Source organism: Sphingomonas phyllosphaerae (genome assembly GCF_029623345.1).
Taxonomy (GTDB): domain Bacteria; phylum Pseudomonadota; class Alphaproteobacteria; order Sphingomonadales; family Sphingomonadaceae; genus Sphingomonas; species Sphingomonas phyllosphaerae_C.
On sequence record NZ_JAPYKH010000013.1, the window covers coordinates 1 to 57,291 of the forward strand.

The following is a 57,291-nucleotide window of genomic DNA, read 5'->3' on the forward strand; positions in this document are numbered from 1 at the left end:
CAGGCCGGGGCCCAGTCGGGAACGTCAGTGGATCTTACGAGCGCCGTCCCACCTGAGCCCCGGCCTGCGCCGGGGCACAGGAGGCGCCACGCCGCGCTCCGCCCCCGCCCCCTACCGCCGCGGCACCGGCGCGGGGGCGTCCTCCAGCGCCTTCATCTCGGCGCGCACGTCCTCGGCGCGCTGGCGGTCGATCAGTTTCTCCACCGCATTCTGGTCGCGCTTGGCCGATTGCGTCGCCGCGCCGCTGCGCTCGGCCTGCTGCTCGGCCATGCGCACGCGGTTCACCGCCGCCTCGGCCGAGCGCTGCAGCCGCTCGCGGAAATGCGCCGCGGCGGCGAGGTTGACCGCGCCCGTCGCCGCGGTCGGCACCGGCGCCACCGCGTCGACCAGCTGGCCGATGCGGTGCGCCAGCTGGGTCTCGCTCGTCAGCTGCGCCCGCGCGCGCGCCTCGTCCGCGCGTGCCAGCCCGAGCTGGAGCGTGCGCACGCGGTGGAGCCGCTTGAGCCGCGCGGCGTCAGCCATCGCCGAACACGCCGACCAGCTCGGCCGCGGCGTCCGCCAGCGGTACTACCTGCGACGTCTCCTGGCGGATGAACTCGGTGATCGCGGGATGATAGGCGATGGCGTTGTCGATCGCGGCGTCGCTGCCCGAGCGATAGGCGCCCATCAGCACGAGGTCGCGGTTTTCCTCATAGGTGGCGAGATGACGGCGCAGCGCGCGCGCGGCCTGCTGGTGCTCGACCGGCACGATGTCGTTCATCACGCGGCTGACCGACTTGGAGACGTCGATCGCGGGATAGACCGCGCGCTCCGCCATCGCGCGGCTCAGCACGATATGGCCGTCGAGGATCGAGCGCGCCGAATCGACCACCGGGTCGTTGCCGTCGTCGCCGTCGGCCAGCACGGTGTAGATCGCGGTGATCGAGCCGCCGGTGTTCACGTCCGAGCCGGCGCGCTCGATCAGGTTGGGCAGCATCGCGATCGCCGAGGGCGGATAGCCGCGCGCCGAAGCGGGCTCGCCCAGCGCCAGCCCGATCTCGCGCCCGGCGTGTGCCACGCGGGTGAGCGAGTCGATGATCAGCAGCACCTTCTTGCCCTCGGCGCGGAACGCCTCGGCGATCGCGGTGGCGCGCAGCGCGCCGCGGATGCGCAGCACCGGCGAGTGGTTGGCGGGCACCGCGACGACCACGGCGCGCTTGCGTGCCTCGCCCGCCACCTTGGTCTCGAGGAAGTCGGCGACCTCGCGCGAGCGCTCGCCGATCAGCCCGATCACGATCACATCGGCCTGCGCCGCGCGCACCATCATGCCGAGCAGCACCGACTTGCCGACGCCCGAGCCCGCCATGATGCCGACGCGCTGGCCCTGGCCGACGGTGAGCAGCCCGTTGATCGCGCGCACGCCGACGTCGAGCGGGGCGAGCACGCGGCCGCGGTCGAGTGGCGACTGCATGTGCCCGGCGAGCGGCCAGCGCCCCGCGCCGCGGATCGGGCCGAGCCCGTCGATCGGCGCGCCCGAGCCGTCGACCACGCGCCCCAGCATGGCCGCGCCGACCTCGGCCTCGCCCGGCGCGCCGAGCGGGCGCACCGGCGCGTTGGGCAGCAGCGCCGCCGGGCCGCCGAGGTTCATCATCAAAGTGCGGCCGTTGCGGAAGCCGATCACCTCGGCCTCGACCTGCGCGGTGCCCGCAGCGCCGATGCGGCAGACGGTGCCGACCGGTAGCGACAGCCCGACCGCTTCCATCAGCAACCCGTCATAGGACGACAGCCGCCCGGAGACCTTGGCGGCGAAACGCGGCGCGGCGTCGGCGAGGGTGGCGAGATAATCGTCGGCGAAGCGGTTCAGCACGCGGGCACCGCCGCGCGCTCGATCGCCGCCGTCAGCTGCTCCATCCACAATTCGGGTCCGTCCTCGACGATCGTCGAGGCCGCCTCGAGCACGAAGCTGCCGCGCGCCACCTCGGCGTCGCCGATCGGGAAGATCGTGTCGGGCAGAAGCCCCGCGAGCAGCGCGACGTCCGCTGGGTTGACGCGCAGCATCGCCGACTCGCTCGCGTCGGCGAGCAGATCGACCGCGGCCTCGACGCGCGCGGCGAGCAGCGGGCCGGAGACGCCGGTCTGGCCCACCACCGCGGTGACGAGCGTCAGCACGGTGCGGCGCAGCGTCTCGGCCAGCGCGGCGCGGTCGATCGCGCCGCCGCCGCGCAGCTGCGCGGCGACGCCGTCGAGCAAGGCGCGGTCGCGCGCCGCCTCGGCCTGCGCGGCGTGCGTCGCGGCGGCGAAGCCCTCCTCATAGCCTTCCGCGCGCGCGGCCTCGACCTGCTCGAGGCAGGGCAGCGGCTGGGCGGCGGGGTCTAGCATGTCCCAGCCCGCGGTCGGGTCGCTGCCCGGATCGGCCGGTGCGAAGTGGCGCGGCTCCTCGGCGGTGGCGCCGGTCTCGGGCGGGCGCGCGCCGAACGCCTGCTCGATCCGCGCGATCAGCTCGCCGGGGGTGAAGCCGGCGAGCGCTTCCGATTGCGCGCGCGCGCGGGTGGTGGCGGCTGCGTTGGCACGTGCCGGCAGCCCAATGACGAACGTCGCCTCAGACATAATCGTCGTCACCTGCGCCCATGTTGATCGTACCGTCCTTGGCGAGATTGCGCGCGATCTGGATGATCATCTTCTGCGCCTCGAGCACCTCGCTCAGCTTCATCGGGCCGCGCGCTTCCATGTCGTCGCGGATGCCGTCCGCGGCGCGTGCCGACATGCAGCCGAGGATGCGGTTGCGCGCCGCCTCGTCCACGCCCTTGAGCGCACGCGTCAGCGTGTCGCCGTCGACGTTGCGGATCAGCGTGCCCAGCGACTTGTCGTCGAGCTCCAGCAGATTGTCGAAGACGAACATCGCCTCCTCGATCTGGCGCGCGATGTCGCGGTCCATCTTGAGCAGCTTGGGCATGACGCGCTGCTCGGTCGCCTTGCGCGCGCCCTGCAGGATCTTGGCCGCCTCGCGCGCGCCGCCGAGCTGGAGCCCGCCGACCGGACCGCCGCCGCTGCCGCCGCCACCGCTCCGCGACGCGATCAGCGTGCGCAGCGTCTCGACCGCCTCGGGGGTGATCGGGCCGAGCTTGGCGATGCGATGCAGGATGTCGGGCTGGACCGCTTCCGGCAGCAGCTCGAGCACCTGGCCGCCGACCGCGGGATCGAGGTTGGCGATCATCACCGCGGCGATCTGCGGATGCTCCTTGTCGAGCATCGTCGCGATCTCGCTGGCGTCGAGCCAGTCGAGCAGGTCGATCTCGCACACCGCCTCGGCCGGGGTGATCTGCGCCAGCACGCTCTCGGCCTTCTCGCGGCCGAGCGCGCGCGTCATCACCGCCTCCACCTTGGGGCCGGGGTTGAAGGTGATGCCGGTGCGCTCGCGCGCGCGGCCGACGAAATCGTCGAGCACCAGCTCCACCTCCTGCTCGCTGACGTCGGCCACCGCGAACATCGCGCTGCCCAGCTTGCGGACCTCCTCGGGATCGAGCTTCTGCAGGATCGCGGCGGCTTCTTCCTCGCCGACGAGCATCATCAGCACCGCGGCGCGCTCGACGCCGTTGAAGGTGCGCGGGGCGGCGGCGACCGCGCTCACGATTTGGCCTCGGCGGTGATCATGTCACGCACCGCCAGCGCCGCGCGCGCGGGGTTGTCGCGGGTGAAGCCGCGCACCGCGCCGATCCGCTCCTCGTAGCTGCGGCTGGTCTCGATCTGGTCGAGGCTGACCGGCGGCGCCACCGCGATGCCGGCTTCGCTCATCAGCGGCTGCCCGTCGGCGCCGAGCAGCGGTTGGCCGTCCTCGCCGAGCAGCGGGGCGCCCGCGGTGGCGGCCTGCGCCGCTATCGCCGCGGGGCTGGCGTCCTCGCGCTTCTTCATCAGCGCCTTGGCGATCGGGCGCACGCCGAGCAGCAGCACCAGCAGCGCGATGATCAGCGCGGTGACGTTGCGCGCCAGCACCGGCAGCCAGGCATTGTCGTACCACTTGGGCGCGTCGTTCGCGTCGGTGGCGTCGGCGAACTTGCGGCTGATCACCGTGACATTGTCGTTGCGGGTCTGGTCGAAGCCGACCGCGCTCTTCACCAGATCGTTGATCTGGTTGATCTCCATCGCGTTGCGCTTGCCCTTCTCCGGATCGCGCAGCAGCACCGCGACCGACAGCCGCTTGATGTTGCCCGGCGCCGCGCGGGTGACCGAGACCTCCTTGTTGAGGTCATAGGCGCGCTGGAACGAGTCGGTCTGCTTGGCCGGGTCGGGCGCGGGGCCGCCGGCGACGGGCTGCGCCTGCGGCGTGCCGGGCGCGCCGGTGGCGGGCTGCGGCGTCGACAGCTGCGAGGCCGGCGGCGGCGTGTTGCTCAGCGCGCCGGGGATGCCCGCGGGCGCCTGGCCGGTCGCCATGTTGCCGGTCCAGTTGCCGGTCTCGGCGCGCAGACGGCCGTCCTTGTCATAGCTCTCGCGCGTCGCGCTGGTCTCGTCGAGGTTGACGTCGGCCTGCACCTCGGCGGTGAAATTGCCCGCGCCGACCAGCGGGGTGAGCAGCTGGATCAGCTGCTGGCGGTACTTGTCCTCGACGCGGCGCTGGAACTCGATGCGCTTGTCGTTGGCGGCGTCGGCGCCGTCGCCCGACTTGGTGAGCAGGCCGCCGAGCTGGTCGACCACGGTGACCGCATCGGGCTTCATCCCCGGCACCGAGGAGGCGACCAGGTTGACGATCGAGCTGACCTGCGCGTCGCTCAGCGAGCGCCCGCCCTGCAGCTTGAGCACCACCGAAGCGGAGGGTGCGGCATTGTCGCGCACGAACACGCTGGCCTCGGGCATGGCGAGATGGACGCGCGCTTCGGCGACCGAGTCGATCTCCTGGATCGAGCGCGCCAGTTCGGTCTCGCGCGCCTGGCGCAGCCGCTCGCCTTCCACCGCGCGGCTGACGCCCATCGGCAGCTGGTCGAGGATCGCGTAACCGCCGGGCGCCGCCTTGGGCAGACCCTGGCCCGCGAGCAGCATCTTGGCCTTGCTGAAATCCTCTTCGTTGACGGTCAGCGCGTCCGATGAATCGATGTGGCTGGTGATGTTGGCGGCGCTCAACGCGCTCGTCACCGCGGCCTTGTCGGTATCGGGCAGGCCCGAGAACAGCACCTTCTGCGGCGGAGTCGACAACGCGGACCAGGCCAGACCGGCGGCGCCGATCAGACCGACCATCAGCGCCATCGGACCCGCACGGCGGACCGCCGGCTGCGCGAACACGCCCTGGATCTGGCGCAGCGGATTGGCGAACTTCTCCGGCACCAGCGTGATGGCGGCGGGGTTCTGCGGCGAGGGAGTGAGAGCGTTGCTCATATCAGACCGGCATGCTCATGATATCCTTGTACGCAGACAGGATCTTGTTGCGGACCTGCAGCGTCGCCTCGAAGCCCACCGAGGCTTCCTGGCGCGCCAGCATGACCTTGGCGATGTCGACAGTCTCGCCGCGCTCGTACTGCTCGCTCAGCGCCGAGGCCTTCTGCTGGCCGTCGTTCACCTTGGCGAGCGCCGACTGCATCGTGTCGGCGAAGCTGGTCGCGTTGCTCGACGCGCTCTCGGGCGCGGCGGCCGGAGCGGCGCCGCCGGCGCGGCTCAGCGCGGCGTTGCGCTCGAGGATCTGCGCGCGCAGCGCCATCACGCGGTCGATGCCGCCGACGCCTCCCACCGCGCTCATGCCGAGATCGCCCGCTGCGTGGCGGAGGCGAGATCGTCACCCTGTTCGCGCGCCTTGGCGAGGCGGTAGCGCAGCGTGCGCTCGGAGATGCCGAGCCGCTTGGCGGTCTCGATCCGGCTGCCGCCGCAGGCCGCCAGCGTCTCGCGGATCGCGGCGAATTCGGAGAGCTGGACCACCTGACCGAGCGTCGCGTCGTCGACCTGCTGCGCGACCGGCGCGAGGCGCGGCGCGCTCGGGCGGTCGAACACGATGTGCGATGCCTCGATCGTGGCGCCGCCGCAGAACAGCAGCGCGCGCTGGATCACGTTCTCGAGCTCGCGGACGTTGCCGGGCCAGTCGTGCGCGACCAGCGCCGCGATCGCCTCGTCGCTCGGCCACGGCACCATCGGGCGGTTGCCGGCGTGGCGCAGGATCATCGTCGCGGCGAGCGCGGGAATGTCTTGGGTACGCTCGGCCAGCGCCTTGGTGGTGAGCGGGAAGACCGACAGGCGGTAATAGAGGTCGGCGCGGAAGCGGCCCGCCGCCACCTCCTCCTGAAGGTCTCGGTTGGCGCAGGCGATGACGCGGACGTCGACCGCCTGCGGCATGGTCGCGCCGATCGGCACCACCTCGCGCTCCTGCAACACGCGCAGCAGCTTGGCCTGGAGGTTGAGCGGCATCTCGGCGACCTCGTCGAGCAGCAACGTGCCGCCGTTGGCGGCGCGGAAGAAGCCCTCGCCGCCCGAGGACGCGCCGGTGAAGCTGCCCTTCTGGTGGCCGAACAGCATGGCCTCGAGCATCGTCTCGGGCAGCGCGGCGCAGTTGATCGCGATGAACGGGCCGTCGCGCCGCTCCGACTGGAGGTGGATCGTGCGCGCCAGCACTTCCTTGCCGGTGCCGGTCGGGCCGTTGATCAGCACGGTGATGTCGGCCTGGGCGACGCGCTCCGCCAGCGCCAGCAGCGCGAGCGACTCGGGGTCGGCGGCGGTCGGCAGCTCGGGGCCGCCGATCATGGCGCGGGCGAAGGCGTTGCCGACGGTCGCGTCGTCGTGGCCGTAGGCGATGCGCGCCGGCTGGCCGTCGCGGAACGGGAGCACTTCGCGCTCACCGCGGTCGACGATCAGCGTGCGCGCCGGCGCCGGGATCGGCTCGCCCGCGGCGACGAGGTAGCTCACCCCCGCCTGCGGCCGGGTAGCGGCGGGCTGGATCGCGAAGCCCTGCGCGCGCAGCGAGGACACGAGCGTCAGGTGCTCGCGCTCCACACTGGCAGTCGGCATGATCGAACGCATTGGATTGTCCCTCGAATCTCGAAGGCTTGCATGCGCCGCCGGTGGTTAACGCGGAGTATAATTGCCGGCGACCGGCAGGTTTTTTCCGGGGGCGCGAGCGTCCGCGTTACGCGCGCGCGTAGGTAGGGGAGGGGATCGGGCCGGCGCCGCCTGCTCACCGATCAGGGTCGAAGATTTTCGCTAAAGCTCCGCCAGACCCGGTCGTTTGAGGCGGTGACGGCGCGGCCACCTGCTCATTCGGGGGCGGCGGGACGGGCCGAGCAGACGGAGATTTTGCCATGACCGTGATCAACTCGAACACCTCGGCGCTGCGCGCCACCACCGCCTCGAACAGCGCCAACAAGGCGCTGTCGGTCTCGATGGAGCGCCTGTCGACCGGCAAGCGCATCAACTCGGCCAAGGACGACGCCGCCGGCCTGGCGATCAGCAACTCGATGACCTCGCAGATCCGTGGCATGAGCCAGGGCATCCGCAACGCCAACGACGGCATCTCGATGGCGCAGACCGCGGAAGGCGCGCTCGGCGAAGTCTCGAACATGCTCCAGCGCATGCGCGAGCTGACCGTCCAGGCCGCCAACGGCACCTATTCGTCGACCGACACCGACTCGATCCGCTCGGAGCAGGCCGCGCTGAAGGACCAGATCAGCTCGATCGTCACCACCACCGCGTTCAACGGCAAGAAGCTGTTCGACTCGGCCGCGGCGACCGGCTTCGACATCCAGACCGGCGCCAACACGGGCGACAAGGTCACGCTGAAGTCGGTCGATTTCTCCGCGGGCGGCAGCTCGAAGCTCGCGGTCGTCACCGCGCTGGCGTTTGACGCCGCGGGCACCAGCGCCACGCTGGCGAACTATGACGACGCGATCGCCGAGGTGTCGGGCGCGCGCGCCTCGCTGGGTTCGTCGCAGAACCGTCTCGAGTCGGCGGTGAACAACGCCACCGCCAACGTGACGAACCTGACCGACGCGCGCAGCCGCATCGAGGACGCCGATTTCTCGACCGAGACCACCGCGCTCGCCAAGTCGCAGATCCTCAACCAGGCCTCGACCGCGATGCTGGCGCAGGCCAACCAGTCGCAGCAGGGCGTGATGAAGCTGCTCGGCTAATTGCCGACGCTCGTCGCCGGTCCCTCGCCCCCGAACGTGGCGGGGCCGGCGCCGGGTGGATGAGTGGATTGCGGAACCCCCGTCAGCGATGCTGGCGGGGGTTTTCGCGTCTGGAACTCGGTCGCGAGCCAAGCGGGATGGTAGCTCCTCCCCGTGCCGCGGAGAATTTGTCGGGTGCCACCCTGAAAAGCGCTAAATGTCCCGCCACGTCGGTCGTTTGGGTGAATGACGGCACGGCCACCTGCTCATTCGGGGGCGGCGAGCGGGCCGGGCAGATGGAGATTTACCCATGACCGTGATCAACTCGAACACCTCGGCGCTGCGCGCCACCACCGCCTCGAACATGGCGAACAAGTCGCTCTCGGTCTCGATGGAGCGCCTGTCGACCGGCAAGCGCATCAACTCGGCGAAGGACGACGCCGCCGGCCTGGCGATCAGCAACTCGATGACCTCGCAGATCCGCGGCATGAGCCAGGGCATCCGCAACGCCAACGACGGCATCTCGATGGCGCAGACCGCGGAAGGCGCGCTCGGCGAAGTCTCGAACATGCTGCAGCGCATGCGCGAGCTGACGGTGCAGGCGAGCAACGGCACCTATGCCGCAGCCGACGTGTCGTCGATCCGTGCCGAGCAGTCGGCGCTGAAGGACCAGATCAGCTCGATCGTCACCACCACCGCGTTCAATGGCAAGAAGCTGTTCGACTCGACCGCGGCGACCGGCTTCGACATCCAGACCGGCGCCAACACGGGCGACAAGGTCACGCTGAAGTCGGTCGACTTTACCGCCGCGGGCGGCCTGAAGACCGTGACCGACCTGACCTTTGCCGACGCCACCCCCGCCAACAACGCGACGTTGGATCAGTATGACACCGCGATCGCGCAGGTCTCGGGCGCGCGCGCCTCGCTGGGTTCGGCGCAGAACCGCCTCGAGTCGGCGGTGAACAACGCCACCGCCAACGTGACGAACCTGACCGACGCGCGCAGCCGCATCGAGGACGCCGACTTCTCGACCGAGACCACCGCGCTCGCCAAGTCGCAGATCCTCAACCAGGCTTCGACCGCGATGCTGGCGCAGGCCAACCAGTCGCAGCAGGGCGTGATGAAGCTGCTCGGCTAAACGTCGCGACCCTTTGCCGGCCCCTCGCCCCCGAACATGGCGGGGCCGGCGTCGCGAGACCGTCGAAGATCGCGGAACCCCCGTCAGCGACGCTGGCGGGGGTTCCGTCGTCTCCGGACGAACCCGGCCGTTCGCCTCAGCCCCCGTACAGCGCGTCCAGCCGCGCGCCATAGACCTGGCGCAGCACGTGGCGGCGGATCTTGAGGCTGGGCGTGAGCTGCTCGTTCTCGATCGTGAAGGGCTCGTCCGCCACGATCCAGCGGCGCACGCGCTCGGTCACTGACAGGTCCTTGTTGGTGCGGTCGACCGCCGCCTGGAGCGCGGCGCGATAGGCGGGATCGTCCGACGTCACGGGATCGCGCCGCCCCTGCGCGCGCGCCCAGTCGAAGGTCCATTCCGGGTCGGGCACCAGCACCGCGACCATATGGGGGCGGCGGTCGCCGTAGATCATCGCCTGCCCGATCTCGGGCTGGAGGGTCAGCATGCCCTCCACCTTCTGGGGCGCGACATTGTCGCCCTTGTCGTTGATGATCAGGTCCTTCTTGCGGTCGGTGATGCGGATGCGGCCGCGCTCGTCGAGCTCGCCGATGTCGCCGGTGTGGAGCCAGCCGTCCTGGAGCACGCGCGCGGTCTCGGCCTCGTTGCGCCAATAGCCGTGCATCACCAGCTCGCCGCGCACCAGGATCTCGCCGTCCGCGGCGATCCGCACTTCGGTCTCGGCGAGCGGCGGGCCGACCGAGTCCATCCGCAGCCCGGCGGCGGGGCGGTTGCACGAGATCACCGGCGCTGCCTCGGTCTGGCCATAGCCCTGCAGGAAGCAGATGCCGAGCGACTGGAAGAACACGCCCACCTCGGGCGTCAGCGGCGCGCCGCCCGACACCATCGCCTTGATCCGGCCGCCGAACTTGCGTGCGATCTTGCGCTTGAACAACGTATCGACGAGCAGCGCGGCGGGCCGGTCGCGCAGCCCGAGCCGACCCTCATAGCGCTTGGTGCCGACGTCGAGTGCGAGCCGCAGCAGCTTCTGCGGCGTGCCGCCCTGCTTCTCGATCCCCTTGGTGATGCGCGTGCGCAGCACCTCGAACAGGCGCGGCACCACCACCATGATCGTGGGGCGCACCTCCTCGATGTTGCTGGCGAGCTTCTCCAGCCCCTCCGCATAATAGATCTGCCCGCCGAGCCCGATCGGCAGGTGCTGGCCGCCGCTGTGCTCATAAGCGTGGCTGAGCGGGAGGAAGGAGAGGAAAACTTCGTTCCCCCAGCCGAAATCCTCGGCGATGATGACGATGCAGCCGTTGACGTTGTGCAGGATCGCGCCGTGATGCTGCATCACCCCGCGCGGCGCGCCGCCGGTGCCCGAGGTGTAGATGATGCAGGCGAGGTCGGCGCGGCCCAGCTCGGCGGCGGCGCGTTCGGCGGCTTCGCTCACCTCGGCGGGATGGCGCTCGATCAGCGCGCGCCAGTCGTGCACCTCGATGGGCATCTGGCCGAGCCGCATCGGGTCGATGCCGATCAGCATCTGCGGCCGGATCGAGCGCAGGATCGCGGGCATGAGCGTCCGGGCGAGCTTGTCGGTCGAGACGATCACCGCCTTGGCGCCGGAGTTCTCGATCACATGCGCGTGGTCGCGCTCGGTGTTGGTGGTGTAGGTCGGCACCGTCACGCAGCCCGCCGCCATGATCGCGAGGTCGGACAGGCACCATTCGGGCCGGTTCTCGCTGACCAGCATGACCCGGTCGCCGCGCTCCAGCCCGATCGCGCGCAGCCCGGCGGCGAGCCGCGCCACCGTCTCGGCCGCCTCGCGCCAGCTCGTCGCGCGCCACGCGCCGTCACGCTTGTTCCACAGGAAGGGAGCGTCGCCCTGCTCCGCGGCGCGGGTGAAGAACATCGTCACCAGGTTGGGGAAATGTTCGAGGCGTCGAGTGATGGCGCCGCTCCTCTCGCTGATCGTTCCTGTGGGTCGCGTCATGCCCGAGATGCGGCGGCCTCGTCCAGCGAGCGATTGCGTCGCCCGCGTCGGGCGGTCACAAGCGACGGATGACGCTCCGCTTTCCCGCCGCCGCGCTGCTCGCGCTGATGTTCGCCACCCCCGCCGCCGCGCGCGACACGGTGTCGCCGGAGCGGCAGCGCGCGACGGTCGAGAAGCTCGTCTCGTTCGGCACGCGCCACTCGCTGTCCTCGGCGAGCGATCCGAAGCGCGGTATCGGCGCGGCGCGGACCTGGGTCGCGGGCGAGTTCGCCAAGCTCTCGCGTGACTGCGGCGGCTGCATCGAAACCGAGCGGCTGTCGCGCCGCTTCACCGGCCCGCGCGCGCCGGACGGCGTGGTGATCGAGGACGTGCTCGGCGTCCAGCGCGGCACCGATCCGAACCGCTACGTCATCGTCGGCGCGCACATCGACAGCCGCGTCACCGATGTGATGAACGTCACCAGCGATGCGCCCGGCGCCAATGACGACGCCAGCGGCGTCGCGCTGGTGCTTGAGGCGGCGCGGCTGCTCCACCGCGAGCGCTTCCGCGCCAATATCGTCTACGTCGCTTTTTCGGGCGAGGAGCAGGGGCTGTGGGGGGCGACGCTGCTCGCCGAGACCGCGCGCGCGCGCGGCTGGCAGGTCGACGCGATGCTCAACAACGACATCGTCGGCAACTCGCTGGGACAGGGCGGCGTGATCAACGACCGCTATGTCCGCGTCTTCTCCGAGGGGATCCGCGCCAGCGAGTCGTTGCCCGAGGCAATCGAGCGGCGCGGCATCGGCGGCGAGGACGATGGTCCCAGCCGCGCGCTCGCCAAGATGATCGGCGGCGTCGCGCCGACGCTGCCCGGCGGCTTCGGCGTCTTCGTCGATCGGCGACCCGACCGGTTCGGCCGCGGCGGCGACCACGAACCCTTCCTCAAGCAGGGCTATCCCGCGGTGCGCTTCTCGGTCGCGGCGGAGAATTGGGACCGCCAGCACCAGGACGTGCGTACCGAGAACGGCCGCGTCTATGCCGACACGATCGAGGGGATGGACTTCGCCTATCTCGCCAAGGTGACCGCGATCAACGTCGCGACGATCGCGCGGCTCGCCGCCGCTCCCGCCGCGCCGGCGAGCGCGGCGATCTCGGGCGCGCTGTCGTACGATACTAAGGTGAGCTGGGCGCCGGTCGCCGGCGCGTCGCGCTACAAGGTCTATTGGCGCCGCGCCGACACCGTGGCGTGGAGCGACTCGCGCGAGGCGACCGGGACCACGCTCGACGTCGCCGCCGTGCCGGTGGACGACCATTTCTTCGGCGTGGCAGCGATCGGTGCCGACGGCGCGGAGAGCCTCGTCACCTTCGCCGGCCGCGAGAAGAAGTAGCGCCTCAGCCCGCCAGACGCGGCGCGAGCAGCGCCACCAGCCGCTCGCAACCGCGCGCGTCGTCGGCATCGAAGCGTGCCGGCGACGGGCTGTCGAGGTCGAGCACGCCGAGCAAACGGCCTTCGTGCACGATCGGCACCACCAGTTCAGACCGGCTCGCCGCGTCGCAGGCGATATGGCCGGGGAAGGCGTGAACGTCCTGGACCAGCTGGGTGCGCCGCTCGGCCGCGGCGGTGCCGCACACGCCGCGCCCCAGCGCGATGCGGATGCACGCCGCTTTGCCCTGGAAGGGACCCAGCACCAGCTCGTCGCCGATCATCCGGTAGAAGCCGGCCCAGTTGAGCTCGGGCAGATATTGCCAGAGCAGTGCCGCGGCATTGGCCATGTTGGCGATCGGGTCGGGCTCACCGTCGGTCAGCGCGTCCAGCGCGGCGAACAGATCGTCGTAGCGGCTGGGCTTCGACTCGGCGGTGACGGCGAACTCGTACATGCCGCCGACCTAGGATCTCACCCGGGATCGCGCCAGAGGCGGGTGCGTCGGGCGGCACGGGTCCGCCACGACGCCGCGGGGGCCGATCAGCCCCGCATCGTCCAGTGCACCACCACCCGGCCATAGCCCGCCTCGCACAGCGGCCAGGGTGCGCTCTCGCTCGGCTCAAACGTGATCGCGGGTCGGGAAGGGCCGGCGCGCCAGCAACGCAGCGCCGTCACTGTCCGCTGCCCGCGCGCGCGGGGGCGAGCCCCTGCTGATCGAGGAACTGGTTCAGCCCCGCCGCCAGCGCCTGCGCGCCCGCGACCGTCAGCGCGATCCGTCCGGCGACCACTCGCTCCACCACCGGGGTTTCGCCGGAATGATCGCAGCGCGCAGCCTCCAGCGTGAGCACCACCGTACCGCCCAGGCTGGTGAATCCGGCGCAGCCCGTCGCGAACAGCTCGGCGGCGAAGGGATTGTCGACCAGCGGCGGCGGGGCCTGGCGCGGCTGCGGCGCGCGGCTGCGGGACGAGATGTACATGCCAACTTCCTCGATGCGCCGGCAGGGGAGGGCCGGCGCGAGGCGAGGTGCGCCGCGCGCGTCTCGCTCGCGTGTCGCTCTGTTGCGTCGGTTTGGCCGCCATGTTGCGGCGGTGGCTCGCTTGGCCCGAACTACGGCCGCGCTCCGCCGCGATCGGATCACCCCGTTGCGGCGAGGCGCAAAGGCGCAGCATCGGCCCGTTCGGGCCCATCGCGCTCGCGCCAGTCGACGTTATATACCGCCATGGCCCGCATCCCCGTCACCCGCTCCCTCTCGATCGAGGACGAGCTGATCGTTTATACCGCGACCCGTTCCGGAGGCGCGGGCGGGCAGCACGTCAATACCACCGACTCGGCGGTGATCCTGCGCTTCGACGTCGCCGCGAGCGACTTGCCCGAGCGGGTGAAGGAGCGTCTCGCCGCGCTGGCAGGATCGCGGATGACGGCGGCCGGCGTGCTGGTGCTGCGGAGCGAGGGATCGCGCTCGCAGCACGTCAACCGTCAGGAGGCGCTGGAACGTCTCATCGCGCTGATCCAGGAGTCGGCGGTGGTCCAGGCCAAGCGACGACCCACCCGACCCACCCGCGCGTCGCAGACCCGCCGGGTGGACGCCAAGAAAGGGCGGTCGGGGGTGAAGGCCGGGCGGAAGAAGCCGTCGTTCGACTGATCGGCGCCGACGCGCGCCCAGCTCGTCGACGTCGCGCTGCCCGATATGATGGCGGGCGGCGGTCAGCTCAGCCGGCGGCGAAGCCGAGCGCGGCGAAGCGCTCGGGCCAGGGCGCCTCGGCGGCGGCGTCCTCCTTGCCGGGGCGCGGCAGCGCGATCGCGGCGGCGTGCAGCATCATCCCCGCCGGATCGGCGCGGCCGTAGACCGGATCGCCGACGATCGGCACGCCCAGCCCCTCGCGCGCGTGGACGCGCAGCTGATGCGTCCGCCCGCTATGCGGGGTGAAGGCGACCAGGGCGCGGCCGTCACGTGTGTCGAGCAGCTCCCAATCGGTCCGCGCCGCCTTGCCGCGCGGGTCGACCGCGATGCGCCAGCCGCGCTCGGCGCTGGAGACCTTGCGCAGCGCCAGCTCGATCGTGCCGCGCTCGCCCTCGGGCACGCCGTCGAGGATGGCGAGATAGCGCTTGCGTACCTGCCCCGCCTCGAACGCCTGCTGGTAGCGCACCTGCGCCTTGGGGTTGCGCGCGAGCAGCAGGCAGCCGCTGGTATCGCGATCGAGCCGGTGCACCGCGACCGGCCATCGCCGGAAGCCGAAGGTGAGCGAGCCGAGATGGTTCTCCAGGCTGAGCCCGCCGTCGCGCGGGGGATCGACCGGCAGCCCGGCGGGCTTGTCGATGATCAACGCCTCGCCGTCGAGGAACAGGACCCGGTCGCCTAACATGCGCCACGCCCTTGCCATCCTCGCGCCGCCGTGGCCAGAGGGCGCGATGCGCCGCGCCTCCCTGACCCTCGCCGCCCCGCTGCTCGCGCTGGCCGCGCCGGCGCAGGCACAGCTGTGCGACAACAGCAACGTGCGCATGGGCGCGGACGGGCGGGCGCTGGGGCACCTGCCTTATGGCGACGCAGCGCCGGGCGAGCTGGTCGCGGTGCCCGAGGGGCTGGCGGTCGCCTCCTGCGTGCTGCGCCGCGACGTGGTGCCCGATCTCGCGCGGCTGATCGCGGCGTCGGGCGGGCAGGTGCGCGCGCTGTCATGCCACCGCTCGATCAATTATCAGCAGGCGGTGTTCTGCCGCGAGGCGCAGACCGCAGCGGGCGAGCGCGCGCTGTCGGTGGCGCCGCCGGGGCACAGCGAACATGCGACCGGCTACGCGCTGGACTTCGCCTTCCGCCCGCGCGTCAACGACTGTCCCGACGCCGAGGCGTGCGGCGCGGCGACCCCCGCGTTCCGCTGGCTCGTCGCCAACGCCGCGCGCTACGGTTTCGAGATGTCCTTTCCCGCGGGCAATCGCCAGCGGGTCAAGTGGGAGCCGTGGCACTGGCGCTGGGTCGGCGCCAGCGCGACCGCGCCCGGCGCGGCGCGTGCGCGCGCGCTCTTCGCCCGCGCGCGCGCGGCCTTTCCGGCCGAGCCCGCGGTGGCGCGCGACCCGGTGGCGATCGCGGCGGTGGCGCCGCCGCCGGTCTATCTCGGCGCCTATGCGCCGCCCGAGTGCCGCAAGGGCAAGTGCCGCCTGCCCAAGGCGAGGCCCCGGTAGCCGCGTTTGTTTGCCGTTCCTCCTCCGCTTTAGGGAAGTGGCAGGCCGGAGGCCGGTCGGCGGGGTGACCCGGCCCGTGGGGGCGCTCGACTCACCAGCGGTGACACCCCTCCGTCGCGCTCCGCGCGCTACCTCCCCTTGCAGGGAAGGATCAGTGCTAGCGCGCGGCCGCCCTCATCCGCTCAGCCGTGGTTCAGCCGCGCGGGCGCTAGGATCGCTCGTGCAATTCCGCTACATCCCGGGATCGCTCACACCGGGGTCTCGACTGTTCGCATGAAGTCCAAGCTGCTCCAGGCCGCCGCGCTGGTCACCACGATCGCGATGGTGCCGGTCGCCACCGGTGCGATGGCCGCCGCCGATACCAGCGCCTATCGCGAGATGGACAAGTTCCTCGACGTCTACAATCGCGTGAAGGCGGATTACGTCGACAAGGTCACCGACGATCAGCTGATCAAGGGTGCGATCGACGGCATGCTCGCCGCGCTCGATCCGCATTCCAGCTACGTCGACGCCTCTGACTTCGACAATCTCCGCATCCAGACCGAGGGCAATTACGGCGGCCTCGGCCTGACCGTCTCGATGGAGGACGGCGCGGTGAAGGTCGTCTCGCCGCAGGAGGACACGCCCGCGGGGCGCGCCGGGATCAAGTCGGGCGACTTCATCACGCATATCGACGGCAAGCTGATCTACGGCGGCACGCTCGACGAGGCGACCGCGCAGATGCGCGGCAAGCCCGGCACCAAGATCTCGCTCACGCTCGTGCGTCCCGGCCGCGACAAGCCGATCGACGTCACCCTCGTGCGCGAGGTAATCGTGCAGCGCCCGGTAAAATGGGAAGTGAAGGGTGACGTCGGCTACATCAACATCAACACCTTCTCGGAGGCGACCGGCGCCGACACGCGCGCCGCGGTGATGGCGATCGACAAGTCGCTCGGGCACAAGCCGCTCGGCTATGTCGTCGACCTGCGCGAGAACGGCGGCGGGCTGCTGACCCAGGCGATCGAGGTCTCCGACGCCTTCCTCGAGCGCGGCGAGATCGTCAGCCAGCGCGGCCGCGAGAAGGACGATATCGAGCGCTATTTCGCCAAGCCCGGCGACGTCGCGCACGGCCTGCCGATCATCGTGCTGACCGACTCGGGCACCGCCTCGGCCAGCGAGATCGTCGCCGGCGCGCTGCAGGACCACCACCGCGCGCTGGTGATGGGCGAGCGCAGCTTCGGCAAGGGTTCGGTGCAGACGCTGCTCCAGCTCGGGCCGCGCACCGCGCTGCGGCTCACCACCGCGCGCTATTTCACGCCGTCCGGGCGCAGCGTGCAGGAGGGCGGGATCGAGCCCGACATCCGCGTACCGCAGCTCTCCGACGCCGATTACAAGTCGCGCCCGGTGTTCCGCGAGGCCGACCTGCGCCGCCACCTGATCAACGAGATCAAGTCGCCCGACAATGCGGTGCTGGAGGAGGACACCAAGGACGACCCGCGCTTCACTGCGACGCCTGAGTCGCTCAAGAAGCAGGGCGTCGAGGACTTCCAGCTCTGGTACGCGCTCAAGACGATCGCGCGGCTCGGCGGCCCGCAACAGGTCGCCGCGGTGACCCAGTCGATGGCGAGCAACCCGCCGGCCGCGAGCAAGAAGTGAGCGGCGCGACGCTCGACCGGCCGTTCGGCGCACGCACAGGGCGGGGGCTGCGCAATGCGCGGCTGCTCGCGCTGCTGGTGCCCGCGGCGCTGCTCGCGGGCGCCTGGGCGTTCCAGCTGATCGGCGGCCTGTACCCGTGCGAGATGTGCCACTGGCAGCGCTGGCCGCATTACGGTGCGGTGGCGATGGCGGCGCTGGCCTTTGTGATCGGCGCGCCGCGCGTCCAGGCGACGCTGGTGGCGGGCGCGGCGGCGCTGGTGGTGGTGTCGGGCGCGATCGGCGTCTTCCACGCCGGGGTGGAATATCACTGGTGGCAGGGGATGACCGCCTGCACGCAGACGACCAGCACCGTCGGCCTTTCGACCGACCAGGCGCTCAAGGACCTGCTCGCCGCGCCGATCGTTCGCTGTGATGCGGCGCAATGGTCGTTGCTCGGCGTGTCGCTGGCGGGATGGAATGCTCTGCTCTCCTTCGCCGGCGCCGCGCTGATCGTATCGCAGCTGTGGAGGCGCGCATGACCTGGAAACCTGGCGACAAGCCCGCCGCGAGCGACTCGATGATCCGCGTCGACCAGGCGGGCGAGTTCGGCGCGATCCGCATCTATGCGGGGCAGCTCGCGATCATGGGCCAGCGCTCGCCGATGGCGCGCAAGATCTCGGCGATGGCCTTGCAGGAGGAGAAGCACCGCGCCTTCTTCGACCGCATGATCGTCGAGCGTGGCGTGCGGCCGACCCTGTTCCAGCCGTTCTGGGACGTCGCCGGCTTCGCGCTGGGCGCGGTGACCGCCGCGATCGGTCCGGAGGCGGCGATGGCCTGCACCGCCGCGGTCGAGACCGAGATCGACAAACATTATGAGGAACAGCTCGTCGCGCTGGGCGACAGCGATCCCGAATTGTCCGAGGCGATCCGCGAGTTCCAGGCGGAGGAGCTGGAGCATCGCGACACCGCGCTGGCGCACGGCGCCGAGAATGCGCCGGCCTATCCGCTGATGTCGGCGGTGATCCGGCTCGGCTGCCGGGTGGCGATCGCGACCGCCAAGAGGATCTGAGAGGAAGGTGATGGTAGGACGGGTCTTTGCCGCGGCGCTGCTGCTGACCGCACCGGCGGCCGCGCTGGCACAGAGCGGGCCGCCGTCGCCCGATGCGGTGCGCGCGCCGCGCACGCCCGCGGCCGGGGGCGTGTCGCGCAACGCGCCGGTCAACGGCGTGCTGGTGCTCTACGGCAACGAGCGCTGCCCCACCAACGCCGACGGCGCAGAGGTGGTGGTCTGCACGCGCCGTCCCGCCGAGGAGCAGTTCCGCATCCCCAAGGAGCTGCGCAACTTCGAGGTGACGCCCGACAATCAGGCCTGGGCGGCGAAGGAAGCGGCGAACCAGGGCGTCGGCGCGGTCGGCGTCGGCAGCTGCTCCACCGTCGGCGCGGCGAGCGCCACGGGATGTGTCGTCCAGAATGCGACGCGGTGGAAGCGCGAGCGCAAGGCCGCCGCCAAGGCCGCCGAGGACCAACCCTGATCGGATAAGCTCCTCCTCGGCGTGATGGGAAGGACTCCCCGCGGGGGCAACGCTTGGGGAGGATATCCTAGGCGGTAGCGGAGGGGGCCTCTGCGGGCGCAGCGCGCGCGCGCATCCCCCTCCACCGTCCTGCCGACGCTCCTTCTCCCCGTGCCGGGGAGGAGTGAAATGTCACCGCAGCGCCATCCACAGCGCCATCGCGACCATCATGACATTCTCGGTGAGCGACACGAAGCCGAGCGGCACGCGGGTCGCGCCGCCGACGCACGCGCATTTCAGCTCGCGCCGGTCGATATACACCGCCTTGATCACCGACACCGCGCCGATCCCGCCAATCACCAGCGCGATCGGCACCGACAGCCAGTCGGCCGCATGCGCCGCCATCAACACCCCCGCCAGCCCCTCGGCATAGGGGTAGACATAGCCGTAGCGCACCCATCGCCGCGCCAGCAGGTCATAGTTGAGGAACATGGTCGAGAAGGTCTCGACATCCTGCAGCTTGAGTAACGCGAGCACGCACATGCTGAAGGCGATGAACCACTCGCCCGCGCGCACCGTCAGCGGCGAGCCATAAGCCGCGTGGCTGGCGGCGAGCGCCATCAGCGCGGTCATCGCGAAGACCGCGATCACGGGGCGGTAGCTGGTCTCGCCCGCCGCAGGAAGGCGCTGGCCGAAGTGGCGGCGCAGGTCGTCGTAGCCGCCGACGCGCTCGCCCGCGATGAAGGTCTGTGGCGTGGTCTTGACGCCGTGGCCGGCCTTGAAGGCGTCGGTCTCCTCGCGCGTGCGCAGCGGGTGGTCGTCCACGGTGAAGCCGCGGCGCTCGAGCAGGTCCTTGGCCTTGAGCCCGTACGGGCAAGTGTGGCCGGGCATGACCATGCGGTACAGCGTGGCGCGGCGGTCGGGGGCGGCGGTCATGCGTGGGAGATAGGCGGCGTGGCGCCGCTCGCCAGCGCGCGGTGGGTGCGGGTGGTGAGCGGCGGCTGATAAAGCTGGATGTCGGCCGTGATCCGAAGCTCTTCGCCCCGCCCTTCTGTTATCCCGGATTTGGTCCGAGATCGACCCCTCCGCCTGCTCACCGGCCGCTGCGTGCGCGGCGCCGTGGATCCCGGACCAAGTCCGGGACGACGCTAAGGGTTGAGGCGGACCGGGCGTCCGACTCGCGCCCCCTATCCGATGATCCGCCGGTACAAAGCTGCGTACTCGTCGGCCATGCGCTCAACGCTGAACCGCTCCTCGACCTGGCGGCGGCAGGCGGCGCGGTCGAGGTCGTCGACACGCTCGATCGCCTCGACCGCCTGGTCGACGTTCTCGACCAGGAAGCCGGTGACGCCGTGCTCGATCAGCTCGGGCATGGCGCCGCGGCGGTTGGCGATCACCGGCGTGCCGCACGCCATCGCCTCCACCACCGAGAGGCCGAACGGCTCGTCGAAGTTGATCAGGTGCAGCAGCGCGCGCGCGCGCCCCAGCGCGGCGACCCGCTCGGCCCCGCCGACCGCGCCGTGCCACGTCACGCCCGCGCCGCCGCCGAGCGCGGGTGCCACCGCGCGCTCGTAATAGCCTTGGTCCTGGACGATGCCATAGAGGTGGAGCCGGCGCGCGCTCGCGCGCGCCGCGGCGATCGCTTCCTCCGCACCCTTGTCGGGGTGGATGCGACCGAAGAAGAGCAGGTCGTCGCTACCCTGCGGATCGAACGCGAAGTCGTCGAGCGGGATGCCGTGGTGGATCGTCGCGGCATAGCGCAGCGCGGGGTGACGGTCGGCGTCGCTGATCGCGACATAATGGACGCGATCCTGGAACGGCTGGTACATCGGCAGGATACGGTCGGACGAGAAGCCGTGGATCGTCGTCACGAGCGGGGTGTCGACCAGCCGCGCGAAGGCGTGCGCCGGGAAGTCAGCCTGGTTGTGGATCAGGTCGAACTGGCCGGCCTGCTCGAACACGTGCGCGAGATGGCGGTACTCCCACACCTTGGCGTCGATGCTCGGGTCTTCCGAATAAGGCGCGGGGACGACACCGTCGAGCGTGCCCGCGGTGAGGCTGTCGAGCGTGGCGAACAAAGTGACGTCGATCCCGCGCGCGACCAGCGCCTCGGTGAGCAGGTGCGTGACAAGCTCCCACGGGCCATAGTGGCGCGGCGGGGTGCGCCAGGCGATCGGGGCGAGCATGGCGATCTTCATGCGTGGTCCTTCGTCATGCGGGGTAAGGGGCGCGCTCGCCTGATCAGTTCGCTCACCGCATCACCACGCCCTCGTCCCCTCGCAGCACGCCGCCACCGCCGCCCTCCAGCGTCGACAGCAGCACCTCGCCCTCGAACGGCAGCGGGCGCGGCTCGGCCGAGAGATTGAGCGCCACGCGCAGCACCGTGTGGCCGTGCCGCCGCTCATACGCCAGCACGTCCGGTGCGGCGTCGAGCAGCGCGAAGTCGCCGATCGCCAGCGCCGGTTGCGCGCGGCGCAACGCGAGCAGGTGGCGGTAGAGCGCCAGCATCGAGCGCGGATCGGTCTCCTGCGCGGCGACGTTGCGCGTGCGCCAGTCGGGGTTGAGCGGCAGCCACGGCTCGACCGCGGAGAAGCCGGCGTGAGGGCTCGAGTCCCACGGCATCGGGGTGCGCGAACGGTCGCGGCCGATGCCGATGCCGGGCTGGCGCAGCTCCTGCGGGTCGCGCACGCGCTCGGGTGGGATGTCGACCTGCGCGATGCCGAGTTCGTCGCCCTGGTACAGCGTCGGCGTGCCGCGCAGCGTCAGCAGCAGCATCGCCGCGACGCGCGCCTGCGCCGCGCCGACCCGTGCGGCGATGCGCGGCGCGTCATGGCTGCCGATCACCCAATTGGGCCAGCCGTGTGGCGGCAGCGACGCCTCATAGTCGGCGATCACGCGCCGCAGCGACACGGCGTCCCACGCATTTTCGATCAGCTGGAAGTTGAAGGGCAGATGCACCTGCGGCCGCTCGGGCGTGCCGTACCAGCGCGCGTGGCGGTCGTTGGGGAGGAAGATCTCGCCGATCAGCACCCGCTCCCCATAGCTGTCCGCCAGCGCGCGCATCTCGGCGGCGATGGCGTGCGCCTCGGGCTGGTCGGTCGAGTGCTGCTGGATCAGCCGGTCGCGCTCGGTGATGCCGGGGCGCCAATAGGGGTTGGCCGGATTGTCGGGCAGACCCTCGGCTTTGACGATGTGCCACAGCACGTCGATGCGGAAGCCGTCGACGCCGCGGTCGAACCAGAAGCGCATGACGTCGAGCATCGCCGCCTTGAGCGCCGGGTTTCGCCAGTTGAGGTCGGGCTGCTGCTTGAGGAAGGCGTGGAGGTAATATTGCCCGGTCGCCGCGTCATAGTCCCACGCCGAGCCGCCGAAGTCGCTGATCCAATTGTTGGGCGGCCCGCCGTCCGGGGCAGGGTCGCGCCAGATGTACCAGTCGCGCTTCGGGTCGGTTCGGCTCGAGCGGCTCGCCTGGAACCAGGGGTGCTGGTCGGACGAGTGGTTGGGCACGAAGTCGAGCAGCAGCCTGAGCCCGCGCGCGTGCGCGGCGGCGAGCAGCCGGTCGAACGCGGCGAGGTCGCCGAACATCGGCTCGATCCCGCAATAATCGGCGACGTCATAGCCGAAATCGGCCATCGGCGAGGGGAAGATCGGCGACAGCCAGATTGCGTCGACGCCGAGTGCGGCGACGTGGTCGAGCCGGCGCTCGATCCCGGCGAGGTCGCCGACTCCGTCGCCGTCGCTGTCCTGGAACGAGCGCGGGTAGATCTGGTAGACCGTGCCGCGCTCCCACCAGGGCGGCGGCGGATCGTCGGGCTGGCTCATCGCCGGGGATAACCGTTCGGCGCCCGAGATGTTGCGTCGGACGGTGTTGCGCGCGAGGCGAGGCAGATCCCACTCACGCCAGCAACTGGAGTGTGCCGTCCAACGCCATCCCTCACACCCGGATCGCGGCGCTCTCCTCCTCCGGCATCAGCGTCCAGCCGCGTGGGCCGAGCATCTCGAGCGGGCGATAGCGCGTCTTGTACGCCATTCGCGCCGACCCTTTCACCCAATAGCCGAGATAGACGTAGGGTAACCCGGCCTCGCGCGCGCGCGCGATGTGATCCAGGATGATCAAATTGCCCAGCCCCGGCCGCGCGTCCTGGTCGGTGGCGAAGAAGCTGTAGACCATCGACAGGCCGTCGGTCTGGCGATCGGTGAGGCAGGCGCCGACCAGCCGGCCGGGGCGGTCACCCACGGACGGCTCGCGATATTCCACCACCACCGAATTGACCGGCGACTGCTCGACCATGTCGGCATAGTCCATCTCGTCCATGCCGATCATCCCGCCGCCGGGGTGGCGCGCGGCGAGATACTGGCGCAGCAGCTGATATTGCTCGTCGGTCGCCCAGGGGCGGCACGCGCTCACCTCGAGGTCGGCGTGGCGGCGCATCAGCTTGCGTTGACTCGCGTTGGGCTCGAACTGGTGCGTCAGCACGCGCACCGAGACGCAGGCGGCGCAGCCCGCGCAGCTCGGCCGATAGGCGACCGACTGGCTGCGGCGGAAACCGATGCGGCCGAGCGCGTCGTTGAGCTCACCCGCGTTGGGGCCGCTCAGCTCGGTGAAGACCTTGCGCTCCTGCCGGCCCGGCAGATACGGGCACGGCTGCGGGCTGGTGACGAAGAAGCGCGGAAATCGAAATGGCGCGGTCACCGCCTTCAGCCTCCTCTTCGACTCCGCCCCAGTGCGTAATCTGCCATATGTAGGGTCGCGCTGATGGTGAAAAGTGGATTCACCAAGATTTCCACGCCATTGCCCCACCCATCACGGTTCAGGCGAGATCGACTCAGGCGAGGTCGACGGGGCGCACCTCATAGCCGGCCTCGCGCAGCGCCACGATCAGCCGGTCGAGATGGGCGCGGTCGCGCGCCTCGCACTCGATGTCGGTGATCAGGCCCTTGGCGGGCAAAGTGGTGAACACGCGCTGGTGGTAGATCTCGATGATGTTGACCCGCTCGCGATCGAACACGCGCATGACGCCGTACAGCGCGCCGGGCTGATCCTGCAGCTGGAGCCGCAGCCGCGCCAGCCGCCCCGAGCGCGCGAGGTCGCGCAGCAGCACGTTGGCGAGCAGCCGCGTGTCGATGTTGCCGCCGCACAGCACGACCCCGACGGTGCGCCCTTGGAAGCGCTCGCGATGCGCCAGCAGCGCGGCGAGCCCGGCGGCGCCCGCGCCCTCCACCACGGTCTTCTCGATCTGGAGCAGCAGGCTCACCGCCTCCTCCAGGCTGCGCTCCGAGACGAGCACGATCTCGTCGACCAATCGCGCCACCATCTGCGCGGTGATGCCGCCCGGCTCCTTGACCGCGATGCCCTCCGCCAGCGTGTCGCCGGCGCAGGCGAGCTGGGTCGCGTTGATGCGGTTGTACATCGAGGGGTAGAGCTCGGCCTGGACGCCGACCACCTCGATCGGGCGCGCGGCGGCGCGCGCCACCGTCGCCATGCCCGAGATCAGCCCGCCGCCGCCGATCGGCACCACCAGCGTGTCGATGTCGGGGTGATCCTCGAGCATCTCCACCGCCACCGTGCCCTGGCCGGCGATGATGCGCGGGTCGTCGAACGGGTGGACGAAGGTGAAGCCGCGCTCCGCCTCGAGCAGCCGCGCGTGCGCGTAGGCGGCGTCGAACGTGTCGCCCTCGAGGATCACGTCGGCGCGGTGCGCCTGCGTCTGCGTGACCTTCACGGTCGGCGTGTTGCGCGGCATCACGATCGTCGCGGGCACGCCGAGCCGGTTGGCGTGATAGGCCAGCCCCTGCGCGTGATTGCCCGCCGAGGCGGCGATCACGCCCTTGGCCCGCGCCGCCTCGGACAGCTGGAGCAACGTGTTGAGCGCGCCGCGCTCCTTATAGGCGGCGGTGAACTGGAGGTTCTCGAACTTGAGATAGACGGTCGCGCCGGTCAGTTCGGAGAGCGTGCGGCTGATCAGCGTCGGCGTCCGTACGATCGAGGGCGCGATGCGCGCGTGCGCGACGCGGACGTCGTCGATCGAGACGGGCAGGGCGGGATCGGACACGGGTAGGCTGGCCATCGCGCCGTGCTAGCCGATGATCGACGGGAGAGGAACACCCCCGCGTTGACGCGCATTGGTCATCGGTGCAGCGCTACTTCTTCTCGCTCCGGATCGCGCTGCTGGTGATCGTTGCGGGCGTGGCGGTGAGCGCGATCGATCTGGCGACGCGCGGCTTCGTGGTGGTGTACGACCCGCATGCGCTGATCGCGGGGGCGGTGCTGGAGGACGGGCTCGGCGCGCGACGCCAGCCGCTGCGCGCGTTCGCGCGCGATTATTGGGCGACGCGTCCGGCGTTCGACGGCCAGGTGCGGCTGCTGTGCCGCAGCGGGCGCGAGGTGCTGCGCGCCGACGTCGTGCCGGGCGAGCAGACGAGCTACACGGTGACGGCGGCGGATTGCCGGCCGGGCGGGTGAGGGCAAGCTGCGTGCCCGGTCAGCGCGCCCGTCGCCATTCTCGTCATCCCCGCCGCGGCGGGGATCCAGCCGCGCTGACGTCGCGCTTCTAGCCGGACCGTCAGCGTGTCCGAGTTCCCGCCTCCGCGGGAATGACGGAAGAGAGGTGCTGCGAGGTCTTGGCCGTTGGCCGAGCGGCTTCGTCACCGCCCGGCCCGAAACAGCTCGCGCCACTCGGGTCGCACCGCAGCGAGCAGGTCGGGCGTCATCGGCACGGTCATCTCGTACATGCCTTCCACGTAGGCGCCCGCGACATACTGCCCTGCGATCAGCCCGACACGGTCGACCGCGCGCCGATCGGTCGAGCCGAGCAGCATGGTCAGCTCGGCGATCTTGGGGCAGGGGAATGTCGCGTCGTTCGGCACCGCGCCGCCCGTCCGACGCGCGCGCTCGCGCGCCAGCCACGCGCACCAGCGCGGGCCGAGCACCCGCTGCACCGTCTCCGCCGACATAAACAGCGCACGCGGATCGAGCCGTCGCGACCGCGCCTTGTCCCACACGATCGACTCGATGATCGTGCCGCCGTGCGCTCCGCCGGTGAAGCGATAGGACTCGGCCGAGAGGCTCAGCAAGCGAGGGGTCTCGGTCACCACCTTCCACGTCCGCGTGCCTTCATGCTGGTGGAAAGGATAGCGCTCCTTCGCCCGCTCCGCGCGGTCCGCGTCGGCGTCCCGTGCGACGGTCTGCCGGAAGCGCACGCGGTCCTGCTCGAGCCATCGGCGCAACCGCGGGACGCGCGTTGCCGCGGGTGGGATCGCGTAAGCGAAGGTGTACGCCGCGTCCCTCTCTGCCGCCGTCGGCGCCGCGGACCCCACCAACGCCGCGCCGACCGAGACCATGATCCACGCCCGGCCTGTCGCCCGCATCGCACCCTCGCCAAAATCGATGCGCGATCATATGGCGGTTGCATGAACCGCCGCTTGCTCTCGCGCCTGCTGGGCGCCGTCGCCGCGCTGACCTCGCTCGCCGCGGCGACCGAGGCCGCGGCCGACGCGCTGATCGACAATATTACCGGCCTCACGCTCGACCGTGATCAACGCGTCGTGCGCTTCAAGGCGATGGTGATCGACGCGCAGGGCAAGGTGGTCCGGCTGATCGCGCCCGACGAGCAGCCGCCCAAGCCGACAAAGAAGAACCCGGGCCCGCGCTACGACTGGCGCGCCGACATGAAGGGGCGCGTGCTCGTCCCCGGCATGATCGACGCGCACGGCCATGTCGTCCAGCTCGGCATCGCCGCGCTGACGCTCGACCTCTCCGACACGCGCACGCTCGACGAGGCCAAGGCCCGGATCGCCGCCTATGCGCGCGAGAACCCGGAGCGGCCGTGGATCGTCGGGCGCGGCTGGAACCAGGAAGTGTGGGGACTCGGCCGCTTCCCCACCGCCGCCGACCTCGACGCCGCGGTGGCCGACCGGCCGGTGGTGATGACTCGCGCCGACGGGCATGCGCTATGGGCCAACTCGGCCGCGCTTAAGGCCGCGGGGGTTACCGCGACGACGCCGAACCCGGCGGGCGGGCGGATCGAGAAGCCGCTCGGCACTTTGGTCGATCGCGCCACCGACCTGATGGAGAAGGTTGTCCCCAGGGTCAGCCCGAAGGACCGTACCGCCGCCTTTCTCAAGGCGCAGCAGATCCTGCTTGGCTACGGCGTCACCGCGATCGCCGACATGGGGACGAGCCTCGACGACTGGATGACCTATCGCCGCATGGGCGACACGGGCGCGCTGCGCGTGCGGATCATGTCCTACGCGCTCGGCATCGACACCGCGGTGACGATCGGCGGCACCGGGCCGACGCCCTGGCTCTACGACGACCGGCTGCGACTGGAGGGCGTCAAGCTCTATGCCGACGGCGCGCTCGGCTCGCGCGGGGCGTGGCTCAAGGCCGATTACGCCGACGCACCGGGGCAGCGTGGGCTCGGCTTCCTCAGCGACGACCAGCTGCAGAACATCATGAGCCGCGCCGCGATGGACCGCTACCAGGTCGCGGTTCACGCCATCGGCGATCGCGCCGACTCGCAGGTGATCGACTCGATCGCCGAGTTGTCGCAGACCTACACCGGTGACCGGCGCTGGCGGATCGAGCACGCGCAGGTGGTCGACCCCGCCGACTTCAAGTCGTTCGGTCGTTACGGCATCATCGCCTCGATGCAGCCGACGCACCAGACCAGCGACCGGCTGATGGCGGAGGCGCGGCTCGGCCCGGCGCGGCTGGCGGGCGCCTATGCGTGGAAGTCGCTGCTCGACAGCGGGGCGAAGTTGGCGTTCGGGTCGGACGTGCCGGTCGAGCGGCCCGATCCCTGGGCGGGCTGGGCCGCGGCCTTCACCCGAACCGATGCGAACGGCGAGCCCGCTGGCGGCTGGCACCCCGAGCAGGCGGTGACGCGCGAGCAGGCGTGGTGGGCCTATACCGGGGGCGCAAGCTACGCGGGGTTCGCGGAGGATCGCTTCGGGGTGCTGGCGCCGGGGCAGCGCGCCGACTTCCTGATCCTCGACCGCGACCCGATGCTCGCGGGCGCGTCGGAGCTGCGCCAGACCAAGGTGCTGGAGACGTGGATCGGCGGCCAGCGCGCGTGGGAGGCGGGGAAATAGGTAGGAGAAGGGGTGCCTAGAGCTCGCTCCTGATCCTCCCCGTGTAGGGGAGGATCGGCTCGCATCGCCTAAGCCGGACGATGATGCTCCGCACGACATAGCCGCTGCGCGAGGCGATCGCGCCGCGGCAAATGATCGTCAGCCCAATCGCCTCACTTCGTGCCCGACATCGTGCCGTTCGACAGGTCGCCGAGCGTGTCGCTGTTTTCCATCATCATGGCGTTGCCGCTCATGGCATTGTCCGGCGCCATCACGTCGCCCGCCGCGCCCGAGGCGGTAAGGCCGTTGGCCTGGCTCTCGTTGGCGACGACATTGTTGTTCTCGTCGGTCGTGATCGTCTGGTCGCCCTTGCCGCAGGCGCCGAGCGCGAGCGCGAGCGGGAGGGCGGCGAGGAAGGCGGCGCGGGGCAGGGCACGGGTCATGACAGTCTCCGTCGGCTGAACCGCGCCAACGTCGCGCCGACTGCGCTCGTTCCCTCATCGCCGCCGCCAAACCCGCTGTGTCCGGCGCGCCACAGCCCGCGCCGAGGCGGCTGAATACGTATGTGGCTTTCTTGTGACGCGGTCCGGCGCGGGACTAATCGGCGGCATCAACCCAGGCACGGTCGCACCAACGCGGCCGCCGGGACAGGGGAGGATCGTCTTGGACCGCTCGTCACTCATGGTATCGGCGCGCATGCGCCTCGTCTCGCACAGCAGCGGCGGTGCGCTCGCCGCGGCGCTGCTGCTCGTCGCGACCGCCGCGCAGGCGCAGGAGGCGCCGCCGCAGGCCGACGCGCCCACCGCCAACCCGACCGCCAAGGCGACGGTGGATCAGCCCGCCCCCGCGGCCGATCCCACGCCCGACGCCAACGCCAATCCCGATCCCACCGCGACCGACGCGGGCGCCGACGAGATCGTCGTGACCGGCATCCGCGCCAGCCTCGCCAAATCGGCCGAGATCAAGCGCAACTCGACGATCATCGTCGACTCGGTCTCGGCCGAGGACATCGGCAAGTTGCCCGACGTATCGGTCGCCGACTCGCTCGCGCGCCTGCCCGGCGTCACCGCGCAGCGGGTCGAGGGTCGCGACCAGAGCCTGTCGATCCGCGGTCTCGGCCCCGATTTCTCGACCACCCTGCTCAACGGGCGCGAGCAGGTGACCACCGGCGACAATCGCGGCGTCGAGTTCGACCAGTACCCGTCGGAGTTCTTCAGCAACGTCAACGTCTACAAGTCGGCCGACGCGTCGCTGATCGCGGCCGGCGTGTCGGGCACGGTAGACCTGCGCATGCTGCGCCCGCTCGACCAGAAGGAGCGGCTGTTCGTCGTCTCGGCGCGCGGCCAGATGAACGGCATCGGCAAGCGCAACCCGGACGGCCAGCGCTACGGCTATCGCGCCACCGCCACCTTCGTCGACAAGTTCGCCGGCGACACGCTCGGCATCTCGATCGGCCTCGCCGCGCAAGAATCGCCGACCAACTACGACAAGTTCGAGGCCTGGGGCTATCCGGGGCTCAACGACCGCAACGTCAACTGCGACGCCGCGGGCAACCCGTGCCTGCTGGGCGGCGCCAAGCCCTATGTCCAGTCGAACCTGCTCAAGCGCTATGGCGGGGTCGGCACGATCGAGTGGCAGCCGAGCGACTCGTTCCACTCGACCTTCGACGCGCTGTACACGCACTTCGAGGAGACGCAGCACCTGCGCGGGATCGAGTTCCCGCTCGGCTATAACGTCGCGCCCAATCCCGGCTCGGTGACGGTGCAGGACGGTTACGTCCAGAGTGCGACCTTCTCGCCGCAATATACCGTGCAGCGCAACGACCTCAACGAGCGCCGCGCCGACATGTACTCGTTCGGCTGGAACAACGATCTCAAGCTGTCCGACTCGGTCCACCTCAACGTCGACGCGAGCTGGTCGCACGCCAATCGCCAGGACGAGCTGATCGAGACTTATTCGGGCACCGGCTATGGCGGCACCGGGCAGCGCGACACGATCACGGTCACGCGCCAGGACAGCGGCATCTACTCGATCGTGCCGACGCTCGATTACACCAATACCGACGTGATCCGGATCACCGACCCGGGCGGCTGGGGCTATAACGGCACCAACGCGGTGGTGCAGGCGGGCTTCCAGAACCGCCCCAAGTTCAGCGACGACCTCAAGTCGCTGCGCGCCAGCCTGGCAGGCGACTTCGCCGACCTGGGCGTGATCCGCGGCTGGGAGGTCGGCGCCAATTACTCGCAGCGCGAGAAGAAGGCGCAATACACCTCATACTTCTACTGCCCGTCGGGCACGGGCACCGGCTGCACCGTGGCGAGCGGCACCACCACCTCGATCGCGGTGCCGAGCGACGTGGTGCTCGATCCGGTCTCGCTCGGCTTCATCGGCGTGCCCAACATCCTCGCGCTCGACTCGCGCGGCGTGCTCGACCTGCTCACCCCGGTGTTCGACAACCGCCCCGAGAGCCTCGCCAAGGTGTGGGGCGTGAAGGAGAAGGTCGCGACCGGCTATGCCAAACTGGTGTTCGACGGCACCGCCGGGGGCAAGGCGATGAAGGGCTCGCTCGGCGTCCAGGTGGTGCACACCGACCAGAGCTCGGACGGCCGCATCGCCGGGCTCAACGCCGGCGCGGTGACCCTGTCCGAAGTGTCGGGCGGCGCGAAATATACCAACGTGCTGCCGAGCGCGACGCTGTCGGTCGAGCTGATCCCGAGCGGCTTCGTCAAGATGGGCGCGTCGCAGACGATGGTGCGCCCGCGGCTCGACCAGGAGCGAATCTCGCAGAATGTCGCGATCACGCCGGGCAACGTCGGGCGCGGCTCGGACCCGCTCAACAGCCCCTTCTCCTCGGACGGCGGCAACTTCCAGCTGCGCCCGTACAAGTCGACCAACATCGACATGTCGTTCGAGAAATACTTCCCCGGCGGCGGCTATGTCGCGCTGACCGGCTATTACAAGCGGCTGACCGACTACGTCGATCCGAACAACAACGTACTCTACGACTTCTCGCCTTTGCTCAGCTCGCTCACCCCCGAGCAGCAGGCGATCGTGCGCGCGCAGAACGCGCAGAACGGCCTGTTCAAGCTGCCCGCCAACTCGGGCCGCGGCGAGATCCTCGGCGCCGAGGCGACACTGTCGCTGCCGCTGCGCATGCTGACCCGCTCGCTCGACGGCTTCGGCCTGTTCGGCAGCGGCAGCTACACCAGCTCGGCGGTGCGCTACGACAGTGCGCCGGCGGACACGCAGACGGTGCCGGGCCTGTCGAAGTGGGTGCTCAATGGCACCGCCTATTTCGAGAAATGGGGCTTCCAGGCGCGCACGACCTATCGCTATCGCTCGAGCTTCCTCGCCGAGGTGCGCGGCCTGTCCGCGACGCCGGAGCTGAACACCGCCAAGGCGGAGGGCATCCTCGACGCGCAGATCGGCTATGAATTCCAGAGCGGACCGCTCCAGGGTCTGGCCATCCTGGCGCAGGCGAAGAACCTGACCGACCAGGCCTTCTACCAATATACCAACGGCGACCCGCGCCAGGTGCGGCGCTACCAGCGCTACGGCACCGATTATTACGTCGGGCTGACGTATCGGTTCTGAGAGATACTCCCCGGCACGGGGAGGGGGACCGCGCCGCGCAGCGGCGTGGTGGAGGGGGCTCGCCGCATACGCACCGGTTCGTTTGCGGAAGCTCCCCTCCACCATGCTGCGCATGGTCCCCCTCCCCGCGACCGGGGAGGATGCACTCAGAACTCCGCGCGTGCGCCGAACAGGATCGTGCGCCCGTAGTAATTGACCTCGCCGAAGCGCAGCTCCTTGTCGTTGTAGGTGTTCTGCCGCGCGCCGGCGAGGTTGATCCCCTCCAGGCTGAGCGTCAGCTGCGGCGTCACCTTGACCGACAAATTGCCGTCGAGCGAGCCGAACGGCGCGACATAGCTCGGCGCCTGCACCGTGCTGCCGGTGCCGTTGAGATAGCGGTCGCGCCAGACGTAGGAGAGCCGCGTCGACACCGGCCCCATGTCGTAGAAGCCGACCAGGTTGAAGCTGTTCTTCGACAGGCCGAGCAGCTGGTCGCGGATCTCGCGGTCGCCGGCCTTATAGTTCGCCTGCACCGACGTGTGCGTGTACGACGCCTGCACGCCCAGCCCGTCGAGCGGCTTGGGCAGGAAGCTGAACACTTGGCTGTAGGCGAACTCGGCGCCATAGACCTTGGCGTCGCCGCCGTTGATCTGCGTGGACAGGCGAACGTTGCCGCGGCCCGGGATCGTGATGTCGACGTTGTTCTGCGTGATGTAATTGTCCAGCGCCTTGTAGAAGACTGCGCCCGACAGCAGCCCCGACGGCGCGAAATAATATTCGAGCGAGCCGTCGAACTGGGTCGCCAGGAAGGGCACCAGCTGCGGGTTGCCGCCGCTCGCGGTGGGCGCGTCGGTCGAGACGGTGATGCGCGGCGCGACATCCGTGACGTTCGGCCGGGTCAGCACGCGGCTGGCGGCGAGGCGGCCGACCAGCTTGGTGGTGAGATCGGCGCGCAGGTTGAAGCTCGGCAGCCAGTTGTTGAAGGTCTTCGGGAAGCTGGCGGGCGTCGCCACCGAGCCCGCGGTGAGCGTCCCGCTCGCGACCTGGTCGGTGTGGACGTAGCGCACGCCGACATTACCGCTCACCGCCACCGCGCCGACCGGGAATTGGTAGTCGGCACGGACATAACCGCCCGCAATCCGCTCCGTGACGGTGAAGCTCGAGCGTTGGTCGGCGAGCGACAGCGGCGCATTCTCCACCGCGGGTGTGAAGAAAGCGTCGAGATACGCGCTTGTCACGGGCACGAGGAAGGAGCGCGGCGCATTGCCGGAGACGCCCTTGAGGAAGTCGTCGAACGGCAGCTGCTCATAGGCGCCGCTGCCGAGCACGCGCAACGGCGTGCCGGCGGGCGGATTGACCAGGAAGTCGCGGCGGAAATAGTCGCGTCGACGGCGATGATATTCGCCGCCGGCAGCCAGCTTGGAAAAGAAGCCGTCGAGGTCGCGCGCGACGTCGGCGCGGGTGTAGAGATCCCAGTCTTTGCTGTCCTTTGGCGCGATGTTGAAGGTGTAGAGGCTGTAGTTGGCCGGGTCGGTGGCGTCGACCGGCGTGGTGAGGCTCGGCAGCACCTTGTAGCCGCCGGTCGCGTCATAGCTGAGCGGCGCGATGAAGATCGCGCGGCTGCGCACCGTGCCCTCGCGATAGTCGGGGTGATAGCTGTGCGCCGCCGACCAGTTGACGTCGGCCGAGAGGTGCCAGCGCTCGGGATTCCACCGCTGCTTGAGCCCGACCGTCACCAGGTCGTGGCGGTTGAGGCTATACTCGCGTGACGCCATGAAGCGGACGTTGTTGATCGTCGCCTTGGTGATCGTGTCGCCGTCGGTGACGACCGAGCCGGGCACGATCGACGATCCCGACGGATTATAGGTGCTCTTGCCGTCGTCGGGATAGATGTCGAGCCCGAACTCGTCGTATGCGACGTCGAGCCGGGTCGCGACGACGTCGAGGATCGTCTCCAGCTCGGCGGTCGGGCGCCACTGCGCCGAGATCATCCCCGACACGCGCTCGCGATCCTCGGTCTCCACCGTCGGCCGCGTGCGCGTCGGCGAGTAGAGTCCCTTGGGCAGCCCGCCCGTCGCGGCGGTGGCGTAGCGGTCGGCGATCCACCCGAACCCCATGAAGCGGTCGTTGCGCACCGACTTGGCCCAATATTGCGCGCCCGCCAGCAGCCCGAAGGTGCCGTCGTCGGTGGTGGCGCTGGTCAGCAGCGTCGCGTTGGGGCGCACCTTGTCGGTCTGCGTGGTATAGGTGCCGCGCAGGTTGAGCGTGGTCTTGTTGCCCACCTCGAGCGGGCGGAAGGTGGTGACGTCGATGTTGCCGCCGAGCGCGCCCTCGCTCATGTCCGCGGTGGGCGTCTTCACCACGTCGATGCGGGAGGTGAATTCGGCGGGCAGCATCTCGAAGCGGAACTGGCGGCCGTTGGCGCCGCCGTTCTCGATCAGGTCGTTGAGCGCGACGGTGCGCCCGTTCATCAGCGTGTTCTGGAACTGCGGCCCGAGCCCGCGGACGCTGACGTACAGCCCCTCGCCGCGCGGCCGCGTGATCGCCACGCCCGGGATCAGCTGGAGCGCCTCGGCGACGTTCTGCGTCGGGAACTTGCCGATGTCGGTCGAGCTGATCGAGTCGACGCCGTAAGCGGCGCGGCGCTTGGTCTCCACCGCGGCATCGATGCTGCGCGCGTAGGTGCCGTTGACGACGATATCCTCGCCGGGCTGGTCCGCGGACGTCGCGGCGTCGCTCGCCGGCGTGGCCGGGACCGCCGACGCGACGGTCTGCGCGTACGCGGTCCCGGTCAGTGAGGCGATGGTGACGAGCGCGGCCGACGCCCGAAGCAGGCCGACATACGATGGCATGATATGTACCCCCAAGCGGCATGAGTGCCGTCTTGGCGCGGGCCGCTACGGGGGCCCGATGTAAACGCCGCGACGTTTTCGCGACGTTTTCGTTACGACGACGCACTTTCCGGCGTGATATCGCTAATTCGGGTAGGTGGGTGCGCCGCGACGCGCGGTGCCGCTCTTGCTCGCGCTAGCGCAGGGACACGGCGGGTACGTCGAGGCGATCGGCTAGCGGTCGCGCCACCACACCCACAGCGCGATCGCCACCCCCAGTGCCAGGCCGGCCAGGAAGCCGATCGTCGGCTCGCCCGCGATCAGGCCGAGGATCGTGCCGCCGAGGATCAGGGCGGCGATGGGGAAGCCGCCGGCGAGCGGGGAGCGGGAAGGAGGCATTGGCGCGCTGTGCCACGCCGTCGCCGCGCACGCCAGTCGCGACCGACCGTGCCGGACGCGCGATCCCAACCGCGATTGGTCGGTTTTCCCCCCTTCTTCTCTCCACCTGCGGCGGCTAGACGGAGTGGATGAGGCCGGACGTGGGGCGGCGCGGCGCGCTGGTCTGCGCCGTGGTCGGCGTGATGACAGGAGCTGTACCGGCGCGCGCGCAGCAGGCGCCGGCGATCGCTACGCCGTCGCCGTCTCAGACCGACACCGGCGCCGCGCCGCCAGCGCTCGACGACGTCGACCCCACCGCACCGCTCGCCGCCTTGCCCGACATCGGCGTCGACTGGCCCGATCTCAGCGCGGCCCCCGCCGCGGCCGTGGCCGAGCGCGCGCAGATCGGCGCCACCACGCGCTACGCCTGGCGCATCGACGGGCTCGACGCCGCGGGCACGCCGCTGCTGCGCCAGCGCTTCCAGGAGCTGTCGGTGCTCGCCGGCAACGACGGGAAGGAGGCCAACCCGGCGCAGCTCGACCGCCGCGCACGGCAGGATGCCGGGCTGCTGCTCACCCTGCTCAAGGGCGAGGGCTATTATGACGCCACCGTCGCGACGCGGTTCGAGCGCGCGGAGAAGCGCCCCGTGGTGGTGCTGGTGGCGACGCCGGGGACGCTCTACCGCTTTGCCGGCGTGACGCTGGCGGGCGTCGAGGCCGCGGGGGCGAAGGCCCAGACCCTACGCGACGCGTTCGCGGTGCATCCCGAGGACCCGGTCAACAGCGACGCCATTGCCGCGGCCGAGGCTAACCTGCGCACGCGCGCGGGCGAGGAGGGCTTCGCCTTCGCGCGGATCGGCGATCCGCAGGTGGTGGTCGATCGCGCGGCGCAGAGCGCGACCGTGTCGGTCGAGGTCGCGCCGGGTACCGCACGGCGGTTCGGGCGGATCACCGCCAACCCCGACAATCGCGTGTTCGACGCCGCGCACGTCGCGGATATCGCGCGCTTCCAGACCGGCGATTCCTATGAAGCGTCGCAGCTCGACGACCTGCGCCGCGCGCTGGTGCAGACCGGGCTCGTCTCCACCGCCGAGGTGCGCGCGGTCGCGGCGGGCGACCCGTCGGTGGTCGACGTGGCGGTGCGGCTCGAGCCGGCGCCGCCGCGCACGGTCGCGGTCGAGCTCGGCTACGGCACCGGCGAGGGCGCGCGCTCGGAAGTCAGCTGGACCCACCGCAACCTGTTCCCGCCGGAGGGCGCGGTGACGCTGCGCGGCGTCGCCGGCACGCGCGAGCAGCTCGGCCAGGTCACCTTCCGCCGCAACAACTTCCACGCGCGCGACCGCGTGCTCACCGCGCAGTTCGCCGCGGCGCACCTGCTGCGCGACGCGTACGAGGCCAACACGCTGTCGCTGTCCGCCGCGCTGGAGCGGCAGACCAACATCTTCTTCCAGAAGACCTGGACCTGGTCGCTCGGTGCCGAGCTGGTGGCGTCCGACGAGCGCGACGTGATCCTCTCCACCGGCGCGCCGCGCCGCCGCACCTTCCTGATCGGCGCGCTGCCGACCAGCCTGGGATATGACGGGTCGGACGACCTGCTCAACCCGACGCGCGGCTTCCGCCTCGCCGGTCGGGTCAGCCCCGAGCTGTCGCTGCAGAACCGCGCCTTCGGCTATACCCGCGTCCAGCTCGACGCGAGCGCGTACCAGCCGGTCACCAAGGGCACCGTGCTGGCGGGGCGCGTGCGCGCGGGCACGATCCTGGGCGCGCCGCGCGACCAGATCGCGCCGTCGCGGCGTTTCTACGCGGGTGGCGGCGCCTCGGTGCGCGGCTACGGCTTCCAGTCGATCGGCCCGCGCGACCCCAACAACGACCCGATCGGCGGGCGCAGCCTCGCCGAGTTCGCGGTCGAGGCGCGGATCCGGACGTTCGGCAATTTCGGCGTGGTGCCCTTCTTCGACGGCGGCAACATCTACACCGGCGGCCTGCCCGACCTCACCGGCTTCCGCTACGGCGCGGGCATCGGCGTGCGCTATTACTCGAACTTCGGCCCGATCCGCGTCGACCTGGGCACCCCGATCAACCCGCAGAAGGGCGACAGCCGGCTCGCGGTCTACGTCTCGCTGGGGCAGGCGTTTTGAGCCGCGTGCTGCGCTATCTCGGGCTGGCGCTCGCCGCGCTGGTCGCGCTGGTGCTGCTGGTCGTGTTCGTGCTCGACACCGGCGTCGGGCACCGCTTCGTCGCGGACCGGATCAACGCGCTGCGCCCCGACAACGGGTTGCGCTTCCGCCTCGGGCGGATCGACGGCTCGCTGTACGGCCGCGCCGAGCTGATCGACTTCCGCCTGTACGATCCCAAGGGGCTGGTGCTGACGGTGCCGCGCGCGCGGCTCGACTGGTCGCCGCTCGCCTGGTGGCACAACCGGCTCGACATCACGTCGCTCGACATTGCCACTGCGACGCTCGCCAAGCTGCCCGAGCCGCGCGACACCGGGCGCAGCGGGCCGCTGTTGCCCAAGTTCGACATCGCGATCGGACGGCTCGCGGTCGACCGGCTGGTGGTCGCGCCGCGGGTCACCGGCGTGGTGCGCTACGGCCGGCTGCGCGGGCGCGCCGACATCCGCGACGGCCACGCGCTGGTGGACCTCGCCGCGCTGGTACAGGGCAGTGACTCGCTCGACCTGCGGCTCGACTCGCGCCCCGATGCGGGCCGGTTCGACCTGGCGGCGCGCGCGCGCGGCACCGCGCGCGGCGTGCTGGCGAAGCTCACCGGGCTCAACCGCGCGCTCGCGCTCGACGTCGCCGGCGACGGTGACTGGCACCGTTGGGATGGGCGCGCGGTGGCGCAGGCCGGTGCGGCGCGCGTGATCGACCTCGCGCTTGCCAACCGCGACGGGCGCTACCGGCTGATCGGGACGGTGGCGCCGAGCATGGTCGCCGGCGGCAAGCTCCAGTCGCTCACCGCGCCGCGTGTCGCGGTCGATGGGAATGCCACCTTCGCCAACCGGCGGCTCGACGGCGCGCTGTCGCTGCGTTCGCCCGCGATCGCCGCCGAGGTCGAGGGGATGGTCGATCTCGCCGCCAGCGCGTTCCGCAACGTACGGGTCAGCGCGCGGCTGCTGCGCCCGGCGGCGCTGTTCCGCAACATGACCGCGCGCGACATGCGGCTGCGCGCCATCCTCGACGGCAATTTCCGCACCTTCTCCTTCGACTATCGCCTCACCGCGGACCGCTTCGCGTTCGACGACACCGGCTTCGAGCAGGCGCGCGCGGCGGGGCGCGGACGCTGGTCGCGGACTCCGGTGCTGGTGCCCGCGCGCTTCACCGCGGCGCGCGTCACCGGCGTCGGCGACGTCGCCGGCGGCATCCTGCGCAACCTCAGCGTCGACGGCGTCCTCAAGGTGACCGCCACCCAGGTCACCGGCGACCGGCTCCGGCTGCGCTCGGACCAGCTGGCCGGCGAGATCGGACTCCAGCTCGACCTGCGCACCGGGCGCTACGACGTCGCATTGAGCGGGGGGCTTGGGCGGTATCTCATCCCCGGCATCGGGCTGGTGCAGGTCGATTCGCGGCTCCAGGCGGTGCCCGGCCCGGGCGGCCATGGCACGCGCGTGGTCGGGCACGGCACCGCGCGCGTGCTGCGGCTCGACAACGCTTTCTTCCGCTCGCTCACCGGCGGGCTGCCGCGGATCGAGACCGAGCTGGAGCGCACGCCGGACGGCATCCTCCATTTCACCCGACTGGTGCTCACCGCGCCGACGCTGCGGCTCGCGGGCAACGGTTATCGCCGCCGCGACGGCACCTTCTTCTTCGAAGGCGCGGGGACGCAGGGGACGTACGGGCCGGTGACGCTGCGGCTCGACGGCAGGATCGAGCGGCCGACGCTCGATCTCGTCTTCGCGCGCCCCAACGCCACCTTGGGGCTCGCCGCGGTGCGCGCGCATCTCGACCCCAGCGCGCAGGGCTTCGCCTTCACCGCGGCAGGGGGATCGCGCCTCGGCGACTTCACGGGCGCCGGACAGATCGTGCTGCCGCCGGGTGACGGCCAGTCGCGCATCCTGGTCGAGCGGCTCGACGTCAGCGGCACGCGCGCGACCGGCGCACTCGACATCGTCGACGGCGGCTTCCGCGGGCGCCTGACCGTGAACGGCGGCGGGTGGAGCGGCGCGCTCGACTTTGCCCCCGTCGGCGAGGTGCAGCGCATCGCGGCGCAGCTCCAGGCGCGCAACGCCCGCATCGGTGGCGTCGCATCGGTGCGCGTGGCGCAGCTGCAGTTCACCGCGCTGCTCGATCCCGCTGGCACCAAGCTCGACGCCTCTGCGCGCGGCGCCGGGCTGCGCCACGGCGCGCTGTCGGTGTCGCGCTTCGACGGCACGGTCGCGCTGGCGGGCGAGAGCGGCGAGATCCGCGCCGCGATCGCTGGTTCGCGCGGGGTCGGCTTCCGCGTCCAGACCGTCACCGCCGTCACGCCGGACGGCTATACCGTGCGCGCCAGCGGCAGCATCGGCCAGCGCCCGATCCGGCTCGACACGCCCGCGGTGCTGCGCCGCGACGGCGACGCCTGGACGCTCGCGCCCACCAAGCTGAGCTTTGCGGGCGGCTCGGCCGAAGTGTCGGGCCGCCTCGGCGACGATGACACGAGCGTCCGCGCCACGCTCGCCAACCTGCCGCTGGCGGTGCTCGACATCGGCTATAGCGGGCTCGGGCTGGGCGGCAGCGCGAGCGGCTCGCTGCGACTCGACGCACGCGCGGGCGCGGCGCCGACCGGGCGCGCCGACCTCACCGTGCGCGGGCTGACCCGATCGGGGCTGGTGACCTCGTCGACGCCGGTCGACATGGGACTGGCGGCGGTACTCGCGCCCGACCATGCCGGCGTGCGCGTGGTGATGCAGTCGGCGGGCAAGATCGTCGGGCGCGCGCAGGCGCAGCTCAAGCCGCTCGGCAGCGGCAGCCTGGTCGAGCGGCTGTCGCGCGCCGGGCTGTTCGCGCAGGTGCGCTACAGCGGACCCGCCGACACCTTGTGGCGGCTCACCCGGATCGAGCTGTTCGACCTGACCGGCCCGGTCGCCTTCGCCGCGGACGTCACCGGCACCACCCAGGCGCCGCAGCTGCGCGGCGTGGTGCGCGCCGCGGGCGCGCGGATCCAGAGCGCGACCACCGGCACGTCGATCACCAACGTCGCGGCGACCGGGCGCTTCAGCGGCGCGCGGCTCCAGCTCGACCGCTTCACCGGCGACACGGCGCGCGGCGGTAAGGTGTCGGGCAGCGGCTGGTTCGACCTGCGCCCGACCGGCGTCGCGCTCGACCTGCGCGTCGACGCCGATCACGCCGTGCTGATCGATCGCGACGACATCGGCGCCACCGTGACGGGGCCGATCACCTTCCGCTCGGACGGCGACGGCGGCGTGATCGGCGGCGACGTGCGGCTCGACACCAGCCGCTACAAGTTCGGCCAGGCCACCGCCGCGAGCGCGCTGCCGCAGGTGTCGGTGCGCGAGATCAACGTGCCCGGCGGCGACAATGCCGACGACGAGGTGGCGGCGCCGTGGCGGCTCGACGTCCGCGCGCGCGCACGCAACGGGCTGATGGTCACCGGCCTCGGCCTGTCGAGCGAATGGACCGCGCAGGTGCAGATCGCGGGCACCCCGACCGACCCGGCGCTGACCGGCCGCGCCGACCTGGTGCGGGGCGATTATGAGTTCGCCGGGCGCGAGTTCGAGCTGTCGCGCGGGATCATCCGCTTCGCCGGCGAGGTGCCCGCCAATCCCGCGCTTGACATCGAGGCGAGCGCCAACACCACGGGGCTGAACGCCACGATCCGCGTCACCGGCGTCGCGCTCAAGCCCGAGATCAGCTTCACCAGCACGCCCGCGCTGCCGCAGGACGAGCTGTTGTCGCGGCTGCTGTTCGGCACCTCCATCACCAACCTCTCCGCGCCGGAGGCGCTCCAGCTGGCGGCGGCGGTGGCGGCCTTGCAGGACGGCGGTGGCGGGCTCAACCCGATCAACGCGGTGCGCCGCGCCGCCGGGCTCGATCGGCTGCGGATCCTGCCCGCCGACCCGCAGACCGGTCAGGGCACGTCGATCGCGGCGGGCAAATACGTCACGCGGCGGATCTACGCCGAGATCATCACCGACGGCGCCGGCTATTCGGCGACGCGCGTCGAATTCCAGGTGACGCGCTGGCTGTCGCTGCTGTCGTCGATCTCGACGCTGGGGCGGCAGAGTGCCAACGTGCGCGTGTCGCGCGATTATTGACGTGCGTGGCGCTTGGTGGCCGGAACGGTCCGGCGGCCGGCGCGATGGCGGCGCTGCGGCGCGAGTGAGCGTGAGGGGGGCGAGGATGCGAGTGGAATGGTGCGTGGCCGTGGCGGCCGCGCTGGTGATCGGTGGCAGCGCGGCGGCCCAATCGCCCGCCGCGCTCAACGACGCACCGCCTGCGCTGGCGCCGGCCGCAGCCGCGTCGCCTTCGGCGGTCGCGGACGACATGAAGTCGGTGCTGGAGCAATTGCCGCTGCTCGGCGCCCGGCCGATCGCGACGCTCACCCCGGTCGAGGCGCGGCTCGAGCCTACCGCGGCAGACGCCTACAATGCCGCGATCCGCAAGTCGGGCATGTCGGTCGCGCCGGACGCGACGGTGACGACGCAGGACCTCGCCTATGGCACGGACCCGATGCAATATGCGCGTATCTACCGGCCGGGTGCGGCGGCGGGGACGGGCGCGCCGCTGCCGCTGCTGGTCTATTATCACGGCGGCGGCTGGGTGCTGGCGGATCTCACCGCCTATGACGCGACCCCGCGGCTGCTCGCCAAGCAGCTCAATGCGATCGTGGTTTCGGTCGAGTATCGCCGCGCGCCCGAGTTCCGCTTCCCCGCGCAGCACGACGACGCTGCCGCGGCCTATGGCTGGGCCGTGCAGAACGCCGCCGCCTGGGGCGCCGACGCGACGCGGGTGGCGCTGGCGGGCGAGAGCGCGGGCGGCAATCTCGCGCTCAACACCGCGATCTACGCGCGCGACCATGCGCTGGCGCGGCCGGCGCACGTGCTCGCGATCTATCCCGTGGCGAACAGCGACCCCGCGCTGCCGTCCCGGCGCGACGCCGCGGGCGCGGTACCGCTCGACACCGCGATGCTCGGCTGGTTCGCGCATTATTACAGCGCGAACGCTGGCGACGCCGCCGATCCGCGGCTCAACCTGGTGCGCGCCGACCTGCGCGGGCTGCCGCCGGTGACGATCGTCAACGCGCAGATCGACCCGCTGCGCTCCGACGGCGAGACGCTCGCCCAGGCGCTGCGCGGCGCCGGCGTGAGCGTACAGCAGCGGACGTACAGCGGCGTGACGCACGAGTTCTTCGCGATGGGCCGGCTGGTGCGTGGCGCCTATGACGCGGAACTCTTCGCGGTGGCGCGGCTCAAGTCGGCGTTCGGTCTGTGAGGAGAGGAACGATGCGCGCGATCGCCGGGCTGATGGCGCTGGCCGGTGCGGTGACGACCACCACCGCGGCGGCGCAGGCGATGTCGCCGGCGCGCTACCTCGAGGCCGCGGGCGCGGCCGACGTGTACGAGCGCGCGGCGAGCCAGATGGTGCTGGAGTCCACCACAGACGCGAAGGTGCGCGACGTCGCCCGCATGATTATGGCCGACCACGCGCGTGGCAGCGCGACGCTGCGCGCCGCGGCGGCGCGCGCGCGGGTGCGCGTGCCGGCGGCGGCGTTGACCCCGCTCCAGACCGAGCTGATCGCCGAGCTGCGCGCCGAGACCGGCCTGGCGCGCGACGCCACTTATGTCGCGCAGCAGCGCGCCGCGCACGCGCGTGCGCTGGCGCTGCACCAGGCCTATGCCGCGGGTGGCAGCGCGGCGGCGCTGAAGGCCGCGGCAGCCCGCATCGCGGCGGTGGTGGCGCGCCATGCGGAGGCGCTGAAGGCGATGTGACGGGCCGCCCGGCGATCGCCTGCGCTGCGTCGGTTCAGCGTCGGGAAGGCCTGATCCGCTCCGACCACATCGTGCTTCGTCCACCCGCCGACCGTCGCTCGCCACCGCGGCTCCCCGCGGGCGATAAAAACACCCTTCTTCGACGGGTGCCTGCGCCGAACCTCTACAAAGCTCCCAGATCCCTACGCGATCGCGGGAGGGCACATGCACGTCAGGGCCTGGAGCGCCCGGCGTGCTCCTGCGTACACGAGGCCGCTACGAACCAACTCGGCGTCCCGCTCTCACGGCCATGATCCCCCGACCGGGAGAGCCGCTGGCGCGGCACATGCCACCGCTCAGCGCCCCCGCGTCTTCGCGTGAACCTACTCCTGCCGCGTCACGTCGACGCGCGCACTACCAGGGTCGCCGGCAGCGTGAGGTGATCGGTCGGCTCGCCCGCGATCTGCCGCACCAGCGTGTCGACCAGCACCGCGCCCGCGCGCGCATAATCCTGCGCCACGGTGGTGAGCGGCGGGCGCGTCAGGCTCGCCGCGGGGATGTCGTCGAAGCCCACCACCGACACCGCGCGCGGCACCACCAGCCCGGCCTCGTCGAGCGCGCGCAGCGCGCCCAGCGCGATCAGGTCGGAGGCGGCGAACAGCGAGTCGAAGCCGATGCCGCGCGCGATCAGCCGCTGCGTCGCCTCAAAGCCGGCCTGCTCCGATGAGAGCGCGTCGACGTGCAGCCCCGGGTCCGCTGCCAGCCCGGCTTCGCGCAATGCGTCGGCGAGGCCGCGGTAGCGGTCGCGGAACTCGGGATAATGATCGCTCGCCTCGCCGACGAAGGCGACGCGGCGGCGCTTGCGCTCGATCAGGTGACGCCCCACCGCGGCACCGCCGGCGCGATTGTCGCAGCCGATCACCGTGCCGAGTCCGCCGCTGGCCGCGACCGAGCCGTAGCGCACGAAGCGGGTCTTCTGCCCGACCAGCTGCTCGACGCGCGCGCGGTACAGCTGCCAGTCGCCGTAGCCGAGCAGGATCAGCCCGTCCGCCTTGCGCGAATCGGCATAGTCGACGTGCCAGTCGGCGGAGAGCTGCTGGAAGGAGGTGAGCAGGTCATAGCCGCGCAGCGCGCAGGTCTTCAGGATCGATCCCAGCATCGACAGGAAGAAGGGGTTGATGTGCGAATCGTCGGGCAGCGGGTCCTCGAAGAACAGGAGCGCCAGCGTGCGCGCCTCGCCCTTGCGCAGCGACGAGGCGGCGCGGTCGACCTTGTAGTTGAGCTGGCGCGCGATCGCCTCGATGCGCAGTCGCGTCGCCGCGCTCACCGTCTTGTCGCCGCGCAGCGCGCGCGACACGGTGGGCTGCGAGACGCCGGCCAGCGCGGCGATGTCGAACGAGGTGACTTTGTCGGACAGCGCCATGGCGGCGGATCGGTCTCTCCAGCGGGAGCATCTTCTACCGCGCGGGGAACCCGCTGTGAATACGTATGCCCTGCGCTGGCCAAGCGCGCCGGCGCGCCGCATCAGGCGGCGAACAGCGCGGGGCGTCCCGACGCGGCACGGGGAGGGTGAGCGGATGGTGGTGTCGTGGTCGGCGTCGGGAGTGTGCTCCCGCGGAAGCGGGAGCCTAGGGCCACGGGGCGGTAGGTCGGCGGCTCTGGGTTCCCACGTGCACGGGAACACGAGTGAGGTGAGGACGCCTTCCTCTTCCTTGTCGTCGCGGCAGGAGCTTCACGCCGCCACCCCGTCCGCGCTGTCGTCGCCAGAGCGGCACGCCGCCTCTCCGTCATCCCGAATTCGTTTCGGCATCCACCGTGCCGTTTACTCGACGGTCGCGGCGCTCGCGGGACCGTGGATCCTGAAACGAGTTCAGGATGGCGCTAGAAGAAGGAGCTCCTGCTTCTTCACCCGCGCACTCACCCTCGCGGCACTGCTCACCAGCGCCACCCCCGCATTCGCCGACCCGCTGGCCGAGCTGCGCGCGCGTCCGCCGCAGGACGAGGTGATCTACTTCGCGCTGCCCGACCGCTTCGACAACGCCGACCCGAGCAACGACCGCGGCGGGCTGAGCGGCGACCGGCTCGTCACCGGCTATGACCCGACCGGCAAGGGCTTCTACCACGGCGGTGATCTCAAGGGGCTGACGCGCCGGCTCGACTATGTCGAGGCGCTCGGCGCGACCGCGATCTGGGTCGGCCCGATCTTCCGCAACAAGCCGGTGCAGGGGCCCAGGGGGCAGGAGAGCGCGGGCTATCACGGCTATTGGATCACCGACTTCGAGCATGTCGACCCGCATCTCGGCACCGACGCCGAGTTCAAGGCGCTGGTCGACGCCGCGCACGCGCGCGGGATCAAGGTCTATATGGACATCATCGTCAACCACACCGCGGACGTGATCCGGTATCGCGAGTGCGGCGACTGCGCCTACCGCAGCCGCGCCGAATACCCATACCAACGCCGCGGCGGCGTCGACGGCACCGCGATCAATCCGGGCTTCGCCGGCGACCAGGACCAGAGCGCGGCCAATTTCGCGCGCCTGACCGACCCGAGCTACGCTTACACCCCGTTCATCCCCAAGGGTGAGGAGAAGGCCAAGTCACCGGCCTGGCTCAACGACATCACGCTCTACCACAATCGCGGCAACAGCACCTTCAGCAACGAGAGCTCGACGATGGGCGATTTCGTCGGGCTGGACGATCTGATGACCGAGAACCCGCGCGTCGCCAGCGGTATGATCGAGATCTTCGGCGGCTGGATCGACCGCTTCGGCGTGGACGGCTTCCGCATCGACACCGCGCGCCACGTCAACCCCGAGTTCTGGCAGCGGTTCGTCCCCGCGATCCTGGTGCGGGCGAAGGCGCGCGGCATCCCCAACTTCCACGTCTTCGGCGAGGTGGCGGCCGACCAGCTCGATCCCGGCCCGCTCGCGGTCCACACGCGCGTCGACAAGCTGCCGGCGGTGCTCGACTTCGCCTTCCGCCGCGCGGTGCTCGACACGGTGGCGGGCACGCGCGGCACCGATGCGTTCGAGACGCTGATCCGCGGCGACGCATTGTACGAGGGCGGCGAGGCGGTCGCGCGCACGCTCCCCACCTTCGTCAGCAACCATGACAACGGCCGCTTCGCTTTCTACGTGCGGCAAGCGCTGCCCCGGGCCAGCGACGACGAGGTGCTGCGTCGGGTCGAGCTCGCCAACGCGATGCTGCTCATGCTGCGCGGCGTGCCGACGATCTACTCGGGCGACGAGCAGGGCTTCACCGGCGACGGCAACGATCAGGACGCGCGCGAGGACATGTTCGCCAGCCGGGTCGCCAGCTACAACGACAACCGCCTGCTCGGCACCACCACGACCACCGCCACCGCGCATTTCGGGCGCGACAACCCGCTGTTCCGCCAGATCGCGGCGCTCGCGCGCGTGCGCCGTGCCGAGCCGGCGCTGCGTGCGGGGCGGACGCTGCTGCGCGCGCGCGGCGACACGCCGGGGCTGCTCGCGGTGTCGCGCGTCGATCCGGTGAGCGGGCGCGAGATCCTGCTCGCCTTCAACACCTCGACCCGGCCGATCGAGCGGATGGTCGAGATCGGCGTGCGCGGTGCCACTGCCGCCACGCTCGCGGGGGAGGGCTGTGCCGTGCGCGCGGCGGCGCCGGGATCGCTGCGTGTGACCTTGCCGCCGCTCGGCTATGCCGTGTGCGCTATCGGAGAGACAGAATGACCGACCCGTGGTGGAAGGGCGCCGCCGTCTACCAGATCTACCCGCGCAGCTTCGCCGACGCGAACGGCGATGGTGTAGGCGACCTGCGCGGCATCACCGCGCATCTCGACCATGTCGCTTCGCTCGGCGTCGACGCGATCTGGATCTCGCCCTTCTACACCTCGCCGATGCGCGATTTTGGCTATGACGTCGCCGATTACTGCGACGTCGACCCGATCTTCGGCACGCTCGACGACTTCGACGCTTTGGTGGCGCGCGCGCACGCGCTGGGGCTGAAGGTGATCACCGATCAGGTCTGGTCGCACACGTCGGAGCAGCATCCCTGGTTTCGACAAAGCCGCCAGCGCCGCGACGGCGACAAGCACGACTGGTACGTCTGGGCCGACGCGAAGGCGGACGGTTCGCCGCCCAACAACTGGCAGTCGGTGTTCGGCGGCCCGGCCTGGACGTGGGACGCGCGGCGCCAGCAATATTACCTCCACACCTTCCTGCGCGAGCAGCCCCAGCTCAACCTGCGCACCCCGGCGGTACAGGAGGCGCTGCTGGCGGTCGGGCGCTTCTGGCTCGAGCGCGGCGTCGACGGCTTCCGGCTCGACGCGATCAACCACGCGATGGGCAGCGCGGCGCTGACCGACAACCCGCCCGCGCCGCCCTCGAACAAGCCGCGGACCCGCTCGTTCGACTTCCAGCTCAAGCAGCACAGCCAGGATCAGCCCGACATGCTGCCCTTCGTCGAGCGCATCCGCGCGCTGACCGACGAATATCCCGATCGCTTCACCGTCGCCGAGATCGGCGGCGAGGAGAGCGACTGGGTCCGCAAGGACTATACCGCGCCGCGCCGGCTCGACACCGCCTATGGCTTCGATTTCCTCTACGCCGAGCAACTCACCCCCGCACTGGTGCGCGCCGCGCTGGCGCAATGGCCCGGCGCCGCGGGGGAGGGCTGGCCGAGCTGGGCGTTCGAGAACCATGACGCGCCGCGCGCGGTGTCGCGCTGGGCGCTGCCCGAGCATCGCGACGCCTTCGCGCGCGCCAAGATGGTGCTGCTGGCGGGGCTGCGCGGCAATATCTTCCTCTACCAGGGGGAGGAACTCGGGCTGACCCAGGTGGCGGTGCCGTTCGAGCTGCTCCAGGACCCCGAGGCGATCGCCAACTGGCCGCTGACGCTCAGCCGCGACGGCGCGCGCACGCCGATGCCGTGGCAGGCGGAGGGGCCGGGGCATGGCTTCACCGCGGGGACGCCGTGGCTGCCCTTCGGCGCGGACCATGGCGCGCTGGCGGTGGACGCACAGGAGGCCGACGCGGGCTCGCTGCTGCACTGGACGCGGCGGCTGCTGGCGCTGCGCCGCGCCCATGCGGCGCTGCGGGTGGGAACGATCGCGTTCGTCGATCTGGGGCCAGGCGTGGTGGCGTTCGAGCGGGTCGCCGGGGACGAGCGGCTGCTGTGCGTGGTGAACCTGACGGCCGAGCCGCGCGAGCTGGTGCTGCCCGACGGTGTGACGCTGGTGGCGAGCGGGGTGAGCGGGGCGCGGTTCGAGGGCTATGGCGCGCTGCTGGCGCTGCGTGCCCCGGCGAAGGCCGGGGCCCAGTTGAGGGACGGTTCCGCCCCTCACGTGCCGCCCGCTGCTGGGCCCCGGCCTGCGCCGGGGCACGCGAGTGATGTGGGGCGGGACTCGTCCTTCAGCGGTGCCCCGGCGGAGGCCGGGGCCCAGGTGGGTGACGGTTCCGCATCTCACGCGCCGGCCGCAACCGGACCCCGGCGTTCGTCGGAGTGGACGGGAGAAGGGGACAAGTCGTCGCCGCTCGTCGCGGTTGACGCCCCCGCCGACGTCGACGTTGCCCCTACTACCACCCCGCTCGCGGTCCCCCGCGCATGACCCAGCCGCGCCGCCGCCACCAGTCGCTCGCCGGGCTGGCCAACATCAGCTTCGGCTTCTTCGGGATCCAGATCGGCTTCGCGCTGCAGAACGCGAACATGAGCCGCATCTTCCAGTCGCTCGGCACGCGGCTCGACGACCTGCCCGCGTTGTGGGTCGCCGCGCCGCTCACCGGGCTGCTCGTGCAGCCCGTCATCGGACACCTCAGCGACCGCACCTGGCTCGGCCGCTTCGGGCGGCGGCGCCCTTATTTTCTTGCCGGTGCGCTGCTCGCCGCACTGTCGCTGCTGGTCATGCCGCTCAGCCCCGGGCTGCTCGTCGCGGCGCTGATGCTGTGGGTGCTCGACGCCTCGCTCAACGTCTCGATGGAGCCGTTCCGCGCCTTTGTCGGCGACATGCTCGACCGCGACCAGCACGCCGCCGGCTATGGCGTGCAGACCGCCTTCATCGGCACGGGCGCGGTCGTCGGCTCGATCTTCCCCTGGCTGCTCGAGCAGGCAGGCGTGTCGAACGTCGCGCCGCCCGGCGTCATCCCCGCTTCGGTCCGCGTCGCTTTCTGGGTCGGCGGCGCCGCGCTGCTGCTGAGCGTGCTGTGGACGGTACTGACCACGCGCGAATATTCACCCGAGGAGATGGACGCGTTCGATGGCGCGCGCGCCGCGGACGCGGCCGAGGGCCATGCCGCGCTCGCCGCGCGCGGTGACCGCGCTCCACTCGCCTGGCTCGGCGCTGGCGCGGCCGTGGTCGCGCTCGTCGCCGCGCTCGGGCTGGAGAAGGAGATGTACCTGCTCGGCGCGCTGCTCGCCGGCTACGGCATCGCCAGCCTGGTCGCCATCCGTCGCGCGCGGCGGGGGCGGAGCGCGGGGATGCTGGGGCATCTCGTCGGCGACTTCGCGGGCATGCAGCCGCTGATGAAGCGGCTGGCGCTCGTCCAGTTCTTCAGCTGGTCGGCGCTGTTCATCATGTGGATCAACACCACGCCGGTCGTCACCGGCGCCTTCTACGGCGCGCCCGACGCGGCCAGCTCCGCCTATCAGGAGGGCGCCAACTGGGTCGACGTGCTGTTCGCCACCTACAACGGCGTGGCGGCGCTCTCCGCGCTGCTGCTGCTACCGTGGCTGGCGCGACGCGTCGGCAAGGCGCGGACCCATGCGGTCGGGCTCGGCTGCGGCGCGCTCGGCTTCGCCAGCATGTTCGTGGTGCCTGACGCGCGCTGGCTGCTGCTGAGCGAGGTGGCGATCGGCATCGCCTGGTCGACCATCCTGGCGATGCCCTATGCGATCCTCGCCTCCGCGCTGCCGCAGCGCAAGCTCGGGGTGTATATGGGGCTGTTCAACGTTTTCGTGGTGCTGCCGCAGCTGCTGGTGGCGACCGTGATGGGATCGATTACCAAGCATCTCTTCCCGACCGAGCCGATCTGGACGATGGCCTTCGCCGCCGCGACGATGCTGGTCGCGGCAGGCGCGATGCTGCGGGTCCGGGTGGAGTAGGCGAGGCGGTGCCCGTGTTCCTGCGCGCGCGGGAAACCAGAGCCACGAGCGTACCGCCTGTAATCCTGGGTCCCGCGTGCAGGAGCACACAACGTCTACGGCCGGCCGGGCGCCTTCTCGCCGCCTTCCGCGGCCAGCGCCATCGCGCGCGCGGTGCCGGTGGCGGGCTTGAGCCGGGTCGCCGCCGCGTCGCGGCCGTAGTTGAGGTAAAGTACCGTTGCGATCAGCAGAGCGATCGCGAGCAACGCGGGCCAACCGGCGAAGCTGCGGTAAGAGAAGCCGTGCTTGTCAGTGTCCATGGCGTTCCTCGTGCGAGAGAGTCGCCGGTGCAATGACACAGTCGGCAGTCACGTTCCCGCTGATCGAGGTTACATTTTCTTGCTGTCAGGCGGCGCGGGGATGCGCCGAGAGCGCGGCCTCGGCCTGATCGAGCGCGCGCGGGTCGTCGACGTCGAGCCACCAGGCGTCGCCGACGTCCACCACCCGCGCCTCGCCGCGCGTCGCCAGCGCCTCGACCCCGGCCGAGATCGAGCCGCTGCCGCCCGCCGCGATCGACTCGCGGAGCGCGTCATGGAAGCGCGCGTCGACCGCGAACACGCCGGTGTCGTAGCAGTCATAGTCGGGGAGGTGCTTGCCGATCGCGACGATGCGGTCGCCGTCGGTGCGCACGCGGGTGACGTCGTCCAGGTCCACCAGCGGGTTGTCGAGCCGGCGGTCGACCCCGAGCGTCAGCGCCGCTTCGGGTGCTGCGGCGACGCGCGCGATAAGCGCCGGGTCGAGCAGATGGTCCGCCATCATCAGCAGGTGGCGGCGCGGGCCGATCGCCGCGGCGCCGGTCAGCACCGAATGGCCGTTCGCGAGCGACCAGTCGGGGGTGCGTACGCAGCGCAGCGGCACCTGCAGCGTGGCGGCGACGGAAGCGAGGTGACGCTCCAGCCGCTCCCCCTCATGTCCCGTGACGACGGTGACGTCGGTCACGCCGCCGTCGAGCGCGGCACGCAGCACGCGCTCGATCAGCGGGACGCCGTTGACGGGAGTCAGCGGCTTGGAGGGAGAGACCGCGCGCAGCCGGCTGCCATAGCCGGCCGCGACGATGAGCGCGTGCAAGGGGCGGGCCTTACTCGGCGGCGAGGCGCGCGTCGGCGTGGATGAACTCGTTGGTCATCGCTGCGGCCACGTCGTCGGTCACCTGCTGCGGCGGGTGCTTGCAGAAGAATGCCGACGGACCCTCGAGCGCGCCGGCGATGCCGCGCTCCAGGCCGAGCTTCACGCAGCGGATCGCGTCGACCACGACCGCGGCCGAGTTGGGCGAATCCTCGACCGACAGGCGCAGCTCGAGGTTCATCGGCACGCCGCCGAACAGGTCACCCTCCAGCCGGAGGAAGCACAGCTTGTTGTCGCCGAGCCAGGGGATGTAGTCCGACGGGCCGACGTGAATGTTCTCGTCCGCGAGCCGCTCGGCGATCACCGCCTGCACCGCCTCGGTCTTCGACTCCTTCTTGCTCGCCAGCCGGTTGCGGTCGAGCATGTTCATGAAGTCGGTGTTGCCGCCGGTGTTGAGCTGGTAGGTGTGATCGATCGTCACGCCGCGCTGGCCGAACAGGTTCGACAGCACGCGATGGACGATCGTCGCGCCGACCTGCGCCTTCACGTCGTCGCCGATGATCGGCAGGCCGGCGTCGGCGAACTTCTTCTCCCACTCGGGGCGCGAGGCGATGAACACCGGCATGCAGTTGACCACGCCGAGGCCCGCCTCGAGCGCGCACTCCATGTAGAACTCCGTCGCCTCCTGGCTGCCGACCGGCAGGAAGTTGACGAGGATCTCGGCACCGGTGCGCTTGAGCTCGGCGATGATCTCCGCCTTCTCCGCGTCGCGCGTGTCGTTGATCTCGAAGCCGCGGTCGTTGGCGGCGGTGAGCATGTGCGGCGCGACGCCGTCCAGCTTGGCACCCATCTTCACGATCGTCCCGGTCTTGGGCACGTCCGCGTGGAATACCTTGGTGCAATTCGGCTTGGCGAAGATCGCCTCGCCCAGGTCGAGGCCGACCTTGCGCGAGTCGACGTCGAACGCCGCGACGAAATCGAGGTCGCCGACCTTGTAGCCGCCAATCTCCTCATGGATCAGACCGGCGGCGGTGTTGCTGCCGGCATAGTGGTATTTGCCCTGCACGAGGCTGCTCGCGCAGTTCCCAACCCCAATGACCGCCACCTTGATCGAAGCCATTCTACCCCACTTGTCGGCCCCTAGCCGAGCTGAAGACATATACGTTGCCGCTTCGTGACAGATACGTGGCAACTGTCAAGCGGACCGAACGCCTGTATAGGCGCGCCGGGGCAAATGCACGAGGAACGCGTGAACGATTCCGAACCGGCTGTGGCGGGGAAGCCGCGGGAGCTTCAAGGCTTTCTGAACAGGACGATCTATCACCCGCTGGCGCACCTGCTGGCGCGCGCGCTGGTACCGACGCCGGTGACGCCGAACATGGTCTCGATCGTCGGCGCGCTGATGGTGATGGCGGCGGCGGTGCTGTACGCGCGGGTGGGAACGCCCGCGGCGATCGCGCTCGGCTTCCTGCTCCACTGCCTGTGGCACGTGGTGGACGGCGCCGACGGCGCGTTGGCGCGGTTGTCGGGGCGTGCGTCGCCCTCGGGCGAGATCGTCGACGGGCTGTGCGACTATGCCGGGCACGCGGTGATGTACACGCTGCTCGGCGCGGCGATGGACGACCGCATCGGCTGGATCGCCTGGCCGATCGTGGTGCTCGCGGGGGTGAGCCGCGCGGTCCAGTCGGTCTTCGCCGAGAGCCAGCGCCGGACCTACCAGTGGTGGGCCTATGACGTGCCGTGGCTGCAGACCGCCAAGTCGGGCGGCGACGGCATCGGCGTGCGGCTCTCCGCGCTGTATCTCTGGGCGTGGCACAAGATGTCGGGGCCGACGCAGGTGGTGAACGCACTGGTGGCGAGCGCTGCCGCTGATCCGCCCGAGCGCCGCCGCATCGCACAGATCGCGCGCGAGGAAGGGCGCAAGCTGCTCCCGGCCGCCGCGGTGCTCGGCGCCAACCCGCGCACCATCCTGCTCGGGCTCAGCATGATCGCGGGGACGCCGCTGTGGTTCTTCCTGATCGAGATCGTGGTGCTCAACGTGGTGCTGGTGCTCGCGATCGTGCAGGCTGCCTATGTCGGGCGGCGGATGACCCAGCTGATCGCGCACGGGCACCGCTGACCTGCGCCGGCGGCGCGCGGGAACCGCGTGCGCGACCCGCGGGTTGCCTGCGGCAAGAACATGGATCAGCGAGATTTAGGGAGCGAGCGATGCGACGGATCACGGCGATGACGACGGTGGGGCTGGCGACGCTGGCGCTCGCCGCGTGCAACGACCAGGCGAAGATGGACACGGGGGCGCCGATGGCCGGCGGCGCGAGCGCCACCGCGCAGCTCGCCACCGCGACGGGCGCGCCGGTCGGCCGCGCCACCGTTACCGAGGTGGCGGGCGGGCTGCGCTTCACCGTGGACGCCAACGGCATGCCGCCGGGGACGCACGGCGCGCACGTCCATATGGTCGGTCGCTGCGACCCGCCGGGCTTCGAGAGCGCGGGCGGTCACTGGAACCCGACTCAGATGAAGCACGGCGCGATGAACCCGCAGGGGCCGCATCAGGGCGATCTGCCCAACCTCGTGATCGGCAACGACGGCCGTGGCACGATCGGTGCGACGATCCCGGGCGCGACCATGGCCGGGCTGCTCGACGCCGACGGTGCCGCGATGGTGATCCACGCCGGGCAGGACGATCTGAAGACCGATCCCAGCGGCAACTCGGGCGCGCGCATCGCCTGCGGCGTGTTCCAGGCGGGGTGAGGGGACGCGGCGGACGCGCCTTTTACCTTCTGGAGTCATCCTGAGCTCGTCTCAGGATACGCGGTGCCGCGTACTGATATGCCGGGGCGCTCGCGGGACAGGAGACCCTGAACCGAGTTCAGGATGACGCCGGAGGGTGAGGAGAGACGGGCACGGCTCACTCGCCTCGCCTCATCCCAGCTCCCCCGCCGCCCGCGCGCGGGTCTCGCGCGTCCGCTCCGCCTCGGGCACCAGCCGGTAGGCCGCCACGCCCGCGGCCACCCCCAGCGGCACTACTGCCAGCAGCGCCAGCATCCCGGTCGACAGGCTGCCGCTCAGCGTCGAGATCCGCCCCGCCAGATACGGCCCGAGCGCCAGCCCGAGCAGTGTCGTGCCGATGAAGAAGGTCGCGGTCGCGGTGCCGCGCATCCGCGGCAGCACCAGGTCCTGCGTCGCCGCCGCGGCCGAGCCCAGTCCCCAGCTCGCCAGATATTGCGACGCGAACAGGCACAGGTAGAGCGTCAGCGGCGTGCTCGCGGTGAAGCCGATCACGAGGAAGGGCACGGGCAGCACCGCGCCGCACAGCACCGGTACCAGCCGCCCGGACGGGTTGGTCCGCCGCAGCCGGTCCGCGATCAGCCCGCCGCTCGTCACGCCGAGGAACCCCGACAGCGCCGCCCCGCCGCCGAGGATCAGCCCCGCCTGCGCCGGCGACACGGCGAGCTCGCGCATCGCATAGGGCGCCGCCCAGAAGGACGCGGCATAGCTCAGGAAAGCGTTGAGCCCATAGGCCACCACCACGCACAGGAAGGCCGGCGTGCCGACGATCAGCGCGAAGGTGGGCGGGTCGCGCTGACGGAGCGCGCTCGCCCAGGAGAAGACCGCGTACACGCCGGTGCCGACCGCGATCCACTGAGGCAGCGGCTCGCCCAGCGCGTGCAGCAACGCCACCGCCGCGACGACCGCCGCCAGCGCGACGAGGTTGACCGCCAGCGCGCCAGCTCCGCGCCGCGCCGCCGCGATCAGCGTGAGCGGGGGCAGGATCGTCAGCAACTCGCTGGCGAAGGCGCGGAATGGCGCGGGATGGAGCGCGGGCGCGGGCAGCCCCTCGACCGCGCCGCGCACCGGCTCGCGCAGCGTCGCCACCAGCGCGGCGAGCAGCAGCCCGGGCAGCCCGACCGCGAGGAAGGCGGCCTGCCAGCCGGCGAGCCCGAGCGGCGGGTCGGTCGGGAAGGCGCGCTGCCAATGCTGCACCACCAGCCCGCCGACCAGCAGCGAGCACCCCCCGCCGACATAGATGCCCGCCGAGTAGATCGACAGCGCGGTGGCACGCAGCTTGCGCGGGAAATAGTCCGAGATCAGCGAATAGGCCGAGGGCGAGGCGGTCGCCTCGCCGACGCCGACGCCGACGCGCGCGGCGGCGAGCTGCGCGCCCCCGTTCGCCAGCCCCGACAGCGCTGTCATGGTCGACCAGAGCGCCAGCCCCACCGTCATCAGCCGTACACGGTGCCAGCTGTCGGCGAGGCGGCCGAGCGGGATGCCGAACAAAGCGTAGAAGACGCCGAAGGCGGTGCCGTAGAGGAAGCCCAGGTCCTCGTCGCGCAGGTGGAGGTCGCGCTTGATGTCCTCGGCGAGGATCGAGATCACCTGCCGGTCGACGAAATTGAGGATGTAGACGACGAACAGGACCGCGAGCACGTACCACGCATAGCCGCTCGCGCGCTGGTCGCCGTCCGGGATCATGCCCGTTCCCTCCCGATGTCTCTCGTTGGCCGGAGCGTAACAGAGGAGCGGCGGGAGGGAAGGGGGCGCCGCCGTTGTGGGGCATGGACACCCGCTTGTCCGGTGTCATCCTGGCCTCGTCTCAGGATCAACCGGGCTCCACGTTCGACCGTGCGTAGGGGTGGTCCGCCATCGGGAGCGCGTGCCGCGCCGGAGGCCGGGGCACGGTCCGGCTCGAGGCAGGTCGCCATGCCATGCAAGCGAAGCTTTCGCGCCCGCCCTCCTCCGCACTCCAGCTCCACCCACCCGCCTCATTGCGCCGCCGACACTTTCGTCCATGATCGCGCGCGTCCCATCTTCCGCGGAGTCGTCCCCATCGTGCGTCCAGCGCTCTCCCGTCTCGCTCTCTGCCTCGCCTTGCTCGCCGCCCCCGCCGCCGCGCAGCAGCCGCCCGCCGCCGCCGCGACGGACGGGCCGACCCGCCGCTTCACCGGCGCCGACCTGTTCGGCCTGTCGGTCGCGAGCGATCCGCAGATCAGTCCGGACGGGAAGACGATCGTCTACGTCCGCCGCTCCGGCGACATCATGACCGACCGCATGGCCTCCTCGCTCTGGCTGATCGACGTCGCCAGCGGGCGCCAGACCCCGTTCGCGACCTCGGGCAACTCGCCGCGCTGGTCGCCCGACGGCACCCGGATCGCCTATGTCGCGGGCGACGGCGAGCAGTCGCAGCTGTTCGTGCGCTGGCTCGCCAGCGGGAGCAGCGCGCGCGTCACCTCGCTGCCCGGCGATCCGGGCGCGCTCGCGTGGTCGCCCGACGGCACCCGCCTCGCTTATGTCGCCACCGTCGCGGGCGAGGGCACGACGCTCGGCAAAGCGCCCGCCAAGCCGGAGGGCGCGAAATGGGCACCGGGGCTGGAGGTGATCGACCGCGTCACCTATCGCAACGACGGCGCCGGCTATCGCAAGCCCGGCTATGCGCACCTGTTCGTCGTCGCCGCGGACGGCGGCGCGGCGCGCCAGCTCACCTTCGGCCGCTTCGACGACGACGGCCCGCTGGCGTGGAGCCCCGACGGGCGCCGGCTCCTCTTCGCCGCGATCCGCGCCGGCGACACCGAGCGCGAGGTGCTCAACTCCGATGTCCAGTCGGTCGACCTCGCCAGCGGTACCGTCACCGCGCTGACCACACGGCAGGGTCCCGACGCCAACGCGCGCTTCTCGCCCGACGGCCAGCGCGTCGCCTGGATCGGCTTCGACGATCACCGCCGCGGCTATGAGGACGCGCAGGTCTACGTCGGCGGGGCCGACGGCGGCGCGCCGCGCTCGCTCACCGCCGCGCTCGATCGCAGCGTCGAGGACGTGCAATGGGCGCGCGACGGGCGCAGCCTCTACGCCAGCTACGACGACCGCGGCCAGCGCAAGCTCGCGCGCATCGGCAGCGACGGCAAGCTCGGCGTGATCGCCGACAATCTCCAGGGCAGCGGGCTCGACCGGCCCTATACCGGCGGCGACTTCTCGGTCGCGCGCGACGGCACCGTCGCCTACACCGGCGGCGACGCCGGCGCGCCCGCCGACGTCTGGGTGCTCGCGGGCGGCAAGCCGCGCCGTCTCACCCAGCTCAACGCGGTGATGGTCGCGGCCAAGACGCTCGCCCCCGTCCGCAAGCTGAGCGTCACCGCGCCCGACGGCCGCGCAATCGACGCCTGGCTCGCCACCCCGCCGACGCGCGCCGCGGGGCAGCGCGTGCCGCTGATCCTCGAGATCCACGGCGGCCCGCACTCGGCTTATGGCCCGACCTTCGCCAGCGACGTCCAGCTCTACGCCGCGGCGGGCTATGCCGTGCTGTGGGTCAATCCGCGCGGCTCGACCTCCTACGGCGCCGAGTTCGCCAACCTGATCGACAAGAACTATCCGTCGGCCGACTATGACGACCTGATGGCCGCGGTCGACGCCGCGATCGCCGACGGCACTGCGGATCCGGACAATCTATTCGTCACCGGCGGCTCGGGCGGCGGCGTGCTGACCGCCTGG

General features: G+C 71.0%; 47 protein-coding genes (1 of these 47 only partly in view). 22 read left to right on the forward strand and 25 right to left on the reverse strand.

Features of this window, described 5'->3' with window-relative positions; translation table 11 throughout:
• Window positions 1-111: 111 nt before the first annotated feature.
• Genes QBJ89_RS13035 through QBJ89_RS13065 form a run of 7 tightly spaced genes read right to left on the reverse strand, consistent with a single transcriptional unit; the run spans window position 112 to window position 6,969 of the window.
• Entirely contained in the window at window positions 112-522 is a 411-nt protein-coding gene (locus QBJ89_RS13035) for a hypothetical protein (protein WP_277980915.1), read from the reverse strand.
• Window positions 515-1,846, reverse strand: coding sequence for a FliI/YscN family ATPase (locus tag QBJ89_RS13040; RefSeq protein WP_277980916.1), 1,332 nt, complete (start codon window positions 1,844-1,846; stop codon window positions 515-517). The genes QBJ89_RS13035 and QBJ89_RS13040 overlap by 8 nt, the downstream gene beginning before the upstream one ends.
• Window positions 1,840-2,586: a flagellar biosynthesis protein FliH gene (locus QBJ89_RS13045; RefSeq protein WP_277980917.1), complete on the reverse strand. Its 747-nt coding sequence runs from the start codon at window positions 2,584-2,586 to the stop codon at window positions 1,840-1,842. The genes QBJ89_RS13040 and QBJ89_RS13045 overlap by 7 nt, the downstream gene beginning before the upstream one ends.
• Entirely contained in the window at window positions 2,579-3,607 is a 1,029-nt protein-coding gene (gene fliG / locus QBJ89_RS13050) for a flagellar motor switch protein FliG (RefSeq protein ID WP_277980918.1), read from the reverse strand. The genes QBJ89_RS13045 and fliG overlap by 8 nt, the downstream gene beginning before the upstream one ends.
• On the reverse strand, window positions 3,604-5,343 hold the full coding sequence (gene fliF, locus QBJ89_RS13055) for a flagellar basal-body MS-ring/collar protein FliF (RefSeq protein ID WP_277980919.1): 1,740 nt from the start codon (window positions 5,341-5,343) through the stop codon (window positions 3,604-3,606). Before fliF ends, fliG begins: the two co-directional genes overlap by 4 nt.
• 1 nt (window position 5,344) lies before the next feature.
• Window positions 5,345-5,701: a flagellar hook-basal body complex protein FliE gene (fliE, locus tag QBJ89_RS13060; RefSeq protein ID WP_277980920.1), complete on the reverse strand. Its 357-nt coding sequence runs from the start codon at window positions 5,699-5,701 to the stop codon at window positions 5,345-5,347.
• A complete protein-coding gene (locus tag QBJ89_RS13065; RefSeq protein WP_277980921.1) occupies window positions 5,698-6,969 on the reverse strand; it encodes a sigma-54 interaction domain-containing protein in 1,272 nt (423 codons plus the stop codon). The genes fliE and QBJ89_RS13065 overlap by 4 nt, the downstream gene beginning before the upstream one ends.
• 278 nt (window positions 6,970-7,247) lie before the next feature.
• Here QBJ89_RS13065 and QBJ89_RS13070 point away from each other — a divergent pair, with 278 nt between their 5' ends.
• Together QBJ89_RS13070 and QBJ89_RS13075 are read left to right on the forward strand one after the other, a co-directional pair.
• Complete coding sequence (locus tag QBJ89_RS13070; protein ID WP_277980922.1) at window positions 7,248-8,075, forward strand: flagellin; 828 nt, start codon at window positions 7,248-7,250, stop codon at window positions 8,073-8,075.
• A gap of 289 nt (window positions 8,076-8,364) precedes the next feature.
• Window positions 8,365-9,192 (forward strand): flagellin, encoded by an 828-nt coding sequence (locus QBJ89_RS13075; protein ID WP_277980923.1) that lies wholly within the window; start codon window positions 8,365-8,367, stop codon window positions 9,190-9,192.
• A gap of 136 nt (window positions 9,193-9,328) precedes the next feature.
• On the opposite strand, the gene QBJ89_RS13080 is transcribed toward QBJ89_RS13075, so the two are convergent.
• The gene (locus QBJ89_RS13080) at window positions 9,329-11,161 is read right to left on the reverse strand and encodes an AMP-dependent synthetase/ligase (protein ID WP_277980924.1); all 1,833 of its coding nucleotides are present in this window, start codon (window positions 11,159-11,161) and stop codon (window positions 9,329-9,331) included.
• Between the two features lie 68 nt (window positions 11,162-11,229).
• Between QBJ89_RS13080 and QBJ89_RS13085 the strand changes: the two genes are divergently transcribed.
• Window positions 11,230-12,528, forward strand: coding sequence for a M20/M25/M40 family metallo-hydrolase (locus tag QBJ89_RS13085; protein WP_277980925.1), 1,299 nt, complete (start codon window positions 11,230-11,232; stop codon window positions 12,526-12,528).
• A 4-nt stretch (window positions 12,529-12,532) separates the two neighbouring features.
• Here the strand turns inward: QBJ89_RS13085 and QBJ89_RS13090 are convergent, their stop codons facing one another.
• Window positions 12,533-13,018, reverse strand: a complete 486-nt coding sequence (locus QBJ89_RS13090; protein ID WP_277980926.1) for a GAF domain-containing protein — start codon at window positions 13,016-13,018, stop codon at window positions 12,533-12,535.
• A gap of 217 nt (window positions 13,019-13,235) precedes the next feature.
• Window positions 13,236-13,541, reverse strand: a complete 306-nt coding sequence (locus QBJ89_RS13095; RefSeq protein WP_223013221.1) for a hypothetical protein — start codon at window positions 13,539-13,541, stop codon at window positions 13,236-13,238.
• A gap of 243 nt (window positions 13,542-13,784) precedes the next feature.
• On the opposite strand from QBJ89_RS13095, the gene arfB reads away from it, so the two are divergent.
• Window positions 13,785-14,207 carry an alternative ribosome rescue aminoacyl-tRNA hydrolase ArfB gene (gene arfB / locus QBJ89_RS13100; RefSeq protein WP_277980927.1) on the forward strand — a complete coding sequence of 141 codons (423 nt, stop codon included), beginning with the start codon at window positions 13,785-13,787 and terminating at the stop codon, window positions 14,205-14,207.
• A gap of 67 nt (window positions 14,208-14,274) precedes the next feature.
• Here the strand turns inward: arfB and QBJ89_RS13105 are convergent, their stop codons facing one another.
• The gene (locus QBJ89_RS13105; RefSeq protein WP_277980928.1) at window positions 14,275-14,928 is read right to left on the reverse strand and encodes an RluA family pseudouridine synthase; all 654 of its coding nucleotides are present in this window, start codon (window positions 14,926-14,928) and stop codon (window positions 14,275-14,277) included.
• A gap of 46 nt (window positions 14,929-14,974) precedes the next feature.
• Here QBJ89_RS13105 and QBJ89_RS13110 point away from each other — a divergent pair, with 46 nt between their 5' ends.
• The 5 genes from QBJ89_RS13110 (at window position 14,975) to QBJ89_RS13130 (ending at window position 18,885) form a co-directional block, all read left to right on the forward strand.
• Window positions 14,975-15,739: a M15 family metallopeptidase gene (locus tag QBJ89_RS13110; protein ID WP_277980929.1), complete on the forward strand. Its 765-nt coding sequence runs from the start codon at window positions 14,975-14,977 to the stop codon at window positions 15,737-15,739.
• 273 nt (window positions 15,740-16,012) lie between these two features.
• The gene (locus QBJ89_RS13115; protein WP_277980930.1) at window positions 16,013-17,374 is read left to right on the forward strand and encodes a S41 family peptidase; all 1,362 of its coding nucleotides are present in this window, start codon (window positions 16,013-16,015) and stop codon (window positions 17,372-17,374) included.
• Window positions 17,371-17,892, forward strand: a complete 522-nt coding sequence (locus QBJ89_RS13120; protein WP_277980931.1) for a disulfide bond formation protein B — start codon at window positions 17,371-17,373, stop codon at window positions 17,890-17,892. The genes QBJ89_RS13115 and QBJ89_RS13120 overlap by 4 nt, the downstream gene beginning before the upstream one ends.
• Window positions 17,889-18,422, forward strand: a complete 534-nt coding sequence (locus QBJ89_RS13125; RefSeq protein WP_183924608.1) for a demethoxyubiquinone hydroxylase family protein — start codon at window positions 17,889-17,891, stop codon at window positions 18,420-18,422. The genes QBJ89_RS13120 and QBJ89_RS13125 overlap by 4 nt, the downstream gene beginning before the upstream one ends.
• A 10-nt stretch (window positions 18,423-18,432) precedes the next feature.
• A complete protein-coding gene (locus QBJ89_RS13130) occupies window positions 18,433-18,885 on the forward strand; it encodes a hypothetical protein (protein ID WP_277980932.1) in 453 nt (150 codons plus the stop codon).
• A 171-nt stretch (window positions 18,886-19,056) separates the two neighbouring features.
• Here the strand turns inward: QBJ89_RS13130 and QBJ89_RS13135 are convergent, their stop codons facing one another.
• The 5 genes from QBJ89_RS13135 to QBJ89_RS13155 all read right to left on the reverse strand — a co-directional run bounded on the left by QBJ89_RS13135 (window position 19,057) and on the right by QBJ89_RS13155 (window position 24,932).
• Window positions 19,057-19,800, reverse strand: coding sequence for a glutaredoxin (locus tag QBJ89_RS13135; protein ID WP_277980933.1), 744 nt, complete (start codon window positions 19,798-19,800; stop codon window positions 19,057-19,059).
• Between the two features lie 251 nt (window positions 19,801-20,051).
• Window positions 20,052-21,062 (reverse strand): glycosyltransferase family 4 protein, encoded by a 1,011-nt coding sequence (locus QBJ89_RS13140; RefSeq protein ID WP_277980934.1) that lies wholly within the window; start codon window positions 21,060-21,062, stop codon window positions 20,052-20,054.
• Between the two features lie 52 nt (window positions 21,063-21,114).
• Window positions 21,115-22,686, reverse strand: a complete 1,572-nt coding sequence (locus QBJ89_RS13145) for an alpha-amylase family glycosyl hydrolase (RefSeq protein WP_277980935.1) — start codon at window positions 22,684-22,686, stop codon at window positions 21,115-21,117.
• 112 nt (window positions 22,687-22,798) lie between these two features.
• Entirely contained in the window at window positions 22,799-23,557 is a 759-nt protein-coding gene (locus tag QBJ89_RS13150; RefSeq protein WP_277980936.1) for an arginyltransferase, read from the reverse strand.
• A gap of 133 nt (window positions 23,558-23,690) precedes the next feature.
• Window positions 23,691-24,932, reverse strand: a complete 1,242-nt coding sequence (locus tag QBJ89_RS13155; RefSeq protein WP_277980937.1) for a threonine ammonia-lyase — start codon at window positions 24,930-24,932, stop codon at window positions 23,691-23,693.
• Window positions 24,933-24,997: 65 nt separating this feature from the next.
• Here QBJ89_RS13155 and QBJ89_RS13160 point away from each other — a divergent pair, with 65 nt between their 5' ends.
• Window positions 24,998-25,327, forward strand: coding sequence for a hypothetical protein (locus QBJ89_RS13160; RefSeq protein ID WP_277980938.1), 330 nt, complete (start codon window positions 24,998-25,000; stop codon window positions 25,325-25,327).
• Window positions 25,328-25,509: 182 nt separating this feature from the next.
• On the opposite strand, the gene QBJ89_RS13165 is transcribed toward QBJ89_RS13160, so the two are convergent.
• Window positions 25,510-26,232, reverse strand: a complete 723-nt coding sequence (locus QBJ89_RS13165; RefSeq protein ID WP_277980939.1) for a DUF4163 domain-containing protein — start codon at window positions 26,230-26,232, stop codon at window positions 25,510-25,512.
• A 42-nt stretch (window positions 26,233-26,274) separates the two neighbouring features.
• Here QBJ89_RS13165 and QBJ89_RS13170 point away from each other — a divergent pair, with 42 nt between their 5' ends.
• Entirely contained in the window at window positions 26,275-27,957 is a 1,683-nt protein-coding gene (locus tag QBJ89_RS13170) for an amidohydrolase (RefSeq protein WP_277980940.1), read from the forward strand.
• Window positions 27,958-28,109: 152 nt separating this feature from the next.
• Here the strand turns inward: QBJ89_RS13170 and QBJ89_RS13175 are convergent, their stop codons facing one another.
• Window positions 28,110-28,379: a hypothetical protein gene (locus tag QBJ89_RS13175; RefSeq protein WP_277980941.1), complete on the reverse strand. Its 270-nt coding sequence runs from the start codon at window positions 28,377-28,379 to the stop codon at window positions 28,110-28,112.
• Window positions 28,380-28,632: 253 nt separating this feature from the next.
• On the opposite strand from QBJ89_RS13175, the gene QBJ89_RS13180 reads away from it, so the two are divergent.
• Window positions 28,633-31,530 carry a TonB-dependent receptor gene (locus tag QBJ89_RS13180; RefSeq protein WP_277980942.1) on the forward strand — a complete coding sequence of 966 codons (2,898 nt, stop codon included), beginning with the start codon at window positions 28,633-28,635 and terminating at the stop codon, window positions 31,528-31,530.
• Window positions 31,531-31,676: 146 nt separating this feature from the next.
• Here the strand turns inward: QBJ89_RS13180 and QBJ89_RS13185 are convergent, their stop codons facing one another.
• Together QBJ89_RS13185 and QBJ89_RS13190 are read right to left on the reverse strand one after the other, a co-directional pair.
• On the reverse strand, window positions 31,677-34,361 hold the full coding sequence (locus QBJ89_RS13185; RefSeq protein ID WP_277980943.1) for a TonB-dependent receptor: 2,685 nt from the start codon (window positions 34,359-34,361) through the stop codon (window positions 31,677-31,679).
• 213 nt (window positions 34,362-34,574) lie between these two features.
• On the reverse strand, window positions 34,575-34,739 hold the full coding sequence (locus tag QBJ89_RS13190; RefSeq protein ID WP_277980944.1) for a hypothetical protein: 165 nt from the start codon (window positions 34,737-34,739) through the stop codon (window positions 34,575-34,577).
• Window positions 34,740-34,867: 128 nt separating this feature from the next.
• Here QBJ89_RS13190 and QBJ89_RS13195 point away from each other — a divergent pair, with 128 nt between their 5' ends.
• From QBJ89_RS13195 to QBJ89_RS13210, 4 genes are all read left to right on the forward strand, one after another.
• The gene (locus QBJ89_RS13195) at window positions 34,868-36,856 is read left to right on the forward strand and encodes an autotransporter assembly complex protein TamA (protein WP_277980945.1); all 1,989 of its coding nucleotides are present in this window, start codon (window positions 34,868-34,870) and stop codon (window positions 36,854-36,856) included.
• Between the two features lie 8 nt (window positions 36,857-36,864).
• The gene (locus QBJ89_RS13200; protein ID WP_431522538.1) at window positions 36,865-40,971 is read left to right on the forward strand and encodes a translocation/assembly module TamB domain-containing protein; all 4,107 of its coding nucleotides are present in this window, start codon (window positions 36,865-36,867) and stop codon (window positions 40,969-40,971) included.
• A 103-nt stretch (window positions 40,972-41,074) separates the two neighbouring features.
• Entirely contained in the window at window positions 41,075-42,148 is a 1,074-nt protein-coding gene (locus QBJ89_RS13205; RefSeq protein WP_277980947.1) for an alpha/beta hydrolase, read from the forward strand.
• An 11-nt stretch (window positions 42,149-42,159) separates the two neighbouring features.
• On the forward strand, window positions 42,160-42,645 hold the full coding sequence (locus tag QBJ89_RS13210) for a DUF4142 domain-containing protein (RefSeq protein WP_277980948.1): 486 nt from the start codon (window positions 42,160-42,162) through the stop codon (window positions 42,643-42,645).
• A gap of 376 nt (window positions 42,646-43,021) precedes the next feature.
• Here the strand turns inward: QBJ89_RS13210 and QBJ89_RS13215 are convergent, their stop codons facing one another.
• Window positions 43,022-44,047, reverse strand: a complete 1,026-nt coding sequence (locus QBJ89_RS13215) for a LacI family DNA-binding transcriptional regulator (RefSeq protein WP_277980949.1) — start codon at window positions 44,045-44,047, stop codon at window positions 43,022-43,024.
• A 508-nt stretch (window positions 44,048-44,555) separates the two neighbouring features.
• On the opposite strand from QBJ89_RS13215, the gene QBJ89_RS13220 reads away from it, so the two are divergent.
• From QBJ89_RS13220 to QBJ89_RS13230, 3 genes are read left to right on the forward strand one after another with little or no spacing between them, the layout of a single operon-like run.
• Window positions 44,556-46,337: an alpha-amylase family glycosyl hydrolase gene (locus QBJ89_RS13220; RefSeq protein ID WP_277981016.1), complete on the forward strand. Its 1,782-nt coding sequence runs from the start codon at window positions 44,556-44,558 to the stop codon at window positions 46,335-46,337.
• Window positions 46,334-48,214 (forward strand): alpha-glucosidase family protein, encoded by a 1,881-nt coding sequence (locus tag QBJ89_RS13225; RefSeq protein WP_277980950.1) that lies wholly within the window; start codon window positions 46,334-46,336, stop codon window positions 48,212-48,214. Before QBJ89_RS13220 ends, QBJ89_RS13225 begins: the two co-directional genes overlap by 4 nt.
• Window positions 48,211-49,704, forward strand: a complete 1,494-nt coding sequence (locus tag QBJ89_RS13230) for an MFS transporter (RefSeq protein WP_277980951.1) — start codon at window positions 48,211-48,213, stop codon at window positions 49,702-49,704. The genes QBJ89_RS13225 and QBJ89_RS13230 overlap by 4 nt, the downstream gene beginning before the upstream one ends.
• Before the next feature lie 95 nt (window positions 49,705-49,799).
• On the opposite strand, the gene QBJ89_RS13235 is transcribed toward QBJ89_RS13230, so the two are convergent.
• The 3 genes from QBJ89_RS13235 to QBJ89_RS13245 form a co-directional block, all read right to left on the reverse strand.
• Window positions 49,800-50,003, reverse strand: coding sequence for a hypothetical protein (locus QBJ89_RS13235; RefSeq protein ID WP_277980952.1), 204 nt, complete (start codon window positions 50,001-50,003; stop codon window positions 49,800-49,802).
• Between the two features lie 85 nt (window positions 50,004-50,088).
• Window positions 50,089-50,811 (reverse strand): NTP transferase domain-containing protein, encoded by a 723-nt coding sequence (locus QBJ89_RS13240; RefSeq protein WP_277980953.1) that lies wholly within the window; start codon window positions 50,809-50,811, stop codon window positions 50,089-50,091.
• Between the two features lie 10 nt (window positions 50,812-50,821).
• The gene (locus QBJ89_RS13245; RefSeq protein WP_132908946.1) at window positions 50,822-51,928 is read right to left on the reverse strand and encodes an inositol-3-phosphate synthase; all 1,107 of its coding nucleotides are present in this window, start codon (window positions 51,926-51,928) and stop codon (window positions 50,822-50,824) included.
• 129 nt (window positions 51,929-52,057) lie between these two features.
• Here QBJ89_RS13245 and QBJ89_RS13250 point away from each other — a divergent pair, with 129 nt between their 5' ends.
• Window positions 52,058-52,927, forward strand: a complete 870-nt coding sequence (locus QBJ89_RS13250; protein WP_277980954.1) for a CDP-alcohol phosphatidyltransferase family protein — start codon at window positions 52,058-52,060, stop codon at window positions 52,925-52,927.
• Window positions 52,928-53,016: 89 nt separating this feature from the next.
• Window positions 53,017-53,559: a superoxide dismutase family protein gene (locus tag QBJ89_RS13255; RefSeq protein ID WP_277980955.1), complete on the forward strand. Its 543-nt coding sequence runs from the start codon at window positions 53,017-53,019 to the stop codon at window positions 53,557-53,559.
• A 171-nt stretch (window positions 53,560-53,730) separates the two neighbouring features.
• On the opposite strand, the gene QBJ89_RS13260 is transcribed toward QBJ89_RS13255, so the two are convergent.
• The gene (locus QBJ89_RS13260; protein WP_277980956.1) at window positions 53,731-55,281 is read right to left on the reverse strand and encodes a spinster family MFS transporter; all 1,551 of its coding nucleotides are present in this window, start codon (window positions 55,279-55,281) and stop codon (window positions 53,731-53,733) included.
• Between the two features lie 228 nt (window positions 55,282-55,509).
• Between QBJ89_RS13260 and QBJ89_RS13265 the strand changes: the two genes are divergently transcribed.
• On the forward strand, window positions 55,510-57,291 hold the 5' portion of the coding sequence (locus tag QBJ89_RS13265) for a prolyl oligopeptidase family serine peptidase (protein ID WP_431522536.1). The gene runs 414 nt beyond the window's last position; only the first 1,782 of its 2,196 coding nucleotides appear in the window; it begins with the start codon at window positions 55,510-55,512; its stop codon lies beyond the right edge, outside the window.

Bases quoted from the DNA above. Each gene is read 5' to 3' on its own strand.
- QBJ89_RS13260 (WP_277980956.1), bottom strand. From the start codon at position 55,281: ATGATCCCGGACGGCGACCAGCGCGCGAGCGGCTATGCGTGGTACGTG.
- QBJ89_RS13170 (WP_277980940.1), top strand. From the start codon at position 26,275: ATGAACCGCCGCTTGCTCTCGCGCCTGCTGGGCGCCGTCGCCGCGCTG.
- QBJ89_RS13255 (WP_277980955.1), top strand. From the start codon at position 53,017: ATGCGACGGATCACGGCGATGACGACGGTGGGGCTGGCGACGCTGGCG.
- fliF (WP_277980919.1), bottom strand. From the start codon at position 5,343: ATGAGCAACGCTCTCACTCCCTCGCCGCAGAACCCCGCCGCCATCACG.
- QBJ89_RS13085 (WP_277980925.1), top strand. From the start codon at position 11,230: ATGACGCTCCGCTTTCCCGCCGCCGCGCTGCTCGCGCTGATGTTCGCC.
- QBJ89_RS13065 (WP_277980921.1), bottom strand. From the start codon at position 6,969: ATGCGTTCGATCATGCCGACTGCCAGTGTGGAGCGCGAGCACCTGACG.
- QBJ89_RS13225 (WP_277980950.1), top strand. From the start codon at position 46,334: ATGACCGACCCGTGGTGGAAGGGCGCCGCCGTCTACCAGATCTACCCG.
- QBJ89_RS13210 (WP_277980948.1), top strand. From the start codon at position 42,160: ATGCGCGCGATCGCCGGGCTGATGGCGCTGGCCGGTGCGGTGACGACC.
- QBJ89_RS13095 (WP_223013221.1), bottom strand. From the start codon at position 13,541: ATGTACATCTCGTCCCGCAGCCGCGCGCCGCAGCCGCGCCAGGCCCCG.
- QBJ89_RS13245 (WP_132908946.1), bottom strand. From the start codon at position 51,928: ATGGCTTCGATCAAGGTGGCGGTCATTGGGGTTGGGAACTGCGCGAGC.
- QBJ89_RS13045 (WP_277980917.1), bottom strand. From the start codon at position 2,586: ATGTCTGAGGCGACGTTCGTCATTGGGCTGCCGGCACGTGCCAACGCA.
- QBJ89_RS13190 (WP_277980944.1), bottom strand. From the start codon at position 34,739: ATGCCTCCTTCCCGCTCCCCGCTCGCCGGCGGCTTCCCCATCGCCGCC.
- QBJ89_RS13140 (WP_277980934.1), bottom strand. From the start codon at position 21,062: ATGAAGATCGCCATGCTCGCCCCGATCGCCTGGCGCACCCCGCCGCGC.
- QBJ89_RS13070 (WP_277980922.1), top strand. From the start codon at position 7,248: ATGACCGTGATCAACTCGAACACCTCGGCGCTGCGCGCCACCACCGCC.
- fliE (WP_277980920.1), bottom strand. From the start codon at position 5,701: ATGAGCGCGGTGGGAGGCGTCGGCGGCATCGACCGCGTGATGGCGCTG.
- QBJ89_RS13110 (WP_277980929.1), top strand. From the start codon at position 14,975: ATGCGCCGCGCCTCCCTGACCCTCGCCGCCCCGCTGCTCGCGCTGGCC.
- QBJ89_RS13080 (WP_277980924.1), bottom strand. From the start codon at position 11,161: ATGACGCGACCCACAGGAACGATCAGCGAGAGGAGCGGCGCCATCACT.
- QBJ89_RS13175 (WP_277980941.1), bottom strand. From the start codon at position 28,379: ATGACCCGTGCCCTGCCCCGCGCCGCCTTCCTCGCCGCCCTCCCGCTC.
- QBJ89_RS13090 (WP_277980926.1), bottom strand. From the start codon at position 13,018: ATGTACGAGTTCGCCGTCACCGCCGAGTCGAAGCCCAGCCGCTACGAC.
- QBJ89_RS13135 (WP_277980933.1), bottom strand. From the start codon at position 19,800: ATGACCGCCGCCCCCGACCGCCGCGCCACGCTGTACCGCATGGTCATG.
- arfB (WP_277980927.1), top strand. From the start codon at position 13,785: ATGGCCCGCATCCCCGTCACCCGCTCCCTCTCGATCGAGGACGAGCTG.
- QBJ89_RS13235 (WP_277980952.1), bottom strand. From the start codon at position 50,003: ATGGACACTGACAAGCACGGCTTCTCTTACCGCAGCTTCGCCGGTTGG.
- QBJ89_RS13125 (WP_183924608.1), top strand. From the start codon at position 17,889: ATGACCTGGAAACCTGGCGACAAGCCCGCCGCGAGCGACTCGATGATC.
- QBJ89_RS13180 (WP_277980942.1), top strand. From the start codon at position 28,633: ATGCGCCTCGTCTCGCACAGCAGCGGCGGTGCGCTCGCCGCGGCGCTG.
- QBJ89_RS13165 (WP_277980939.1), bottom strand. From the start codon at position 26,232: ATGCGGGCGACAGGCCGGGCGTGGATCATGGTCTCGGTCGGCGCGGCG.
- QBJ89_RS13230 (WP_277980951.1), top strand. From the start codon at position 48,211: ATGACCCAGCCGCGCCGCCGCCACCAGTCGCTCGCCGGGCTGGCCAAC.
- QBJ89_RS13035 (WP_277980915.1), bottom strand. From the start codon at position 522: ATGGCTGACGCCGCGCGGCTCAAGCGGCTCCACCGCGTGCGCACGCTC.
- QBJ89_RS13145 (WP_277980935.1), bottom strand. From the start codon at position 22,686: ATGAGCCAGCCCGACGATCCGCCGCCGCCCTGGTGGGAGCGCGGCACG.
- QBJ89_RS13105 (WP_277980928.1), bottom strand. From the start codon at position 14,928: ATGTTAGGCGACCGGGTCCTGTTCCTCGACGGCGAGGCGTTGATCATC.
- QBJ89_RS13195 (WP_277980945.1), top strand. From the start codon at position 34,868: ATGAGGCCGGACGTGGGGCGGCGCGGCGCGCTGGTCTGCGCCGTGGTC.
- QBJ89_RS13215 (WP_277980949.1), bottom strand. From the start codon at position 44,047: ATGGCGCTGTCCGACAAAGTCACCTCGTTCGACATCGCCGCGCTGGCC.
- QBJ89_RS13075 (WP_277980923.1), top strand. From the start codon at position 8,365: ATGACCGTGATCAACTCGAACACCTCGGCGCTGCGCGCCACCACCGCC.
- QBJ89_RS13185 (WP_277980943.1), bottom strand. From the start codon at position 34,361: ATGCCATCGTATGTCGGCCTGCTTCGGGCGTCGGCCGCGCTCGTCACC.
- QBJ89_RS13115 (WP_277980930.1), top strand. From the start codon at position 16,013: ATGAAGTCCAAGCTGCTCCAGGCCGCCGCGCTGGTCACCACGATCGCG.
- QBJ89_RS13130 (WP_277980932.1), top strand. From the start codon at position 18,433: ATGGTAGGACGGGTCTTTGCCGCGGCGCTGCTGCTGACCGCACCGGCG.
- QBJ89_RS13155 (WP_277980937.1), bottom strand. From the start codon at position 24,932: ATGGCCAGCCTACCCGTGTCCGATCCCGCCCTGCCCGTCTCGATCGAC.